Origin of the sequence: [Scytonema hofmanni] UTEX 2349, assembly GCF_000582685.1 — a bacterium.
GTDB classification, from domain to species: domain Bacteria; phylum Cyanobacteriota; class Cyanobacteriia; order Cyanobacteriales; family Nostocaceae; genus Hassallia; species Hassallia hofmanni.
Map to the genome: position 1 here is coordinate 372,561 of NZ_KK073769.1, position 56,462 is coordinate 429,022.

Below are 56,462 nucleotides of genomic sequence, written 5' to 3' on the forward strand. Positions count from 1 at the left end.
CTTAAAGAAAGCATGATTATTTTCTGCGCTGTATATTTGTTTAATATATTCAATAGTTTTCGATAAATTCTTGACAAGCTCCCGTTTATCTGTTGTTCCACTATGATGGAGATTAAGACACACATGGTCTAAAGCACATTCAGCCATGCGCTGATAAACTACACTCAGTGCTGTCTCTTTTTCTGCAACTAATAAAACTGATTTGCCATCACCAACCAGTTCTGCAATCATATTAACAATAGTTTGACTTTTGCCCGTTCCTGGTGGACCTTGAACCACAAAGCTAGAACCAGATTTTGCAGCTTCAATTACGACTTGTTGGCTGGAGTCAGCATCAAGAATTTGAAATATTCGCTCAGGTTTAACTTGTGAATCTAGATCAGATGCAGGTACGGGTTCTCTATAATTAGACTGATAATTAGTTAAATCACCACTAATTGCTTGTAAAATTGGGTGATTAAAAATTAGAGCTTCATTTTCAATAATGTCCCGAACCATTGCAGCCTTGGCATAAGAAAATAGCGAGAGAAACACATTCTCTTTAATTTGCCATGTCTTTTGTTCTGCTAATAGCTTCCTAATTTCACCAAGAATTTCGTCATAAGTTAGTGTTTGTATAGCTTCTCCCTCTGGAAGCTCAATCCCAAAAGTTTGCTTTAACTTTTGTGTCAGCGTTGGATTTAATACAACATCTTCATCTAAGACAGATATTTTATAAACATCTCGTCTAGGTTCTTTAATTAACTCTACAGGTACTAAAATTAGTGGTGATACTAAAACATCGTCTGGCTTATTCTTGTCCTTGTCATACCAAGTCAACGTTCCCAGCGCTAGAAATAAACTGTTTACCCCTCGTTCTTCAAATGAGCGTCGTGCTTCCAGACGCAATTTATTCAGTCGTTTCAGTTGCTCACTGCCTCTTTGACGAGTAATTAATTCCAGAGGATTTTTTTCTGGTGGTAATGCTTTAGTTTTTTTCAACTGAGTAATATCTTCATCTTCGCTATCAATTATGAGAAAATGAAGCGATTTCTTCTCTTCTGTCAGATTTTTGAAGAGAACATCTGGTTCCTCTGTCAGAATTTCTAATATTCGAGGACTATCTTGCCGAAACTTGATGAGAGGATTTCGTCGTCCTAAGTCAGCCAGCCCAGCTTTCCACTTTTCAATTTTTTGAGCAAGGTTTTGTTGAGAGTCTGAAGCTGACTGTCGCATACTCGCTTTTCTCGCAAATAAGGCTACTGTTTAAGATTATACTAACCTTTTATTGTGTGAGCAATTGCCTGCAATCTGCTGTATGTTTAGTTTCGTAGTTTTCAATTTCCATCACCGATGACTTTTACAGCACCCGATCGCTTTAATCGAATACACGTAGAGACGTAGCAGTGCTACGTCTCTAAGGGGGTTTTAGGTTTTATATATGTACTTCATTTACCTGAAATCTGCTGTACGTGATGTTCCCTAATATACTTGAGGGACAAAGAACTGCTCATTGCGGGGAGCGCGAACATAATCCTCTGCCACCGGTCTAGACGAAAGCTCTAAGGGAGGAGGTGTCATATCTTCGTAAGGAACTTTGCTCAATAAATGATGAATGCAGTTGAGCCGCGCACGTTTTTTATCATCTGCTTCAATTGTAAACCAGGGGGCTTCTGGAATATTTGTGTAAGCAAACATGGTATCTTTTGCTTTGGAATATTCTACCCAGCGATCGCGTGATTCCAAATCCATTGGGCTGAGTTTCCAGCGTCTTGCGGGATCGTGACTGCGAGAAAGAAAGCGTTTCTCTTGTTCTTCATCGCTGACCGAAAACCAGTACTTTATTAAAACAATGCCCGATCGCACTAACATTCGTTCAAATTCAGGGCAAGATTGCATAAATTCTTCATATTCTGCTTCAGTACAAAAACCCATCACCCGTTCAACTCCAGCTCGATTGTACCAACTGCGATCGAAAAGGACAATTTCGCCTGCTGTGGGAAGATGTTGCACGTAACGCTGAAAATACCACTGAGTTTTCTCGCGATCGGAGGGAGTTCCCAAGGCAACTACACGACAGCCACGAGGATTAAGTGGCTCGGCAATGCGTTTAATTACTCCTCCTTTGCCGGCAGCATCACGCCCTTCAAATATAATAACAACCCGATAGCCGACATGCTTAATCCAGTATTGCATTTTGACTAGCTCAATCTGGAGTTGCTTTAGTTCAGTTTCAAAAGTCTTTTTGGGAATTTTCTTGGCAAAAGCTTCTGTGCTACCATCAAAAATCCGTTTTGATTTTTTAGATTTTTTCTTGTCTTTTGCCTTCACTAGTTTTTCTATTAACTCTGTAGCGGGTTGAGCTAGATCATTATTTGGCTGGTTTTCAACTTCATTAATTGACATCGTAGTGACTCCATGCCATTGAATCGGCATAATTAGAGTTTATCTATAAAGTATAGCTTAGATAAGCATTTTTTCTCTTTCCCTTCTGCTTTTATTTATCTTACTTTCTATTAGTGAGAGTTGGAAATTAAAATAGTATTAGCTGTCACCGCTTTGCCTAATTTCTCGTTCAATAATCTCTTTGATAAATTCAGGTATTTCTTTGTTTAATCTTACTGCTTGTTGTTTTAATCTTTCATAAATTTCAATATTCTCCCCTTGCCACATAAGGTCTATCCTCCTAACTTGTTGCATCGCAACATGGGTGTAACTTTCTGGATACACCCAGTAACATGATAAGCAAATAGATTTGTCTTTTATACTTTTCCAATTTTCACAATGCTCACATGACCAAGATTTTGCCCGATTAGCTGAACTACAAAGTAACATAAAGCTTTCAGCCAATAGCTCTGGCTCTCCGTCAATTTCAAAAGGAACGCGGTGATCGATTTGTAATTCGCGCTTATCAACTTTCTCCAAGTAGATGAAACACTTACAGCCATATCTCTTGATCAATTCATCCTTCAACTGCTTAGATAAACCTGTTCTACCAGATAGGCTAGAAAATCTAGCCTTACTGATATCTCCAAATTTATAAGCAGCTATTCTCCTTCCATCAGTTCCTGTAACGCGGAGTGTTTCTAGAGGAATTCCATGTTCTCTAACATCTCTAGCCGCTCTGGGAGGATGATTGTAGCCATATCTTTCTTTCAACTCCTCCGTTGTTACAAAACCATATTGTAAAATATGATCAAAAACAGCTTTTGGTCTTTTAGCGGTTACTGACTGACAAAGTTGTACGAAATCATCAGGGAAGTCAGGGTGCTGTTGAGAACTGTCCATGCTGTTCCTGCATAGTAATCTGTTTATGTTCCTTGCTAATATAGCTCTCCAAATCTAAATTGCGATCGCGCGATAAACTTGATGATAAATACAAAGACTCTACTGTAATTTCTTGTCTACCTAATAATGTTGCTTGAGACGATCGCCCAACTTCGATTTCAATTTTTTCTAGTCCTAATTCTTCAGGTAATTCCTTACCAAAGGTTTTATTTCCTCGTTTGCCATCATAACTAATCGCAAACATGATTCCCTTGCGATTCAATTCTTTGATAGCTATGACGAAATCATCAAAATTAATTCCAGAATAATATCTTGAATCTCTATTGCCGCATACACCTTGATATGGGGGGTCTATATAGACAAAATCACTATTTCTAACTTCAGCTAGAACATCTTTATAATCCAAGTATGTAAATATACACTTCCCTTTAAGAATCCTAGAAACTCCTTCTATATTTTTCCTCATCTTCTCAGGTTGGGTTCCCTTTCGCCTTTTATCAGGGCTTTGATTAAAGAACCCTTCAGAGTTATATCGTACAGCACCTTTTACACATCGAGCCAACAAGTATAGAAAAAGCTTTGGGTTGTTGGTTTTATTGAATCTTTCTCTGGTTTGATAAAAGTGTTCTACAGAATCATCATGCTGCTCATTCCATATATCGGTATAAGCATCTGCTATTTCATCTGGTTTTTCTACAATCATCTCCAGTAGCTCAACTAGAGGTTTATTTAGATCATTAATCCAAAATTTTTGTGAAATTTCTTTATAAGAAACAGCGATACTAATTGCGGCTGTTCCTGATAATGGCTCTACCAGCCTCTCCAATCTGTTAGGTAAAAATCTGAGAATGTCTGAAGCTAGATTTCTCTTACTGCCTTGATATTGAATTGGATGTGGGAGACTAGTCATCTCAAATAAAGAACAAATTATCTAGATAACTCTACCACGAGAATGAGAAATAATCTGGTAACAAAGGTTTTAGTCTAGAAGCAGTTTCCCATGACTGTGTGTTGTATCGGTTGTAGATTCTACAGACTCACCATTTAAATCATCATTGCTGGCACAATGATGACACTCATCAATCATGATGATATTGGGTTTAACTCCTTTGGGTAAATATTCCTTTGAATTGCTGAACAATTGTCTGCACAATTGCCAAAATTGCTCCTACATTATCCAAGTAATATCTTTTGCGATCAAGCAAAGCCACTTTTTGAGAAAGTTGAAGAAACTGCCAGACTTCTCCTGTTGTCACACATCCATACACACCTATTTCTGCTTGGTTAGATGAACGATTGAATAGATCCGCCGCCACCATTTGTGCGATACACTGTCCTAACCCAGCTTCAACATCATTTTTCTTCGCTTCCACAACACTAAGAATTGGCGATCGCAGGGGTAATACAGATGGAGCTATTGCTAAAATAAAATCACATTCACCAATTAAGCCTTGTGCAGCATCAACGTCAAGTCTTTGTCCTGAGAAAATAGCCAAACTGTCTTGGCTAAGATCGCGGCAGGCAAGTAAAATCGGTACAATTATAAACTCGCTCCGAGCCTTTTCACTAATCAGAGATAACTGGGTTCGCTTTCCGAGAGTTTCATTTAACCAAGAAGGTATAGAAAGAGGTGTAAGCTTGGGAAACAGATCAGCTTCTTGGGTGGTGATTCCCAGAACAGCCGAAACCTTTTCTAAAGTGAAGTCGCTGTACGCCATAGTTTTGCAGTGTTTTTAGTGTATGACGTTTTTGATAAAAGGAAATTGATTCTATTTTACTCCTGTATGCCCGTTGTAGACATCATTACTATGGATTCATCCGAATTAAGTCTGTTAAAATACTATCCAAACTGCCGTTAACTTGAATCCGATCAATCTTCTCTGCAATCCGCTCTAATACTTCGAGTTCCTTTAAACGCAATGCAACGGGATTATCTTCCATCACTTTAGCAGTGTTTAGCATACTGCGGGTAGCAGCAGTTTCTTCTCTACGTCTGACTACGTTTGCTTGAGCGGTTTTTTCTGCTTCGACTACTTTGCTCAAAATAGCCTTAATCTCACCAGGTAAAATAATATCTTTGACACCTACAGAATCTACTTCAATTCCATAGTCTGCGGCTTTCTGGCGAATATATTCAGATATACTTCTATCAATTGCACCTTTATCTTCTAATAAAGTATCTAAGTTGCGTTCACCGACTGCACCACGCAAAGCAAACTGTAATTCTTTGTATAAGAAGCCAGAAATGTCTGATAACCCGTTTTTTGCCCTCAATGGGTCTTGGATGCGGAAACCTGCGGTCAAATTCAACCGCAGAGGTACTTTATCTTTAGAGAGGATGTCTTGACCAGATACTTCCATATTTTGTAGTCGCAGGTCAATGGTTTCGGTTTGAAAAGAGCGTCCAAATAACCACCAAGCGTGTACTCCTGGCGATCGCTCTCCTTGAAACTCTTGATTAATGTATACTAATCCAACATGCTGTGCGGGCACTTGGCAAATATGCAAACAGTTGCGACTGAGCAATTTAACTTCTGGTGAACCCTCAACCAACTCAGCCACTAAAGTAGACTGTAACTGAGCATCAGCGCTGATGTCAATAATTTCCACTTCAACACCCTGCCAAAACAACTTGCGGCTTGTGGGTGGCAAAATAGAAATAACTTTACCTCTATATCGCACAATTGCAACTTGCGAAGTCAGTAATTGCACTGTCTCACAGTAGGCAGCAATAAAATCAGGATGTTTTTCAACGAGTACATCTTCCTGGGGAAAGTTTGGGTTAGGGATAATTCGGCTGAGAGTTTGGACTGTAACATCTCTATCTACCGACCAAAAAGCATACTCTCCTGGTTCTAGAGGTCGCACAAAATTATTTTGCAGATATAGTAAACCAATCTCATATTCGGAGATTTGGAACTTCTTCAGTCCATTCAAGGCAACTGAGCGCAATTGCGGCACAAAGGAACTAGGCAATTCTAAGCTTTCTTCCAAGTTGAAGAGATGACATTCTACCTCAATAAAACCACGCCAAAAAGCTCGCAATTGATTTGGTGCAACGCTTACCCAATTTTGACCGTAGCGGACTAACGCAGTTTGGTTGAATGTGGTTCTGATAATCAATAAATGTTCTTGCAGTTCAGCTTCGTGACTTCGCAACAACAATTCTAGGTTTTCAATTTCAGCTTCCGGTTCATTGAGATCATGAATTTTAACTTGCCAATGCCGACCAAAATATGTATACGTACCAGGCTGCAAAATTTTCTTAAAGTCACTGCGGTGATATAAGATACCGATTTCGTTAGGTTTAATATAAAATGTTTGCCACATAGTAATTTGCATAAATAATTTGCGTGATATTTTAGATATAGGCGATCGCGATCGCAACCAACTAAGAAGATTTGATAAAGACATTTATAACCTTACTTGAATTCAAATACCACCTGCGATTTAAATCGCTATCTCACAGCTTAAGTATTGGAGTTTGCAACCTTGTAAAAAAGGCTAAAGGATTGGTTTAAGCTATTTGTAATACTATATACTACATTTTTTTTTACTCTGCAAGTGCAAGTGTTTACAGTTCAGATGTGGGCAAAAGCTTCTCTAAAGCTGGATTAAGATTGCTGTTACTTTTCAAAAGACTGCTTGATAGCAATCTAGAAAAAAAGAACCGCGCTCAAATATGCCGTTCGCTTTGCTAATCTAGAATCCCGAAGTAAAACTAGATGTAGAAAACAAAGGGACATACTCAAATTAGAGAGAAATGCAGTTGCGCTTACTCCTTGACTGTGACTACCGAACATCACCCTTACGAATGATGACCGACAGCAGAACACTTGCACCGCAGAGTTTGGAAAATGACGGACTTGAACCGTTTTGGGATTTCTCCCGTACCATATTGGCTACCTTTGCAGAGTAGTGTCTTTTGACCCGGACAGGGTTGGGTGAAAGTATAGGAATTGAACCTACAACACATCGATTATGAGTCGATTGCTCTTCCAATTGAGCTAACTTCCTGGGTGATTGATACAGGAGTTGAACCTGTGACGCATCGATTATGAGTCGATCGCTCTACCAACTGAGCTAATCAAACGATATAGTTTAAAGTACTTGGCGGTATACGCTCATACCAGAGGTTGGCGCACCAGTTAGGTATATAGAACCTAAACTATAGCTTTGTAACTTTGTTACTATCCCGCTCTAAATTTAACACAGGAAAGCTGAATAGCACTAATTAAAAGCAGAAACGCTAGCATTTATTTATACTGGTTTTTAACTAAATATCGTCTGACTTAAGTCGCAACATATCACGCATAAAAATCACCAGTCTTGGATAAGTTTGATAAAATTCCTTTTTGTTGTTGAACTGGTGACTTTCATAAAAAACATTGTTACCAGTTGATATTTCAAGGATATCCATTTCACAAGCTCCTGACTCCCAAACCGTTACTCTACCGAGATGTAATGAGCTCTCAAAGTCAAGACGCATAGCTGAATTATCACTAGGTTCACAGTAGGTCAGCGTGTATTCCAGCCGATAAGCAGCAAAACGTGATCTTAATCCTGATTGAAATCGGTCAAAACCTCGTTCTAAAATTAGCTGTGTTAGTGGATTTAGACTCATTCCTTATATTAAAAGCAGGAGTATTATTAATTCGACCCAACTCTGCAAAAAACAATTAAGTAGTTGTGCAAAATTAAATATATATTTGTCATTGCGAATGGAGCGTTCGCGTTGGCAAAGCCTCTCGCAGAGAAGCGTCCCGAAGGGAAGCGGAATGTTCGCGCAGCGTCTCCGATAGGAGAAGCAATTCGCTTGCGGTTTGGAGATTGCTTTGCTACATTTCATTTCGCTCGCAATGACATAAATAATTTTGCGTAACCACTTACCTCAAATGCAATGTTTACGACGGACTACGCCTCAATTTAATAAATGCTCACAATTAATTCTTGTAGCTCAGTCTGGGAAAGCCACACCAGTCATGGGGTCGCGGATATACAACCCTAGTGTGAGACTACGCAATACTTCATCCCAAACAGGTATTAGCTGTTCTGCTTGATCTGCCCAATAATCGAATGTAATCAAACACTGAACATTAGACCCCAAACCAATACAAGTTCGCGAAAAGGCTTCCCGTGGTTCTTCCTGGGTGTCGATAAACTTAATTTCTGTCCAGACTATGCGGGCAGTTTGACGCTTGATAGTAAAAATTTCTCCCCGCTCAATTATATCACGACTGTCATCTTCCATTGCTTTCTTCAAAGCTGATTTTAGCGGAAACTGGCTCCAGTCGTTGGGTGGCAAGCGATTGAAAGATACTTCCAGGCAGCAATCATCATCTGGCGATTTTTTATCAAGAAACTTGAACGATTTTTTTTGTGGCTCCAAAACCCAATCTTGAGGAACATTGAAGCGAACAGATCCTCGATCTAGCACAAAAATCTTGTAGCCTGATGGAGATTCCCAACGGTGGTCGGGTTTTAGTTCAAGCGTTTCTTTAATCCACTGGAGATTGCTTTTTTTACGCTTTGCCATAGTGTTGAATGCAACTCTACTTTTTTATGGCGATCGCACGCTTGTTGGATCAAAGCAGGCGATCGCTCTCTTTGTTAATAATATCAAATTGTTCTTGTGTTGCATATAAACGATTTTGTCGCCACCTTCAGGAGTAGTTGAGAATAAAGTGCGATCGCCTTAGTTGGGTCAAAGTAGGCGATCGCTCACTTTATTAATAATATCAAATTCCTAGCTATTAGGGTGCATTGTCGCTCGTACAAAACACCACATCAATAGCGTTAAATAAAGCTTCGTAGCCACGTTTACAATCTTCCGATTGCGGATAAGATTCTGGTTTGTACTTTGATGGATCTGCAAAGACCGCTTCGTTAATGATAAATGTCAGGAATCCATCTTGAGCAGCTTTTAAAGTTATATGATTACGCTCAGAAACAAACTGCAAATCTTCTGGCTTCAAAACGTTTATAGCTAAAGCTTCAAATGGGTCGGTTCTAGCTGATACCGGTTTTTTCATCACTTGTGCTAGCAACTGTCCCCACCTTGGCTGCCCTGAACGTGCTGGCACAAGAAGGCACGAATCAAGTTTAAGTAATTCTGCGCGTAACCCGTCGTAGACATCGCACCTCAGTCGTGAAGATTGTTATCGCTAGTATGCAGTATCTCACCTGGCGCAAATAACCTTGGACATTTGATAAGATTTTAGCGATCGCGTACAGTGCGTCGTCATACAGCGGTTTATACGAAATTGTCACAAACTCGCATCAATTGATAGGTCTATATTTGTAGCGATCGCACTGACCTCACGATAATCATAACTGCTGAGTGCAGCGCAAAAAAATCGATAAAGTCTAATTTAGTTAGCAAAATAACCTTTGACTTACTCAAAATGAGCTTTTGCTTACTCATTTGGGTGTTTTCCGCAAGTCAAATGAGCTTTGACTTACTCAAAATGAGCTTTTGCTTACTCATTTGGGTGTTTTCCGCAAGTCAAATAAGCTTTGACTTATACCATTTCTGTGTGAAGATGCGCCTAATTTAGCCCACGGAGGTGGGCTTCGTTCGTTTAGCCGCGAGTTTACTCGTCGGGTTATTAAGCGCAGCCTCATAAAGAATTGGTATTACTCAAAATAAGCTTTTGCTTACTCATTTTGGTCTTTTCCGCCGTCATTAGTTGCCAGTGTGGACAGCAACAAGTGAAATTAACTAATATTTTTGCAAAATTCAAAAAATCTGCTTCATTCCCAGATACTGACATCATGTCCGCGCAATCACCCATAATTCATGAAGAACCCTACCCACCTGTGGCACCCGGACCGCAAGCAATACAGGGTTGAGGAGCGGTTCTTTTATTATGGCTGTTTGACCGGGCATCATATGATTTAAAAAATATTGGAATGTCTGCATTTCCTGAACATATTAAATTTACAATAAATTCTTTTAAATCTGGTATATGGTAACATGAACAACCGTATGTAATATTAATCGCCTATGGCTCTGAAAGTTCTACTGTTTATGACTGGGGATTGGGGGGTATAGCAATTGCTTTTGCGTCTTGTAAAAACTCTATAACGGATTTTTGGAACAATTGTTATATAGTTATACTAATTCTCTATAAAGTTACATTTAATTTTACTCCCCTATAGTCCCCCCGATATCGGAGAGACGCTGACAGACGGGGGGTTATGATGCATATTTATATAGAAACGGTATTAGACCTAAATCCTTACGCCAATTATATGACCAACCAGCTTGAAATCGTTAACGAGCAATCTTATAGTAAAGAAACAGGGGCAATTATTGCTATTTTTATTGCTATATTAATTTTTGGCATTATGCCCATCTTAATCAGATGGAGCGAAAATGAAATTGGTCCCAATGCTACGATGTTCAATCGTTGTTGGATAGCGTCTGTATTTTTTGGTTTGTGGCAAGAGATTTCGCTTATACATCAGCGTTGGTTGGGAGAGCAACCTATTTTGAAGGAGTCATTAAACAACCAACAAATCCTGCTATTGTTAGCAACATCTGTGTTTTTCTGCGCCACTCAGCTTTTTTGGGCTTGGTCTTTGACTCAGACTAGTCTTGCAAATTCAGCGCTAATACATAATTTGACTCCATTCTTCACTGCACTCGGAGGATACTTACTCTTTAATCAACGTTTTGATTATAAATTTCTCATTGGTCTGATTATCGCATCTGTAGGAACAATTGTCCTTGGATTATGTGACCTGCAAATTGGCTCTATTAAACTTCAAGGTGACTTACTTGCTTTTCTCTCAGCACTATTCTATGCTGCCTATTTTCTAGGAATTGAAAAACTCCGAACACAATTAACAGTTACAACTATCCTGAGTTGGATTTATAGGATTGTTACATTGTTCTTTGTGGTGATTCTATTAACTGTCAAAGATGAATGGTTTCCCCATTCTTGGAATGGCTGGCTGGCTGTTATTACTCTAGCTCTAGCTCTTATTGTCAGTCACGGGCTGCTAGTATACAGTCTCAAATACCTATCTTCTAGCTTTGTAGCAATGATTAATCTTTTCGATCCCGCTGTGACTGGCTTTTTCGCTTGGATGATCTTTGCAGAGGCATTGAATTGGTTGAACTTGGTGGCTTTTGTCATCATCGTTTTAGGTATTTACCTTGCTTTAAGTAGTAAGGGAGCAATTAAATCTGTTGCGGAATAATATCGTGTTTAGTTAAAGACTTATCATGGTTGTCCGCGTTTTTGTTACTGTTAATTAAACAGACATGATATTGTAGGCGATCGCACACTTCGTTTCTCTTAAATAAATTGCTATGCCCATCATTCTTCCCTTTGTAATTCAGGCTGTTTTGCCTGTCCTCACCACCATTTTTGCTCTTTTAGTTCCTGTATTGGCTGCTGTTATCAATTTTACCTTGACTCGTATCCCTAAAATTCCTTCGTATATTCGTCTTATCAAAATTTTGTATTCTGATATTGATTCATCTGCCAAAGAGCGCAAAATTATTAACGCGGGACTGCAAGCACGAGCGTGAGCTTTTGGAAGTGACAGAAGTATTAAAACCAAATGGTTCAAAGACCAACTTATTAAGAAGTGTTCGCAAACAATATCGTCTGCGACCAGTTGCTGATAATCTTTAGCCATGCCATATTGGTATGGAAGGAGTGCGATCGCAGCAATTAAAAAATCATTGGATATTTGGGATGTTTGAGATCATGGTGCGTTGCGAAGAGCGATAATAGACACTACGGGAAAGATGCGATCGCTGCGTAATTGCTGCAATAATTTCTACACTATCATTTTACCCTGTTAGATTGGGGCGGCAGTGGAGAGATGCGATCGCACTCAAAATTATCTTGATTTTTTACTCAGACACAATAATTGGAGTCAACTGTTGCTCAATTTCTTGGATGTAGGCTGTTAAACCTGTATAAACACCTCTTTCACGTAAAAGTTTCAAACTTGTATCTTCCCAGCACTGCTGTTCGCGTTTCATATCTTTGCCTGTTAGCTGCTCAACAATTACTTTTGGATTTCTAACTCGATCAGGTTCTTCCTGTGAGACAGAGCGTAGTCTGTGTGACTCTATGCAAGGGTCGAAATTCAATCGAGTCTTGATTTCTTCTAGAATTCGTTCTTCTTCATTAGACGGAATAAACCCATTGAGAACCCATGCTTCACGCTTTGGATTAGCTGTACCAATAACAATTTTTAGTTTGGGCTGTCGATTGATATGTTCTGAGCGTGCTTGCTCAAGTCCTTCTCTACGCTCTGGTTGATTGTCTAAATCACGGATAAAGATAACGGCTTTAATCTGTCGTATTTTTTGAAGAAAATCTACCAAATTCAGAACCTTAATAGATGCTGCTCCATCAGCTTTTAACGGTACAGCCTTATTATAATGACCCAGAAATCTTGAAGGTTTATATCTTAGTTTTTCTTTTGCATCATTAATGATTTTCTTAACGTCGCTCCAGCAGGAATGTTCTGTTCCTGCCTGCAAGCCACTCCAGTTAAATATATGTTTTATTATATCAGGCTCTAACCAATCAATTTGCTCCGTCAAAACGCGCTCGGCTAATTTAGTAGCTGTTCGTGCATCAGCACCACTTTCTACTATTACAATGAACTCAATCACTAACTTCTCCTGCAACAACCCAATCTTCACCCTCAGCATCCCAAAACTCACCAGTTGTCAAAGTTTGTTTTGCCCATTCTACATCAGGATGTTCATCCAGACGCTTGGAGATTGTGAAGCCGGAATTACTGTTATTTAATATATGTACTTGAGAAGGAACAAGCTCATCAATAATGTAAGGAGAGTGACTAGAAAAAATAATTTGCAAATTTGTATTATATTGAATGATTTCCTTAAAAACAGTCATCAACTCACGTTGTGCTTTTGGATGAAGTCCCTGTTCTACATCATCTAGAAAAACTAAATTAGGTTGAGCAGGGTTCATCAACACAGTTAGTAAACCTAAAGTTAGCATTGTTCCTTCGCTAATTGCATGGGCTGGAATACGATTACCTGTATTCATGTCTAATATCACTTCTTGCCCTGTCATCTCCTGATTTTCCTCGTAGGAAATAGACTTACCATCAACTTCGATTAAACGTTTGCGAATAACTGGAACTTTTGCTCGCTTGATGCCAATTTTGCTTACATTTGGTACAATTCGACTCAACATTTCCTCTATTAATTGAAATTTTTCTGGAGCCTCATTACGCAAAAAATCTAAAGTGGGTGCTAATCCTGAACCGTCGAACTCAACTCTCGGCGTAATTTCTTCACTGTAAGCTGCTTTCGCAAGATTACTTGCAACTAACTTCAAGTAAACAGCATATTTCAGAGATTGAGGAATTGGAGATGGAGATTCACTTAAAGAACTTGACCATCCTCCCAATTTTCCCGGCTTTCCATCTATGTTCCATGATGCTGTCGGATACCAATAATCATTGTTTTCCTGCTTCCAACTATAGGAAGCTTGCCAATTCTGCCGATTACTATATCCCCAAAAACCACTTGCAGTAACAGAAATATCTTTTTCCCCAATTGTTGTAATGAATTGAGGTGATCTTTCATACTGAAAAATACTTTTAAATTGTGAAGCAGCAAGCCTACTGAGATTATGTAATGCTTGTAATACGGTTGTTTTCCCAGCACTGTTTTTTCCTACTAGTCCATGTAATCGGGAACTATCAAAACTAAGTTCCGTATATTTATGACTTTTGAAATTATGAAGTATTACCTTTTCTAGCATTTGATTGCTAACATCCTTTCACAAATAATGGTGCGTTGCACTTTGCGACAACGCACCCTACTCTAGGGATGCGATCGCTCACTTTGTTAATATTATCAAATTGCTCTTCTGTTGCAGACCAACTTCATAAGGTAATACATTAACGCTTGCACCAGTATCCAGCAAAGCCATGACTTCGACAGATTCCCAAAAAGCCACTGCATTCTTTCGGGATTTTGTGAAGTGCGATCACCCTACGACTATTTTTGAGCAACTTCTGACCCTGACCAAGAGTCTAAGATAATCTTAATTATAGAATATCCCAGACCAAGGGTTAAGACACCTGATATGGCAGATCCCCAAGGGAGCATCCCAGTTTTGCAAAAAGCCCACAGGCTATAAGCCTGGGGCTATACAAACGAAGCCCAACCGACCTGGGCTAAGAGTTCTTCTAGCCCAGGTCGGTTGGGCTTGGTTCTTATAGCCGCACCCTTCTAGGGTGTCGGGTAAAATATTTGTTCAAAAGTGGGATGCTCCCGATCCCCAAAAACCTGGTGCAACAAATTGGTATTATTTAACAATAAATTTAACTACGCTTATAAACCATCTCCATTTTCAACTTCTCAATCTCCATTTTCAACTTCTCATTTTCCATCCTCAATTTAGCATTCTCCTCCCTCATCAACTCAACTTCATCCCTCTTACTCAAAGCTTGATTAATCGCTAACTTTCGCATATCTAACGAGAACCAACGTTGATAAGTTTGAGTGTGAACCTGCACGCTATGTCCCAAATTATCAGCCGCTGCTTTAATTGGTATTCCTAAAATATGCGCTCTAATTGCCCACGCATGACGTAAATCATACGGCTTAAAATCTAATCCTATTTTCCGGAACCACCAACTAACTCGTTGTGTTAATGCCGTTATTTCTGCATGATTAGTTTTATCTTTTTTACTAATTGTTATTGCCAGCAGTTCTAAATATTTAGGATTTCTTAAATCAAAATCTACAATCCATTCTTTATGTAAAGGTAATGCTTGTCTTTCCCCAGTTTTACACTCTTTATGTACCTTCCATGTCATGTCTGCATTTTCTTCACTTAACCACCAGTCGATATCAGGATTAATAAAAAGTTCCCGTGGACGTAAACCAAAAGTTGCTAACATGCCATAAGTCCATCGCCAAAGTTGCCAACTATCTTTTACATCTGGATTAACTTGATTACCTCTGTTATTTAGGTAATCTGCAAACTTGATAATTCCAGCGGCTATTTCCACATCACTTGGTATATTCCGGGAATTATTCTCCGGCATTTTGGAATATCTAGATAAATCAATTTCAATTTTGAATGTTATGCAAAACGCCGAAATAGCCCTCATTGCATTATATCTAGCCCATTCTTTATCAATTTTATCAATTGAATTTATCAGATTTTCTGGAGTAGCCAAATCTTGAGGATTAGTAAATCGCTTGGTTCGAGAAAAGTAATAAAAAAAAGTATGTTCGCTTTTTGTAGTGCGTTTATGAGTTTTGAAATACTCATTTTCAAACTCTTCTAATAACTCTCCTATTGTTTTAATGTCTTTTTTAATTGCTTCATTTCCTAAATATTTATCATTCCATTCAAAAGTATGTCTTGCAATTAACTTTCCTAATTCGTATGCTTCTTCTTCAGCCGTTTTTAATCCATCTAAATTAGCGGGAATATTCAAGCTGAGATTGTATTGCTTTCTTCCAGTGCCGTTTGTGTCTTTATCTCCCGGTTTAATGGGTAACGTAGCTCGTAATTGCAGACTTCCATTTGATTCCCTGATTGTCACCTTTGCCTTTGCAGACTTCAAACGTTGATTAACTTTCTCTAACTCTAGTAGTACCTTTGTTCTCATATACTCTCTTTGTTGCTGTGTTTGCAGACTGGAGCCAATAAAACTGCCGTCGGTAGATGAAACTGGCTCCAAGTCTGCAAAAGCTTGCTGATACTTGTCAAAATCCTGGTTATGCATCGCTGTGTTTTTAGCCTATATTTAGCCTAAAAATAAATGTGTTATCAGCGAACAATGCTTAAAACTCACACTGCTTACCGTAAACATTAGGCTATTTTTAGTCATTAAATCATAAAAAGGATTACTCCGGTCCTTATCACGGTTATGATGGCTTTGCTATCTTCGCTCGCGACATGGATCTAGCATTGAACAGCCCAACCTGGGGATTAATCGGCGCTCCTTGGAGCAAAAAAGCAGAAGCTAAAACAGCAGCTAAGGCGATCGCCTAAACAAAAATTGCAAAAAAAGGGATAGCCTGGGGCTAAAACCCCAGGAGAAAGTTGGGAATACAAAAATCAAAATTCAAAATTCAAAGTTCTGAATTTTGCATTCTGACTTTTGAATCATATTCCCCCTTTCCATCCCTCCCCACACGTAACGACTACAGCAGCTTGGAGAACTAGAAATGCCTCAGAATCCGGAAAATATTCAAGATCACGTCGAACTATTCCACCAACCGGAATACCAACAGTTATTTGAAAACAAAAAGCAATTTGAAAACGGACACAGCGCCGAAGAAGTTGCGCGTGTTGCAGAATGGACGAAGGGTTGGGACTATCGTGAAAAGAACTTCGCCCGTGAAGCATTAACCGTCAACCCCGCTAAAGGTTGCCAACCATTGGGCGCAATCTTCGCTGCTGTTGGTTTTGAAGGCACTCTACCTTTTGTCCAAGGTTCTCAAGGTTGCGTTGCTTACTTCCGTACCCACTTAACCCGTCACTACAAAGAGCCGTTTTCTGGCGTATCTTCTTCAATGACTGAAGATGCAGCGGTGTTTGGTGGTCTGCAAAACATGATTGATGGCTTGGCAAACTCCTACCAACTCTACAAGCCAAAGATGATTGCTGTCTGCACCACCTGTATGGCAGAGGTTATCGGTGATGACTTGCAAGCTTTCATCAACACATCTAAGAGTTCTGGTTCAGTTCCTCAAGAATTTCCAGTACCTTATGCTCACACTCCTAGCTTTGTTGGTTCCCACATCACAGGCTACGACAACATGATGAAGGGTATTCTTTCTAACTTGACCGCAGGTCATAAGAAAGAAACCAGCAATGGCAAAATCAACTTTATTCCTGGCTTTGATACCTACGTTGGTAACAACCGGGAAATCAAGCGGATTTGCGAAATGATGGGCATCGATTACACCATCTTAGCAGATAACAGCGATTATCTGGATTCACCCAACACAGGTGAATTTGATATGTACCCAGGTGGTACAAAACTGGAAGATGCAGCAGACTCAATTAATGCTAAAGCTACAGTTGCTTTGCAAGCCCACTCTACCACCAAAACCCGCGAATACATTGAGAAAGAGTGGAACCAACCAACCGTAGTTTCTCGTCCTTGGGGTATCAAAGGTACTGATGAGTTCTTGATGAAACTCAGCGAACTTACTGGTAAAGCGATTCCTAAAGAACTAGAAATCGAACGTGGTCGCGCAGTTGATGCGATGACTGACTCCCATTCATGGTTACACGGCAAGCGCTTCGCTATCTACGGCGATCCAGATTTAGTTTACAGCGTAGTCGGCTTCATGTTGGAAATGGGTGCTGAACCCGTACATATCCTTGTCCACAACAGCAATGAAATCTTTGATAAAGAACTCAAAGAGTTGCTAGCTTCTAGCCCCAATGGTAAGAGTGCTACTCTGTGGGCTGGTAAAGATTTGTGGCACATGCGGTCTTTAATGTGTTTGCTATCAGGTTAACTAAATATGCTATTGTGCCAGAGAGCCTAGATCAATTTTGGCAAAAATGGCAAAATTAAGGCTAAGAAGATTAGCGATCGCAGTTAAGGAAAGCACAAAGCAAGTAGTTAAGTATAATAATTTTCTTGCTATTTAAGTAGAAAGCGGGATTTTTCTCAATATAAATACGTAAATAGTAATATCAAAGTTTAAATAATCATAGGTAAGCTTGAGTATAGAAGTATTGATTTATTTGTTTGGATATTGAGCGATCGTTTTTCTCAAAGATGTTTAACGTTCCCATTAGCTGGCTGACTGGTGCTGTCAGGATTGGGATAACAATACAATAAACTCAGTTGCTTTGACTATTGTGATTTCTTGATATTTTCCTAGCGATAAAAGATGTTTGTCGCCAGTAACAATAGACATCTCCAGAAAAGAAAAAAGACCCCTCTCCAAACCTCTCCCCGAAACGGAGAGAGGCTTTAAAACCCCCTTATATTTATCATAAATTAGGAAGATACAGGTAGCGAAACAGAGATAATCAGCTGATGAAATTTATTTAGAGTGGGACGATGACCTACACTAACAAAGGTTGTCCCTGTCTCTAACAAAAGACTATAAAGATTTTCTTCATTTTTGACATCTAAAGCACTCGTTGCCTCGTCTAAAATGGCATATTTTGGTTTTGTCACCAATATCCGGGCAAAAGCCAGCCTTTGTTGTTCTCCTAAAGAAAGAACATCACTCCAATCTTTTTCTGCCTCAAAACCACCGAATCGTTCTGCTAAGTTTGACAAATTTACTTTGTGGAGGATTTGATCAAGTTCTTCATCACTCACATCAACTTTGGCGTTAGGATAAATTAACTGATCGCGTAAAGTCCCTAAAATCATGTAAGGACGCTGGGGTAAAAATAGCATTTCTTCTAATTCGGGACGAAAAATCACACCTGTTCCCGAATTCCACAAACCAGCGATCGCACGCAACAGAGAAGTTTTCCCACTACCACTTTCTCCCATAATTAATAATCCTTGCCCTGGTTGCAAGGCTACTGAGAGATTTCTAAATAAAGTTTTTTGATAATTAGGTGTCTCTAAAGTGAGATTTTCAACTGCTAAACGACTGTCTTTTACTATATTAAAAGTCCTTTGATTAGCTATTTCTTTTCTTGGGTGTTTGAGATATTCATAAAAGATGTATAAACGATCAATTGAAGCCGCAAATTTAGTGAATATTTCAAACTGATACATAATCAAATTCACTGAAAAAGCGACACTTCCAAACGCTCCCATAGCTTCTGTCACTTTTCCAACTTCCAGTTCACCTATGAGAATCTGGTGTCCCAAAATTAATGCTGGTAATATTAAGGTGAGATTGCCAAAAGGATATTTAAATATATTTAAATACAATTCTGACCATAAGATTAATCGCTTAAAGTTATTAAATACTTCATTGAAGAGAAGTTTAACTTTGTTGGCTTCTTGAGAAGTTCCATTATAGAAGGCAATAGACTCGGCATTTTCTCGAATGCGAACTAAACCAAAGCGAAAATTAGCTTCTTTTCTCAGTTGATTTAAATGTAGTTGAGTTAACTTTCTGCCGTAAAAACCAATAGTGAGCGAGTAAGCTAATATGGAATAAATTAATAAAGCAAAAACTAAATTTTTGGAAATAGACCAGAGAATGAGGCTAAAAGCAATTACGACAAAAATAGATTCTATAATATTTACAAAAAGCTGAATAGATTGTTGGCAAAAACTGGCGACATTTTCCGCAATGCGTTGGTCTGGGTTGTCAATGTCTTCGTTGGAATTATTCAACTCATAAAAAGCGCGATCGCTAAAATATTGATGCAAGAAGCGATCGGTTAACCACCGACGCCAATAAATCCCTATCGTCTCTCGCAGATATCCATAGCCAGAATTAAGCAAACCATAAATTATTATCCCCCCTAATGCAACTATTATACCTTGCCAAAAACGAACGCTATCATGGGCAGAAAGGGCAGAAATTAACTCTCCCTGTATAGTATTTAAGAACACCTTGACTTGAGTGTTGGCTAATAATAATAGTCCCAGAAGCAGAAGTAGAGCATTAGCACCTTTTTTTTCATTACCTAGCCAATAGAGTTTAGCGATCGCCCAAAACCGCTTAACCACCGTGAAGTTGAATCGATTCATTTGTATAATTTATATATTTTTTAGATGAATACTTAGAAACAAATGTTGTAATATTATATCGCGTTGAACAACTATAAATATAACACCTGTGTGTTTAATTAATAGTATTGCAACCATTGTAGAGACGTTACAAAAAAACATCTCTACACTATGTATGATAAGCCTGTCATTATATTACCTCTAAATAAAGTGCGGGTTCCACTTTATGACTTGAGATATTCTATCTGCCCAGTAACGCCACTAATTGTCCCACCGTGGCTGGCATATGGGTGAGAAGGATTATACCTGACTGCACCTAGATCGGTGCGATCGCTCTTGGGACTACGAGCAAAGCGATCGATGATTATAGAGTAAAATAAACGTGCGTCCCAATTCTGGGGGCTAGGCGTCATTTCAACTCGTGGTAATGGTCCATACACAGGTTGGTTGTCAACAAACCCAAGAAAGACTGATTGGATCTCAGCCATTGATCGAGGTGATGTATCGCAGACAAGAAGAAAACGCGATCGCACACTTGTATGCTCCGAACCGGACAGATCAATATAACCCAGGCTGTATCGATATCCTCCCCCGCTACTAATAGGTGGTAAGATAGCCGAAAACATCAGATAGCCATTTTCAACAATGCCTTCAGTATGTGCTGTAATTCGACCTGAATCGGAATATCCTTGTCCATCATTCAACTCATAAGCTATTTGCCCACAATCTGGATTCTTTGATAAGCTAATCCCAAATTTTAGACTTATTTTGTCATCACTTCTAAAGACCCAAGTAAATGGTGCAATGTTTGGTTCAAGATGTACTTCACAGTATTCTTCAAAATAGCGCATATAATTTTTCTACCAAAGAATAAAAAATCAGTTGACAATTAGGTTATGGTGATGAAATTAGCGATTTATGAATCACAATTCATTTGTAGTGATTCTACTAATAGAGGGAAGCAATAGCAAGAGATTAAATTGTATTTAAGTCGAAAGCGATGAAAAAAAGTTAGAAAATACCAGAGATATTTCATTTTAAAATGTTACTTTTTATGGTACAGAGTTAACGAGCCAAAAATGGGCATTTTTAAGGAGTGGTTTCGATTGTTAAATTTTTGCTTTTCATGAATATTTTCGGTAAACCCACGCCTAAAAATAGAATGAAATAGCCCTATACAAAATACACTTTGGTACTTAAGCTTATCCGCAACAATGAACCGATTCTACGTTATGCTGAGTAAATTACATCCTGTGACAACATTGGTGAGAGTTAAGAACTAAAGCATTCATAAAATTCAACATAATTACATGAAGGAGAACCGCATGACTACCGGAGCTATCATAATACCTGTTGATCAGATAATGCAAGATGCGACAAATTTTACGGAGCAAGAATTTACTGAGGTTGCACCCACCGCAGAATTACCAAAAGAATCCAATGTGTTAGACTCAGCCCCGCAAATCATACATAATTTAGGAGAAAACATCCTAAAATGGACAATACCCGAAGAGCTATCTGTAGTTGAGAGCTCCCCCTCACTAATGCCCTTGGCACAGAGACTTTTTCTCTGGTCTTTCGTCTACGGTATTGGACCCAAACGCTATTTGGAAATAGGAACAGATGCTGGTGGATCAGCTATGATTGTCAAGAGTGCGATCTACGCTTTGGGGTTGGACGATTTTCGTGGCGTTTGCATCGATCCTGAGTTTAAGCTGGCTCAAACAACACGCGACTATTTGGGTGAAAAATTTACCTACATTGAACAGAAGAATTCGCCGGAGGCAATAATTGAAGCTGCTCAAATAGCAGGTCCTTTCGACTTCATTCTGGTTGATGGAGACCATACCTACGATCATGCCCTGATTGATATTATGCTTGCGATACCTTATCTTAGTCGTGGTGGCTACATTTTGGTTGACGATGCGGCACACTCCCAAGTTCGTGATGCCATCAGTTATGTAATTGAGAATTGCCGATTGATCGACTGTGGTCTTATATGTCGTCACACAATTTCATACGAAGTATTGGTTCCATCTGGTGTATGGCAAGGAGAAAATATGCGTGCAGCAGGGCTATATCTGCTGCGTAAACCTTTGTAATTCAAGGTGGGGTGCAAAAGGCGCGATCGCACTAAAGCACCCTAGTAAATAGTTCCACTTTCTTGAGACGTTATGATAAGCGTTTGAATGCTTACCACTTGATTGCAATCAAGAATTAATTACTTTGTCAGGTTCATAATCCAAGGTATCAATTGTTTTATTTTCTAGTATTTCTCCATCAGTAGCTAACAATTCTCCACCGATTTGTTTAAATGCAAAATAAGTGTAAAAGCTGAGTGATGCGAATACAACAAAAAATCCTGCCATAACCATTAAAAAACCAATTCCACGTCCTTCACCTGTTTCAAGCAACCGTCCCACAGTATTAGCAAGTAGTCCATCAGGAGATAGCATTGGTTCTAAAAGTCTGTCCGCTAGTGGACTAGAACTAAGATTACCGAAAGACAATGCTAAACCTGCCGCAGTATAGAACAATGCAAGAACACGTCCTTGAAGTTTCGGGTGTACGCTAGTTTGCCAAATTGTAAAGTTAGTACCTAAAATAATGGGCAAGGTAAAAAACGAAAGAGTAATCCCAAAAGTTATTGTCGGGATAAAAGGTTTGATGCCAGCAATTATCAAACCTATTCCATTTACAACAGAAAACAGAAACAGAGTAGAAATGATTTGTTTTCCTCCTCCCCACGTACTCATCAAAAGACTACCAACAACCATGCCACATCCAGCGACTGCCATAACATTGCCAAATGTCGTAGCAGAGGAAAATGATAATATTAGAGGATCAATCAAGACAGTGGTCATCCCACTAATAAAAAAATGAATTGTCATGAATGCCAGTAATAGCAACAAAAAAGGGCGAGATGAAATATTTTCCCAGCCGACAATAATTTCATCAAGAATTGTTGTAATTCCCTTACCAGATTTAGTGCTGCTTTCCGGTTGAGGAATTTTGATAAAAAGTAGTATGAACAAGGCAATGACATAGGTAGAAAAATCTATCAGCAGCAAACTTTGAAGCTGTAATTTTGCAATAAGTATACCTGCTAAAATTGGTGCTGTCAGTTGTCCTACTGCTGTGCTGAACTGAGTCAACCCGTTGGCTCTACCAATTTGATTGCTCTTAAGCATCATCGGTATAGCTGCTGATTTAGCAGTCATTTGAAAAGAACCACACAATGAAGTTAAAAATGCAGAAATATAAATATACCAAAGTTGCAGATTATGAGTTAGTAGTAATAAAGCAAGTGTTAGTGTGATTATAGCCGCAAGTATATCACTGATAATAATTGTCCACCGCCGATTCCACCGATCTACTAATGCACCGACTAAGGGAGTAATTAAGACACCAGGTAACATAGTAAAAAATATTACTAAACTTAGTTGTGTAACAGCATGAGTGTTTTGATAGACCCAAATACTTAAGCCAAATCCTGTCAGACGGGTGCCAATTTCTGACAAAGACTGACCAAACCAGAAGAGAAGAAAATTTCTAAGTTCGCGAGTTAGTTCGATTAATTGACTTGCATTTTTCATATCGTTTTCTCATTAGCCGTTACTGTTTAAGTGATTTATTAGACACACTACCTTTAATTTTAGTACTCTCCAGAAGTAAGTTGCTTTTTCAAAAAAATAGGAGTCATATATATGATCTCCTTTTTAATTTTTTGTATATAGTTATACACCGTATTCTCAAAGAGAATTGTTGCAGCGAGGTCGTGGCTGGGTTGTGATGCTATATGATGCGATCGCTTCCTTTCTCAAGCAGTGGATTAAGTTTAGTATGCCTGAGCGATCGCGTACATCTATCTCGTGATGGACAAAACCTTTAATTTGAGATTACAGCAGATTTGAGGTCAATGAGGTACATGAATAAAACCGAAAACCCTGTAAAGACGTTCCGGCGGAACGTCTCTACGTGTATTTAATAATCACGCAATCTGCTGTATAAGCGTTTTTGTTCAGAGTCAAAGAAAATTGCTCTTTGATTCTTATCAATATTGAGAGGAAGAAAAGTGATAAAATTAGTCAGAAAGCTTTGATAAATAACAGCGAAATAAATTAATTCTTATACCATTTCTGTATGAATATACGTCTAAGAGCGCCCACGCATTGTTAGAGTCGAGGGGAGATATTATTCCCCCTCGACTCTGTTCTATATAAATCTTTGCCGAAAACGTGATATTTTTAAGGGATATTACCCCCAATTTGTCAATGGCATCCGTAAAAGTTGTCAGGAATATGACCAGGTGCAAAGATGTTAACTTTGCTCAGATTTGGACTCGTTAGATGCAGTTGATTCTGTCTTCTGTGACTGCTTCTCTTCCGTTTGTTGCAGTTGCTGGAGATGAATGTTATTCACTTGAATAATAAACTGTTCTATTGCCTGACTTGCCTTCTGTTGCCGTTCAGTTTCGTCAGACACATCATAGCAACGATAAGACTGAGTTACTCCTAATATAAACTTCTCTTGTTCAGCCTCTAACAATTCAATGGCTGTGTTAGCAGCAAGCGCATTCTTCTGAAAAGGAAAAGAGGTAACTATACTGGCAACTATAGAGGCAATAGCCGGACAGATTACGGGTAGCCACTTGAGCCAAGCTTGTCCTGCTTCCAATTTGTCTACCAAAACTAAAATTGGTGTGACTCCTGATAAAATAACAGTTGCAATTTGCAAAACATAGTAAAGGTTTCTCGATAGATTGCGAGTTTTTTTATAATCGTCAATCATATCTTGGCAATACTGTAAAGCTTTTGCTCTTGCGGGAGTGAACGTATTTTTCTCCAAGGAATTGTTATTACTCAACAGAGAAGTATATATTTCAGCTTTTTGGATAATACCATACTGGTTAGCCGCATTCTTAGATTCTTCAAATGCTTGTTTGTTGATGAGTAACAAAAAAATCGAAATAGTCAGAGAAATGGCTCCAGCAATTACAGCATTTTTATTATCTGGTAACAGAATAATAATTATGCCAGAACTGATAATAGCAGCTAGTAATAAATACTCAAGCGCCTTCAAGGTAAATAAGATTTTTTGACCTGATGAAGAGGATGAGTTTTCTTCCATAGAGGAATTTCCTCTCTGGTTTTTCTGTTCAACAGTAGTTATTTCAGAGCTAGTCATTGCCTTGTACTCAATTTGTTATCAGTTGAAATGTAGCAGATTATCATGGATAAATTCGCCTCTATTAATAAGGGCGTATATATATGATATCGACATTTCAAAAATCCGCATCCGGAGTATTGTCTTATTATAATAAGTATTATCTGTCAATATAATTATTAGTTATCAAATATACTTATGTCTCCGTTATTTGCCAGTTTACCTTCCAGTTGAGCGAAAAATTCCACATGGTAACACAAATAATTGCTATCAATTTTGCCATGTATTCATTCATCTCGAATTTATAAAACAACAAATTCACAATTAAAGTATTGAAAATCAGTCCCAAAAAACAAATTAGGTTGAACTTGAAAAAACGTTGCAACCGCTGAGTGCCTAATTGTTGCTGAACAGACACATCACCAAAAGTCCATACATCATTCCATAAAAAATTATTAATGATTGCCACTTCTGTTGAAAGTATTGCACTCGGAGTTAACACCCAACCCAACAGAGTATGCAGAACATAAAATCCTCCCAAGTCTACAAATACACCACTTAAACCTACTATGGCAAAACGAATCAGCCGACTTAGAAACACCCAAGAAAGACTTAAGCGGAGTCGGTTTATTAAATTGTTAATCTCCTGATAGTAATTCATTCAGTATATTCTCTCTTGATTTTTTTATTTTATCACTATCACTTATCTTTATAATTTAACTTGTTCCTCTGTCCCGAAAAAATCCATAACTCTGTCCAAAAACAGTTTAACAAATAAGTGATAGTCGATATCATCGAATCAGGCACTTATATCCAAGCTTTTTGATTGACTAAGGAGTTAAAATTTCACATGAAGTAGCTTTGAGGAAACTTTTCTGTAATCATCATTATAGGTTTCCGATTAGAAAAAACGCGGTAAGTACGAAAAAGCAATTGGTCTTTTGGTTCGGTATCTATAAAATAAGCAGACAGTTCATTAGCTGGTTCTTTGCCCGACTCAATAATCTCTTTAAAAGTTTCCAATCTGAATTGGAACCAAAGATGACCTATCGGTGTTTTAGATTTTAATAATCCATTTTTAAAATCTTTATCGAGCCTTCCAAGAACAATTTTTGATTCGGCATAAAGTAAATTTTTTCTACTATTTTCTCCTTGTAAAAATATTTTTCTATTAATGATTTCGCTACCTTGTTCTAACTCTAATATCGGAATCTCTTGGGTAGTAACTTCTACTTTCTCGGATATTTTTAAGACTTGAATATGTTCCAATAAATACGCTTCTAATATGTCTGTCAAGGTTCCATCAGTTATCAAGATAATTCTTTGTAAATAACTAAGATTAGACAAATCTATATGATTGTATTTTAACATTTTTTGCAAATCATTTTTCATTATTTGTAGCTTCAATTTCTATTTTTGGTATTGCTCTTTGCTTCAAATCGTTTAGATATTTTAGATTAAAAAACATCTTTTTCGTGTCACTTTTATCGATCTGGACACCACTATATCGATTCTACCAGCCAGGTGATGTTTGTCCGCACTACCTTGGCAGGAATGCCTATGGCAAGTGAGTTAGATGGGATTGTTTTAGTAACAATTGATCTCGCACCAATTACCGTATCAGAACCGATGTCCGCACCTTTTAACACCATCACTTCGCGGGTGAGCCAAACGCGATCGCCAATCTCGATATTCTCATCAGGGTTAATGCGATCGCCTTCCGCATTCAAAATCGAATGGCTATCTGTTGTGCGGATATCAGTCAAATCAGCTATCACACACCCCTCACCAATTCTAATTCGTGTTCCTCCATGTGCAACCAGACGGACATTCTCTGAAATCTGTGTTCGACTGCCGACTATAATTTCATTACCATTACCGAACATTTCCATAAAGCCACCGATAATACAATTTTTTCCGATGGAAAGTATATTGTCATTCCCATGAATAACAATTTGTAAATTGTAAAGCTTTGTCCCACTTGCTATGACAACGCGGTTATTAGTTCCTTTAATCTCGATACGTCGATTAATCCCCACTTTGTCATACCAGTGATGCTTGCTTTGCAGCCAAAGCAGAAGTTGACTAAAACTCTTATTCATGGTTGATTAGTCTCCTTCATCCCACATTGTCAAGGATACATGATTGCCATTAGCAACACAATCGCTTTGAAACTCTATGCTATTACCGCTGCCTTTGATCACAATATCGTAATTCAATATCTTTGCATTTTCCGCAATATTCAGACTGTTATCGACTTTTGGAATTACGATTCTTGTTCTTAATATATATCCCGCGCAGTGGAAGACAGATTCTTTTGCAACCTCAATTTTGTTCGACCAGTGATAGTAATTTTTCATCCTATCCAGAAAAATTTCCCATTTTGAATTCATGCTAAATTTTACCCTTTTGTTAGAATTTTATCTAGATAAGTCGGCAAAAAAATTCAATGTATGTGAATAATTTTAAATTGCAGGTGCATAAAACCTCACCGCCTTCCCCTCTCCTTGTTAAGGCACGGGTGTCCGGAACGGACGGGGTAAGGTTCTGTATCCAAGTGCAACCCGCTATAGTGTTCACATTTTCTCAACTTTGTCAAATTCCCACAAACCTCCAGGTGGCGAATTAAGTACTTTAATTACTTTCAAGTGATAGCTTTTATCCTGCTCCAGTTGATGAAATAGACTGCTATTATTTTGCATAAATAAAATCTGGTTATATTCTTGAGGAATCGGCACCAGTTCAGCATCTGCTATTGGCAGTAGGCGAACTTTTGGTAAATAATGACTTAAGGTTAAGATTCCTCCTAAATTAACAGGAGAGTCATTAATTACCAGTAAAGGTCTCTCTAATTGATTGATAACTTGATATGTTTCCTTGATAAATTGACTATCTGATTGCGTCCACCAATTCTCAGCTTGAAAAAACCTAAGATCAGAAACCAACCCGGCTATTAATAATCCTAATATCATGAATTGAGCGATTTTTTGTCGCCAAGTCTGTTCTTGGAAAATATAAAAAGCTAAAACATAGGCGACAAGAATTTCTAGGCTGAGATATAAAGGCAACTGGTAGCGAACTTGAAGGGAGCGAAATCCTCCAAAAAGCAGGTCATATATCACTAATAATAGGCTAGTAAATCCTCCCAATAAAAAAATCAATAAACTTGTTTTATTTTGAACAACTTTTACGAAAAATAATATCAAGTAAATAATCAAAACTAAACTGAATATTAATGCCGGAATACTATAAAATAAAGAACCTTCCACAGCCAAACTATTAAATGCTACTGTATCTAAAGTTAAATTAAGATCCAAAAATGTTCGGGTAACTCGAATTAGAAAAATAGCGATTAGCTCGAAAGGATTATTTATCCATCTTATTGTAAACCCTGAAGTTAGCTCTAGCGCTGTACTAAGATGGGTGATGAGTACAATCAGCCATGGTAAAAGCATTAAGAAGCCAGCAACAGTACCAAGTAAATAATTGAGGAAGGTTTTGGTGAAGCGAAAGTGTTGTTGAATAACTACATAAATACCATGAGCTATCATTACCAAAACTGTGAATAAATGGGTGTATAATCCCAAGGCTAAAGTTAGGGTATACACAGCCCAATTTACTTTATTTTCTTGTCTGATAGCTCGCAATAAAGCAGCACTCGATACTAAAATTCCTACCATCCACAAACTGTATTGACGTGCTTCTTGAGCAAAGAAGAGCTGCAAGGGAGAAACGGCAATCAATGCCATCGCAACCCATCCCACAACTGGTGACTCAAACAACTCTAAACATAGCCAATAGACGCTGGGAAATATCAACAGACTGATGAGTGCTGACAAACTCCTCACCCCGGTAGGCGAATCTCCAAATACTTGCACCCACAATCTCACCATGACGTAATATAAGGGGGGATGCTGCGGGTCTGAGGTGATTAAGTAATTCAGCGTATCAGCCACACCATGCTCTGGATTAATGTGTTGATATTTGTCGAAGGTGGTAATAGGAATTGTGTCTTGATGATGAGAAACTTCCTGTCTTAGCTCGGCTACCGTGTTACCAGAAATTGCTACGGATGTCCAAGATTCATCACAGCAGTATGTTTTTTGCCCTAGATGGGCAAAGCGAAAGAAAATGCCTAACCCCATCAAGATTATTACTAAGATTTTTAACCAAGTCGGGGGATTTGCTTTTACTAGTAATTGCGGTTTATCCATTTATTGCACCTGATTGAACGACCGCATTTTTGGGAAATTTAGCATCGTGCTTTTTCCTAGAAAAACGTTCTTCCTGCGCTGCGGCAACAATCTCACCATGCACAACTAAAGCAGCGGCGCTATCGTGATAGTAGGCTGAAATTCCGAGAATCTGCATTTTCACAAACCGTGGGTAATTGACACCTGGTCAAAAATTTTGGTCTGTTACCAAGAGCGCTAACAGCAACTGATGTACCAGGTTGTTTTCTCAGTTACTGAGATTTTATCCGTAGTTATTGCCCAATGACTAAAGTCGAGTTTGGGAAACTACTGATAATCAATTTTTTTTTGCAACCACGACTATATCATTCAAATACATCTTCTTTAACGTCTCATTTTGATTGACTTGGTGTTCAAGCTCTAATATCTCAGCAACACTCTCGATTGGTTTGATTGGTCGACAGAGACGGGCTTGAATTTGCGGGATTTCGATATATGTGCCGACCTCCATAGTTTTATGAGTATAAAACTCAGAATGATATGCCTCCCATTGCTTGATGGTAAATAGCGGTGTAGTTGGAAGTTGATAAAATTCTGATTGAGATTTAAACTCATCTCCAAATGTCTCTTGCAATGTCGGATTAAACGGATTGGCAAGGAGAGTTTGGTACAGGTCAAAGGGCATGTATCGAACCCCTAATCCTGTGGAATGCCCATTTTTACAAATATCGGAAAATTCTTCCCGTGTAATCAGAATATATCGTTGATCAAACTCTTTCTTGGCACGGAAGTGATAGAGAATGGGAGACTTGCAAGCAAATATCATTAAAGAGCCGTTCGGTTTCAGAAAATTATAAAAAGCAGCAATACTCTCTTGAATAATGTCCAAAGAAATATGTTCAAAAATATGCGAACAAACGATCAAATCAAAAGTCCCATATTCCGATATTGCATTGCTTTGCATTACATCATTGAGGAGATGGACTTTCTCACTTTTTAGTGGTGATGAATGTATTTCTTGGAGCAAGCGTTCGTATTCATCGGTTTGTACAAAGTCATCATCCTGTAATTTTTTTAATAGTTCTTGGTCTTCGCTGATTAGACACTTGGCTACCACTGAAGCGTGCAAGAATCTCTTTAGATCTGGTTCGACCATAACAATCTTTTTAGCTGACCAGAGACGAGGAAGTAGTCTTCCTAGTCCACATCCAGCATCAAGAATAACTGCGTCAGGGGTGATCAAATCCTGAATGTTATTAGCCCAGACTTCCCGATCTCTAGCTTTCCAAGCTTCATGAGCCAGATCTGTAACCCACTGGTGTGGGTCAACTGTTTCGTAAACAGTAGCAGTAATTTTTTCCATTTAAAAATACCTCATAACTGAGTGGAGCATAAATCAATTAGATTAGCTCTGTCAAGCTACTGGTGTTCCAAAGTTGAAGGTGGCGTTATATAAGCTCTTTAAATATTTGAAAAATTTTCAAATATTTGGTTAACAGCGTTGCTAAGACAATCGTCAGAAAAAACAATAATAAAACTTGAGCATTAGTTGAAAATGGAAAAACTTTAATCTGCAATAGGTAGAAAGAGCCATGTAATACCAATTCTTTATGAGGCTGCGCTTAATAACCCGACGAGTAAACTCGCGGCTACACGTACAAAGCCCACCTGCGTGGGCTAAATTAGGCGCAGCTTCACACAGAAATGGTACAAGCAATTTTTGCTCATGGTTTTTTGAAAATATTGCCCGGTAATACTTCCAAAGAATAATTAAGGTTGGTTCTCACACTAAATATACTACAGCATTCCAAATTTCATAGAAAGATAACTTTTATACCTCATAGAATTTAGTGTTTTGTCAACCCCCCTTGGGCTGCTACTTTATACTTATTCAGGAAATATAATTTATGGTTATATTTTTTACATAAGATTCCAAAAATAAAACATTGATGATGTATCTCAAATTATTTAAAGTATGTATCGCACCCCGGAACAACTAGCTCATTTGCTGTCAGTACCCCCATCTCTGCAAATAAATGCAGATATCCTGAAAGCAGTATGCAAAAGCTGTTCTGTCAACTTAAGCGATCGCGGTCTATTATATCATGTCCGGTCAAACAGCCATAATAAAAGAACCCCTCCCCAACCCGGACCGCTGGCGGGTGGGGTTCTTCATGAATTATGGGTAAGCTACCGCACATGATATTAGTTACATTTATAGTTTCCACCTCTATTGCAGGTACACTCTTATCTTCCAAGCTAAGAGTAGCGTAGTATCTATCTGCCTTTTTTGTGATAGAGCAAGTCTTAACATAGTGTTATTGTCGTTTGTTGGTCACTTCCGACGCTCGATGACTCGCTAACGCTACGCTATCATTGCCCACCTTATATCTTGCCACTGATTCCGGGTACGGAATTCAGATGGGGGACTTACGGTGACAGAGTTAAAAAATATCGTAGAGACGTTACATGTAACGTCTTTACAGTATGTGTGATTTGCCGGATTTGATGTAATATCATGTCCAGTAAATTACTTAAAATATAAAGACGTTCCGACGGAACGTCTCTACGTATATTCGATTTGAGCGCAATCTGCAAATATGTCGCAATCTAAAAAGCTTATCGCTAACAGAAGTTTTTGACTTCGCAGTTATCGTCAAAGAAGCGATAAACATCAACTATGAAACGTGAAACCCTAGCAGAATTAGTTGCTCGTACTGTAATTGAGTTTGAGAAACGTGAGGCACTGCTACAAAAACAACAAGAGCCGGTACAACAGCAAAAACAGGACAAACCTAAACCCCGCAAGTCCAAAGCTGCCTAGCCTAATAGACATCTCTAGAAAAGAGACGTAGCAATGCTACGTCTCTACAAGGGTTTCGGGCAACACATAATTAATTTCTACTTTCTATGCCTAATATAAATGCAGTAATTTAACCCCAATGACTTTGTTGCCATCTACTATTATTTTTCTTATACACCCTTTAAGTAAAGCTTGTTTATCTTGCGGTTCTAAACTTTGCCAATATCTCTGGTTTGAAAATGCCAAAACAATCCGTTCTTTGGCAATTAGGTATTGCTTAGAGGAGTCACTTGTGGTAGCGCAAGCATCTGCAATCTGGCTCAAAATATCTTCCTTCGCTTTTTCAATTGCTGGATTTGATGGTAAAGCATCCAGGATATTTAAAGATGCTCGCAGAGTTTTAACTTCTGCGGGTTCTTCTGTCACTTGAACTTCTTGCTCTACTAGTGCTGCTAACCTTTCAGCTTCCCGTACCAACCATTCGATAACTTGCTTTTCTAGTTCATCATTAGAAATCATCCGCTTGTTGTCGCAAGCTCCAGTCCGGTAAAAACTGCATTGGTAATGATGACGAATTAATCCGGTACGTTTTACCAATTTCTTGGATTGACGACTGTAAGCAGCCCCACAATGAGCGCATTTAACTATATTAGCAAATACGTTGGTGTATTTTTGTTCATTTGCCCAGCGATTATTGCGATTTTGGCGAATCATCGCTTTTACCCGCTCGTGTTCCTCACGGGTAATAATAATTTCATCGTGAGTTTCCCAGGCAACTTCCCACTCATCAAAGGGCTTGCGATGCCCCCCACTGTACTGCACTGTATCATATGCTGTTCCCCCTGCATAGATGGGATTTACTAACTGCGATCGCAACCCAGAAATTGACCATTTCAATCCCGTATTCGGATAACGCAGATTTAGTCCAGATCCACGAGTTTTATTAATATTTTCAAACGCTATTTCTTCCTCTCCAAGTACATTATTTCTGTTATTTTTTGATTTGGAAACTGCCTGAGCCTGAATCCCAAAAATATCATGCAATTGTCTGGCAGTCTCTGACACTGTACCCACACTAAAAAAAATATCAAACACAAATCGCGCCAATTGGGAAACATTCATTTCTGACTTATTGGCAATTAAGCAAACGCACGGACGGTTATCTTTGATATACTTTTGTCCATCTGTTATATATCCTAATGGTGCGTTCCAGTGGGGCTTTTTATTCGTCTTGCGAGTTTCGCGTTCCTTTTTTACCCGCATCGCTAACATTTTTACCTCATACTTTGCGGCTGCTAACCGCACATCAATTGTTAGTTCCCCACCAATACTCGACATCTCAAACGGCTCATCAATTGCTGTCGGTTGGATACCCTTTTTCTTTAATGCATCCATCAACCGATAAAATATTATTGATGACGATGTTAAACGGTCGATGCGGATAAATAATAACTTTGAGACTTTACCAAAAGCGTTAGCATCCACATCCTCAATTAACTGCAAAAGACCTTTGCGCTTATCGCTAGTACGACTCTCGACATCGTAATATATTTTCGTGGCTCCAGCACTCCGCAAACGACGCATCTGTTTAATTAACGCTCCTTCATCCTCCGCTTGTTCGTCAGTCGATACCCTCGCATAAGCCCAAACTTCCATATATCGCACCTCACAGCAATATATAAATGTTACCTGATAGTGAGCGCATTGGTTCTTTGCTGTTCACCGAACCTGTGGACTTGCTCATCGGTAACTCCTATGGTAAGTACCTGTGGCGCGATTGCAAAGTTCCCCTGGTTCGCATCGGCTATCCCATCATGGATCGTCACCACATGCACCGTTACGCCACCGTCGGTTATCAAGGTGTGATCAACTTGCTCAGTTGGGTTGTTAACACTGTGTTCGAGGACATCGATCAGAACACCAACATTCCTTCTAAAACTGATATTTCTTACGACTTAATTCGTTAGAAATTTCATCTTCGCGTGCCACAAAAGGAAAAGGAGTAAGGTTACTGGGTAGTGGGTAGTGGTTAGTAGTTAGTGGATAAATATTGAACGCCAGATGCCTCAAGTCGGGAAACCCGCCCACGGCACTGGCTCCTGTTAAGCGTCAACTAACTACTAACTACTAACAACCCCCATTCCCCAATCTCTACTTTTCCTTTTTCCTTTTAGCTGTTTCTTGAGGTTTCTATTATGAAATCTATAACTCCCGCTCACGAACACACACATCCCCACCCTAGTTTACGTCCACCAAACTATAAAAAACCTGGCTCATTTGATATTTTATATCCTTTGCGCCGACTGGTGGATAACGCCCAAGTTAAAAATGCTCGTATCGCTCATCTAATCTGCCAAATCATTCCTTGCGGTTGCCCGTTTGAGCGAAGTCTAAACTTATTTGGACGAACTTTACACATCCCCCCAATGTGCAAACTTAATCCCTTATACGACGAGTTTATTGGATTGCGTTTCCGTGCCTTATCTTATCTTACTGATATTTGTGGCGAAGATGTCACTAAATATATTTGTTAATAGTTAGTAGTTAGTGGGAATTTGAAGAGGGGCTTTTTTAAGAGGGGGAAAGGGGAATAGGAAAAACGCTTTCCCAATGCCCAATGCCCAATGCCCAATGCCCCATGCCCACTAACAACTAACACCCAACAATTAACTACTCATAACTTCCATCCAGCGCGAGGAATTAAATGAAAATTACCCAAGGCAAAATTAACGAGCTGCTCAGTGAAACCGGATGCGAACATAATAGCCAAAAACATGGAGAAAAGAAAAATAAATCTTGCACTCAACAAGCACAACCAGGAGCTGCTCAAGGGGGATGCGCTTTTGATGGTGCAATGATTGCCCTAGTGCCAATTACTGATGCTGCTCATTTAGTCCACGGTCCGATCGCCTGCGCTGGTAATTCTTGGGGAAGTCGTGGTAGTCTGTCTTCGGGTCCTCAGCTTTACAAAATGGGTTTCACCACCGATTTAACCGAAAATGATGTCATTTTCGGTGGGGAAAAGAAGCTCTACAAAGCCATTTTGGAATTGCATCAACGCTACAACCCGAAGGCGATATTTGTCTATACTACTTGTGTCCCCGCTCTAACTGGCGATGATATCGATGCAGTTTGCAAAGCTGCGGGTGACAAAATAAGAACGCCTGTTGTCCCCGTAGTTTCCCCAGGATTTATCGGTAGCAAAAATCTCGGTAATCGCTTCGGCGGTGAAGCTTTATTAGAATACGTTATTGGCACTCGCGAACCTGAGTATACCACACCATTTGACATTAATATCATCGGCGAATACAACATCGCCGGGGAAATGTGGACAGTTCTGAAATTATTAGAAAAACTCGGCATCCGCGTTTTGTCGAAAATTACTGGTGATGCTCGCTACGAAGAAGTTTGTCACGCTCACCGTGCCAAATTGAATGTGATGATTTGCTCAAAAGCGCTGCTCAACATGGCAAGAAAGATGGAGGAGCGTTACGGCATTCCTTACATTGAAGAGTCTTTCTACGGTGTAGATGACATGAACCGCTGTCTGCGGAATATTGCCGCTAAGTTAGGGGATGAAGATTTAAAACAACGCACCGAAAAGCTGATCGCTGAAGAAACCGCTGCTTTAGATTTGGCACTAGCTCCTTACCGCGCTCGACTCAAAGGCAAGCGAGTTGTCCTTTATACCGGAGGCGTAAAGAGTTGGTCAATTATCTCCGCAGCTAAGGACTTGGGAATCGAAGTTGTTGCTACCAGTACTAGAAAGAGTACGGAAGAGGACAAAGCCCGAATCAGAAAGTTGATCGGTAACGATGGCATCATGATGGAAAAGGGCAACGCCAAAGAACTGTTGCAATTAGTTAAAGATACAAAAGCTGATATGTTAATTGCGGGTGGTCGCAATCAATACACCGCTCTGAAAGCGCGGATTCCTTTCTTAGATATTAACCAAGAACGCCATCATCCTTACGCTGGTTATACAGGGATGGTAGAGATGGCAAGAGAACTGTATGAGGCTTTCTACAGCCCTGTGTGGGAGCAAATCCGCAAACCTGCACCATGGGATGAGGACACAAAGACACAAAGACACGGAGACATGGGGACTTGTACAGACGCGATTAATCGCGTCTCTACCTCAGCTTTATTGGAGGGATTGTAATGGCGATCGTTACTGTTCCTAACAAATCACTGACTGTTAATCCCCTGAAGCAAAGCCAAGCTTTGGGTGCATCTTTAGCCTTTTTGGGCTTAAAGGGGACAATACCTTTATTCCACGGTTCCCAAGGCTGTACTGCTTTCGCGAAAGTTGTTTTGGTGCGACATTTCCGGGAAGCGATTCCCCTTGCGACGACAGCGATGACGGAAGTCACTACCATTTTAGGTGGTGAGGAGAATGTAGAACAGGCAATTTTGACGCTGGTAGAGAAGTCAAAGCCAGAAATTATCGGTTTATGTAGCACTGGTTTGACGGAAACTAGAGGGGATGACATCGAGGGTTTCCTGAAGGAAATCCGCAAACGTCATCCAGAATTGGATCGTCTGGCGATCGTTTTTGCCCCAACACCAGATTTTAAAGGTGCGCTACAAGACGGTTTTGCTGCCGCAGTTGAAAGTATAGTAAGAGAAGTTCCCACTGAAGGTATCACCAAACTAGACCAAATCACGATTTTGGCGGGTTCTGCTTTCACACCAGGGGATGTACAGGAAGTAAAAGAGATCGTAACTGCCTTTGGACTAAAGCCTATCTTTGTACCCGATCTTTCCGCTTCATTAGATGGTCACTTAGATGATTCTTATAGTGCCATAACAGGTAGTGGTACGACTCTAGCAGAATTGCGAGAAATAGGTAGTTCGGCGTTTACTTTGGCGCTGGGTGAGAGTATGAGGGGTGCAGCAGAGATTTTACAACAACGGTTTGCTATACCCTATGAGTTGTTTACTGAACTGACTGGTTTGGAAGCGATGGACGAGTTTTTACAAGCTTTGTCAGATCTTAGTGGTATTAGTGTACCAGAAAAATATCGTCACCAACGCCGTCAGTTACAAGATGCAATGTTGGATACGCACTTTTATTTTGGTGCGAAGCGTGTTTCTTTGGCGTTGGAACCGGATTTACTTTGGTCTATAGTGCGTTTTCTGCAATCGATGGGGACGCAAGTACATGCTGCGGTGACGACAACGCGATCGCCTTTATTAGAAAAAATGCCGGTAAAAAATGTGACTATCGGTGATTTGGAAGATTTTGAGGAATTAGCGGTAGGTTCTGATTTACTGATGGGTAACTCGAATGTGAAAGCGATCGCGCTTCGTCTCGATATTCCTCTTTATCGTTTGGGTATTCCCATTTATGACCGCTTAGGTAATGGTCAGTTTACCAAAGTTGGTTATCGAGGCACTATGCAGCTTTTGTTTGATATTGGCAATCTGTTTTTAGAACAGGAAGAAGAAAAAGCAAAACATTTTTATGGTAATTGGTAATGGGGAATAGGGAATGAAAAGAATCCTATTAGAACGCGCATCAAAAATCGAGGTCTTTAATTCCCAATGCTCCATGCCCAATGCCCCATGCCCCATGCCCAATGCCCCATGCCCAATGCCCAATGCCCCATGCCCAATTAGCAAACATGAGGAGATCGAATGAAAATTGCTTTCACGACTAGTGATAGAGTTCATATTAATGCTCACTTTGGTTCGACAAAGGAAATCGATGTTTATGAAATCTCTGATGAGGGATATCATTTTGTCGAAACACTCACCTTTGCGGGTGATTTGAAAGAAGATGGAAATGAGGATAAGTTAGCACCAAAACTTGAGGCTTTAGCTGATTGTACCATTGTTTATGTGACGGCGATCGGTGGTAGTGCAGCAGCTCGTTTGATCAAGAAAAATGTCACACCAATTAAAGCGCGATCGGAAGAAGAAGAGATTGCTGAGGTGTTGAATAAGTTGGTGACAACTCTCAAAGGAAATCCCCCACCTTGGCTGCGTAAAGCCTTACAACAAAAAACCTCTAATTTTGAAGATGAGTTGGAAGAGGAAGCAAAGGTATGACCATAAACAATAGTCTTAATGGAACTGCTCAAAGCGAGATTTTAAACGCACCTTTCCTGAAGACATTAATCAGTCAAATCCGTGGTCAAGATAGCTATGGATTTTACCGTAATTGGACGGATGAGTTGATTTTGAAACCTTTTGTTGTCACTAAACAAAAGAAACGCGAAATCTCTCTTGAAGGTGAAGTTGATCCAGCAACTCAAGCCCGGATTATGGTATTTTTTCGAGCTATAGCTGCCAGTATTGAAAAAGAAACAAATCTCATTTCTCAAGTTGTGGTTGATTTGAACCACGAAGGATTTGGCTGGGTGCTAGTATTTTCTGGTCGTCTTTTGCTGGTGAAAAGAGCTTTGCGAGATGCTCACCGCTTTGGCTTTGACTCTTTAGAAAAGTTAGCAGAAGAAGGAGAACAACTAGTAGCTAAAGGTTTGGAATTAGCCAAAACTTTTCCCGAAGCTAGCCAAGTGTAATTAGGTAGAGACGTTCCGGCGGAACGTCTGTACGGGAATTAGAAGTAAAGACGTTCCGCTGGAACGTCTTTACGGGAATTAGGAGTAGAGACGTTCCGCCGCTACGTCTGTACGAAAGGGATTTCTATAAAGGGAGATGCTTATGGCGCAAGTGGAAGAAACAAGTGTTGAGGAGTTAAAAACTCAAATTAAACGCCTCAATAGTAAAGCAGGTCAAATGAAGATGGATCTGCACGATTTAGCTGAGGGTTTACCCACAGATTACAAAACACTTATGGATGTTGCTGCGAGTACTTATGAAATATATCGTCAGTTAGATGAACTGAAGCAACAAGTAAATAAATTGGAGCAGCAAAAATGAACACCAATCTGGAACAATTCAATAAAATTGTTGATGCAGAGGAGTATTTTGAATTTTTCCAACTCCCTTACGACCAACAATTTGTAAATGTGAATCGTTTACATATTTTAAAAAAGTTCTCTCAATACATGAAGGAAATTGATAGCAATTCTCCTGATTTGAGTGTTGAAGATAAACTAAAGCAATATTGTGAGGCTTTGCAAAAAGCTTATCAGTTATTTGAGGAATCAACACCCCAAGAACAAAAGTTGTTCAAGGTGTTTAACGATAAGCAGAAAAATGTAGTTACGCTGACAGAAATCACGTCTGATTAGGAGGTAAAAATTGGTTAACCTGACGCCTACCGAGTTAGAACGTTACAGCCGCCAAATGATGCTCCCTAATTTTGGCGAACTGGCTCAGAAGCGCCTTAAGTCAGCGACTGTTCTGGTTACAGGTGTGGGGGGATTGGGTGGTACGGCAGCGCTTTATTTAGCAGTAGCGGGTGTCGGAAAACTAATCCTAGTCCGGGGTGGCGATCTGCGACTTGATGATATGAATCGTCAGGTTCTCATGACGGATGATTGGGTAGGTAAGCCGAGGGTATTCAAAGCACAGGAAACTTTGCAAGCCGTTAATCCTGATGTCCAAGTGGAAGTAGTCCATGATTATATCACCCCGGAAAATGTGGATTCGCTGGTGCAATCGGCAGATATGGCTCTCGATTGCGCTCACAATTTTACGGAGCGCAATTTGCTCAATGAAGCTTGCGTGCGCTGGCGCAAACCGATGGTAGAAGCGGCTATGGACGGGATGGAGGCTTATCTGACAACGATTATTCCTGGTGTGACTCCTTGTTTGTCTTGTCTGTTTCCGGAAAAACCTGATTGGGATCGCCGTGGTTTTTCTGTTTTGGGTGCTGTTTCTGGGACATTGGCTTGTCTCACAGCGCTGGAGGCTGTCAAGTTGATCACTGGGTTTAGTCAGCCTTTGTTGTCGCAATTGCTGACCATCGATTTTACCAGGATGGAATTTGCCAAGCGCCGTTCTCACCGCGATCGCTCTTGTCCGGTGTGTGGTAACAACGCACCTTGGCGATATCTGCAATCCCAAGATATGGAAACTACCAGTATGGGGACTAGGGACTAGGGACTGGGGACAAGGGGGACAAGGGGACAAGGGGACAAGGGGACAAGGGGACAAGGGGACAAGGAAGAATTTATCCGATTCCCAATGCCCAATGCCTAATCCTTCCGCACCAAAGACATTTTATCAGAACAATTAATCGCAACTTATCAGGAGATTTGATGACTGTTACTTTGACAGAAAAAGCAGAATTTCGCCTGCGAACATTTCTGCTGGGTTCTACACCCGATAACAATACAGTAGCAGTAGCAACTAAAGGTGTTCGCCTATCTGTTAAAGATGGCGGTTGCAGTGGCTATGAGTATGCAATTGAGATCACCAGCAAACCACAACCAGATGATTTGGTGATTTCCCAAGGTAAAGTGCTGCTTTATGTTGATGCGAAAAGTGCGCCTTTATTAGAAGGTGTGGTAATCGATTTCATCGACGGTGTAATGGAAAGCGGCTTTAAGTTTACCAATCCCAATGCAACTGATAACTGTAGTTGTGGCAAGTCATTTAAAGCTGGTGATTGTACGCCTGATGGTGTACCTTGCAGCTAAAATAATTCAAAATTCTAAATGATAAAACCTACATCTAATAATAATTTTAGATTGGGTAGTTTAGATTTTGAATCTTAAACAACTACACAAGTAGGGAGTTTTTACATTCCACTTTTGTGGGGTCATCAAACCTGATTGTATCAAAATCTGAGGAGAATCACGAAATGGCTAGTTACCAAGTTAGATTAATCAACAAAAAGCAAGACCTTGATACAACAATTGAAATTGACGAAGAGACTACCATTTTAGACGCAGCAGAAGAAAATGGTATTGAATTACCTTTCTCTTGTCACGCAGGTGCTTGCTCTAGTTGTGTTGGCAAAGTTGTTGAAGGTGAAATAGATCAATCTGACCAATCTTTCTTGGATGATGAGCAGATAGAGAAAGGATTCGCTCTACTTTGTGTTACCTATCCACGTTCTGATTGTACGATTCGCACTCATCAAGAACCATATCTGGTCTAACGTGTTGATTGTTTTTTAGTTTCGCCTAATGTTGAAGTCGTAGCTTTATTAAAGCTATGGCTTCTTAATTATATTTATGTTTAATTTTGTAGTGAGCGCTTCAGCGCTCGTAATTATGAGCGCTAAAGCGCTCACTACCTAATGCAAATGTTTACTCCATTTGATGTTATTGGCTCTTCATTAATATTATTGCAGAAGGGAGAACAAGGAATTGTCACTTTCTGTAAAAATCAGGACGAAATTGTTTTAAAAAAAATGGTATCAATGGAAGTGGTGCCAGGAACTCTCATCACTTTAGAAGAGAAACTCCCCTCTTTTGTCATCAAAGTAGGAAACAGACGCTGGCAAATAGATAAGAATGTTGCTTGCGCTATTTATGTGCGTGTTGTTAATAGTGGCTGATTATGATGTTGCGTATTATTCGCCCTCAGGCTGGAAGCCTGGGGCTATACGAACAAAGTCCGCCTGCGCGGACTGAGGAAAAATTAAGTGCAAGAGGGGAGTTTTAGCTATTACACACAAGAAGTGAAAAAGAATGTAGAGACGTAGCACTGCTACGTCTTTACAAAGGTTCTGGATAACGCAATTTAAATTCGGTCGATGTCTATCAGGAAATAATATCATGTCTGCTTAATTAACATTAAAAAACATTGTATCTTTCGTAAAGACGTTCCGCCGGAACGTCTCTACAATATATGTGATTTGTCGGACATGAAATAACGGATATTTTCCACAATTGAGGAATTCGTGAACTTATGAATGGGACAACGGCGCAACGCCACTATCAAAATATTTTACAAGTTTTTCAAGATTACTATCAGCTAACAAAGCCCCGGATTATTCCGCTGCTGCTGATTACTACGGGTGCTAGTATGGCGATCGCCTCACAGGGAAAACTAGACCCGTTATTGCTGCTAAATACGATGATTGGTGGTACTTGTGCCACTGCTAGCGCTCAGACAATCAATTGTATCTACGATAGTGATATTGATTATGAAATGGAACGCACGCGCAATAGACCGATGCCTTCTGGTCGCGTGCAGCCATTACATGCTCTCATGTTTGCGATCGCTCTTGCTTGTATTTCTTTCTCGGTGCTGGCAGTATATGTCAATCTGTTAAGTGCTTTGTTAGCGATGTCTGGCATCGCCTTCTATGTGGGCATTTACACCCATTTGCTCAAACGCCATACTCCCTACAATATTGTCATTGGTGGCGCAGCAGGTGCAATTCCGGCGTTGGTGGGTTGGGCAGCGGTGACAAATACCTTAAGCTGGACAGCATGGACGATTTTTGCGATCGTCTTCTTATGGACACCTCCCCATTTTTGGGCATTGGCATTAATGATCCGCGATGAATATGCCAAGGTGGGTGTGCCGATGTTGCCGGTGGTTACTGATAATATTGCCACGGCGCGTCAGATTTGGCGATACACTTTGGTGGTTATCCCCAGCACGTTTTTATTAATTTATCCTCTTCACGCTTCGGGGGTAATTTATGGTGCGATCGCCTTTATTTTAGGGGCGATTTTTATTATGAAAGCTTGGACGCTGTTGCACAATCCGGATGATAAACAATTAGCGCGATCGCTTTTTCTCTACTCTATTCTCTACATGATGTTGCTGTGCGCTGCAATGGTAGTTGATAGTCTACCCATCACTCATCATTTGATAGAGGCAATTTTAGGCTTTTGGTAATAAGCCCCGACGATTAAAATCGCGGCTAAACGAACGAAGTCCGCCTACGCGGACTAATAGAGAAATGAGCGCAAAATACCTCTCGCTCCTCTCATTCCTCCGTGTCCTCTGCGGACTCTGCGGTTCGTTATTCCGTAACTCATGTGTAAGTCCTGCAATAGAAAATTGTGGCTTTGAAACCCGCGAAGGCGGGTTTTGTCTGTGTAGACGCGAATTCTATTCGCTCGATAATTCTTTTCACGATTCAAGGAATAATCATGACTCAACAAAATAGCTTTAATTTGACCGCAACTACAAGCCAATGGATGACAGCTAACGGCTACGATTCAAATAATTTAAATCAGCCTGGTGAAAATGGCGATACAGCTTTGATGAAAGCCACTAGAGAAGGAGTTTCCGCAGTAGTTGAAGAACTAATTAACGCCGGGGCTGATATTAATGCCACAAATAACGACAATAACAATGCTTTGTGGTTTGCTTGTTTTGGCAATCACTACGATTTAATTCGTTTATTGCTGGCTGCAAACATTAATATCAACAACCAAAATGATAATGGTGCAACTGTTTTGATGTACGCAGCATCAGCGGGAAAGACAGAAGTTGTGAAGTTGCTTTTGCAATATCACCCCAATCTAGAGTTGAGAAACTTAGACGACTATAAAGCCGTAGATTTCGCTAGCAATGTAGACGTTTTAAGGATTTTGAAAAATGCAAGTAAATAAGATGACGGGGAAAGTATATCATGATGCTACTAAGCATTCTTACTTATCGGTGCAAATCGATCCAAATTATGTAGATTCGTCAACTCAACCTTCGGCTTTTAAATTTTATCCAAAGTTTTATCGCCGAATAAGTCTAGATTTTCTCAATAATTCTATCCACTCTTTTCTCTGGTTAACGAGTGCGATTACCCTCGAAAAGACGTATAAAAATACTGTCGATAAATTGCGAGTGAATCCATCAGCAGGTGCTTTATATCCGACTGAGGTTTACGTGCAGATTCGCGGAATACAGGGAATGATAGATGGAATCTATCATCTAGAAGTTGAGAATAATTGTCTGGTACTTATCTATGAATTAATTGATGATGGATTAGAGGGTTATATTTTACCGAATAATCGTATCATCGGATTCATTTTTTTAATTAGTTGTGTTTATTATAGGTCTAGTTGGAAATATAAAGACAGGAGCATCAGGTATTGTTGGTTAGATAGCGGACACCATTTGGGTGCGATCGCAGCTTCAGCTTTTCTTCACGATAGAGATATACAACTAGTTTTCGATTTTGATAAACTCGCTCTCAATGCAGATTTAGGATTTGAGAATAAAGAGTTTATTACTGCTTGTGCGATTTCCGGAGAAGTTCAAGAGAAGAAGGTTCGACGGTTAAGGCTGAAAGTCCCTTTTGTTTGTGGAACTGATTATTTTGAACAGAATCAATTCATTGAAGAAGCTTATAAAGAAACAGCTTTGCCAAAAAGTTGTCAGCAAGAAATCAAGCATCCTCAATTGAACTTTGACAAGGATAGATTTTCTCAAGCTGTTTGGAACAGACGCTCAATTAGGCGTTTTGAAAAACAATCTATTTCCCAGGAACTTTATTTTAGTATTTCGCAGCAAATTAAGCAAGCGATACCGACAGAAAGTTTTGAGGAAATCGAAATTTACGCGGTTGTCCATCGAGTCGAAGGAATGTCACCAGGGTTATACAAAGGAACGGATTTAGTTAAGGAGGGTAACTTCAGTGAGAAGACAGGTTACTTGTGCGTTAATCAAGCGATCGCTTCATCTAGTGCAGTAACTTGGTTTTTTGTTTCCAACTATACAAATTATCAAACTGCCATGCAAATGGCTGGTTTTTTAGGACAAAGGCTGTATCTAGTAAGTAATTATTGGGGAATTCATTGTAGTGGAATCGGTGCTTATTATGACGATGAAACTCAAGAATTTCTAGAGACAGATAAAGATGTCCTTTACGCAATGGCAATTGGCATATAACTGGAAAAAATAAAGAGGCACAACTATGACAAACTATTTCTGGCAGAATGAAGATTCACGTCCAATTCAACCGACATCGGCAGATATTATACTGCGCCAGCAATTAGAATATTCTATTAGCAAGTACTTTTATGAAGATTGCGATCGCTGTATTCAAAAATTATTATCCAGTTGTCGATGGTATGTCACAACCCACGCTAATGCTTTGACTTTGGTAATTGAATGTCCAGACCAAGTTACTAACTGGCGTGTGTTACAAAAAATTGTACCAATGGCAACATTGCTACATAAAATTGTCAGCAGTGCTAAAATTCGCGTTTGTCCCCCAGAAAGCGAGGGAATGCCTTTTGAAATGAGGGTAGATGAATTATCAGTTTACAAAGATTGGGCTTGATGCTGAAGGGGAGAAGGGGAGACAAGGGCGACAAGGGGACAAGGGGGACAAGGGGGACAAGGGAGACAAGGGAGACAAGGGAGACAAGGGAGATAAGGGAGACAAGGGAGACAAGGGAGATAAGGGAGATAAGGAGAATAATTTTTGACTCTTGACTCTTGACTCTTGACTTTTGACTCTTGACTCTTGACTCTTGACTTTTGACCCTTGACTCTTGACTAATAAATCTAAAATAGCTCAACTTTTTGCCTAATGATTGCGGTTATTTCTTCAAAAACCACATCAGCAGAATGTTTGATAGCAGGACTTAATTCTAGTCCGAAGCCAAGATTTTCCGCTTCAATTAGGTAAACTGTCACATCTAAGGGAAAGTCATCTTTAAAGATTTTCCTACCAGCGACTAAAGCATTATCCCAACGAAAATCGTGCAAGTTATAACTGGGTTCCGGTAAAGTTTCCAATTCTTTTCCAGGAACTTTAAATACTGCACCGGGTTCGGAATTCGTTGAACTTGCATCAATAATTATTAATTCTTTGCTACCTCGTGCTTGAAACATGACTTCCATGCCGGCGGTGCCACAATCGTAAACTTGCACATCAGGATGAGGATGTTTGGTAAAATGTTGCTGTAGGCGTTGAGCAATTATTACGCCTACCGCATCGTCGCTGCGGTTAAGATTACCGCAACCAATAATTGTTAGCATGGGATAATATTTTTGTTCTTAATCATTAAGTTTCGCGCAAAGAGTTTATTTTCAATGTCCGGGTTCATCTAACAAGTCCAAAACTTCTTGCTCAACAACTCTTGAACGTAGAATGTCTAGTGCATCTTGATCTGCAACTTCAATTATTTCTGCTACATATTGGCGCACCCGTTCAGCAATATCAGGCTGCCACTGGCGCAATTTTGTATCCAATTTTTCTACTAAAGCGTCCATTGATATTACTATTAAATTTAAGTTTATTGTAAAACCATTTTAAATCAATATTCACCCGTGTAAGCAGTTTTTGTTCAGGCGATCGCTTTTATGCCGGGTTTCTGACTTTGATTCAGATCCCTGACTTCTCTAAGGATACAGAAAAGCGAATTGGGGGTATCACCCCTTATCTCACAATTTTTCGACATTCCACACAATTGTAGAGACGTTCCGGCGGAACGTCTTTACGAGGTTTTTTAATAAAAGCGGTTTATTTTGACAATTCTACATCATATTTTTTAGCAATTTGAGACAATTTCTCAAACTGCTGTTGTGATGCTTGAGTTAAAATTGCTTCCGCCTTTTCTTGTTCGCTACCTTCTTTAGGAAGTAAATACCTAATGTAAAGTGAAACAAAATCGACTATAGCCGCTGAACCTGACAAAGCATGATTGTCAGCTTGCTTTCCGGCGATCGCTCCTGCTAAACCAGTTCTAATTGGGTCTGGTTTAACTTTCATAAATTGATCCACAAGTTGATAAATATAGTCTCCTGTGGGTAATTTATCTAACTTACTTCTATCTGGAGTAAGCTTGTATCCCGCTTCTTTTGCTTGCTCTAGGACACACCATTCTGTAAATTCTTGCAGTGCTTCTTCAGGAAGATGAGAAAGATGATTGTGTAATGCTAATTCAGTCACAATAATACCCGTGTAAATTTCAATGTTTTCTCGTTCACAGGTTCTGCCAAACTATGAGGGGTTAGGTTGGTCAGATTCCCGACTTCTTGAAGAAGTCGGGAATCTCGCAGAACATCAAAATTAATGCGATAGACTACTACGCAGTACGGAAACGCGCCAATTCCTCACCTGTTTTCGCATCGTGAGCGTGAACGGTGCAAACTAAGCAAGAATCAAACGATCGCGCGACATGTCCAACTTCCACCGGATCGGTAGGATCGAAAATCGGTGTCCCCACCAAAGCTTCTTCAATCGGTCCGCGCAATCCTTCACCGTCGCGGGGTCCAATATTCCAGGTGCTGGGAGCCATGATTTGATAATTCTTAATCTTGCCTCCTTCAATATCCACCCAGTGACACAGCGCACCCCGCGACGCTTCGGTTGCACCCCAGCCGCGTCCGTCTTTTTCTTGGGGTTTGATATACCAGGGGTCGTTTAACTTAAATTCACGCAAACAGTGTTCGGCTTGGCGATATAACTTGACAATTTCATGAACTCGTGCTAGCTGACGGATATGGATATTCGCACCGCCCATTTGCTTGAATGCGTCTAAAATGAATCCGTCCTGGTGTTGCCAAGATTCGCCATGTTCACCACCTGCGACTAACTGACGCGCTAGCGGTCCTGCTTCCAAACGTCCAAATTGTGCGTGGGTAACAGCGCTTGACCAAGAATAAGCCTTGTCAAAGTCTTTGGTATTTTTTTGGCTTGGTTTGGTCGTGCGATCGAAGGGGTGAACGTCTGCCGCCCCTTCATCATACCAGGAACGAATAGTATTTTCGCGGGTGAAGCTTTGATCCATCAAAACATGAGTATCGGTGAAGCTGTCATACACACCACTCTTCATAATTGTGGCAGCATTTCGCCCTTCAATAGTCGGTTTTTGGTATCTATCTTCGTGAGGTAAATATCCCCAAGTGACATATTTACCAACACCAACACCGTATTTATCCAAACCGATTTCTAAACCCATTCGCCAATAAAAACCTAAGTCAGAATTTGCATGATTTGGGTTTTCATCTAGCCACGCCATAAAGTCATCATAAGACTTAATTTGTTCATAGCGTTCTAATGAACAACCTAACCAAACCGGTTCTAACCAATTAGTGCGGAAATATTCCAAAATTGACCAGGCGCGGGTAACATCTGTTAAGGTGGGGGCGCACATCACCCCACCAGGAACCATGTAACTAGAATGGGGCCATTGTCCGCCAAATAAAGCGTAAATTTCTACAGGTTTGCTAGAAATTGTAATGCCTATTTCATAGGATTTACCTGTGAAAGCGGCAAAGCGTCTACAAGCTTCTTCATAAAAGCTACTGTGCTGATACTTTTTATTGGTCAAATCGATAGCAAATAGACCATAAAAGTAACGCGGAATGCTTTGAATTGTTTCGACAATTTGACCTAAATTTCTCGCTAAAATAGCGTTGCGCGGAACTTCTGTACCCCAAGCTGTATCTAATGCCCAAGCAGCGGAGGTGAGGTGAGAAGCACCACAAATTCCGCAAACGCGAGGTGTAACAATTAATCCGGCTTGGGGGTCTTTGCCGCGCAAAATAACTTCAAATCCGCGAAAGAGTTCGGCATGAGTCCAGGCATTTACTACCTGTCCATCATCGATTTCTACGCGCACATCTAAATCGCCTTCAACTCTACCGACTGGGGAAATATCTAATGTTTGAATTGGCATTTTTTTCTCCTTTGTAGTAAGCACTTTAGTGCTTATAAGCGCTGAAGCACTTACTACGAATTAAACCGTAAAAAAGTCTTCTTCTGCCCAAGCTGGCATTGAATCTTTTGCCACCATTGTTAACAATGCGTAGTTTTTTTTATTGACTCCTGTGGGCAATTCTTTGGGAACTCCCATGACGGTTTGGGTTTTAAATACGGTTCCCGGTTTGAGGTCGTGGAAGGGAAATTCTGGTTCCGTACAACCTATACAAGGCATCCCAGCGCGGGTTTTGGATGAGACGCGATTCCATAAAATGCGGTTGCAGGAAGAATGGGTCATGGGTCCGCGACAGCCTAAGTCGTAAAAGAGGCATCCTTTACGCTGACCAAATTCGGCGGTTGATGCTTTATAGGCAAAGTGGACGTTGCGAGTACAGCCGGTTTGGGTAAAACTCTTGAAGAAGGTTTCCGGACGATGCAATTCATCTAAGCTGATATCGGCGATTCTGCCTGTGGCGATCGCTACTAATATCTGCGTTATCCAATCTGGATGTGCGGGACATCCAGGTATGTTGATAACGGGTAATCCTGATAATGAATGAAAATCTTTGCCTAAAAAGCCGCCTTTTTGACGTTTGAGAAATTGCAATCCTTGAGATTCGCTGGGGTTGGGTGACATTGCGGGTATTCCTCCCCAGGTGGCGCAGTCTCCTACCGCTACGACGAAGTTGGCGACTTTGGATAAGTCGTTTAACCAGTCTTTCATCGGGCGATCGGCAAACCGATTCCATTCTCCGGTGCCGTTGGGAGCGTTGATGACGCTGCCTTCAAATACGAGAATATCTAAGGGAATTTTGCCGGAAATGCAATCCCACAGCAAGTTCTGTAAGTTTGTACCTAGTTCCAACCCTAAGGATGGATGCCAAAGTATGTTGATGCCAAAGTCGGCAATCAAATCGCAAGCTGTGGGTTCTTCAGCATTGAGAAATGACATACTATAGTCACTATAGAATAAAAATTGACAACGATGACCGAAAAATGGTTTTATGGTCGGGTTTCGACTATCGAGCAACAAGAAGATCGCAACGCTCTAAAAAAACAATTGGAGAGAGGTAAGAATGTTGGGTGCGATCGCTTTTACTGGGATATTCAAAGTCGGACAACAGAAGTTCGTGCTGGGTTGCAGAAATTAATCGATGATTTAAAAATATCACCAAAGGGTATTGTCAGTGAATTAATTGTTACAAGAATTGACCGGATTGGGTCATCATCAAAACTGTTTTACGCGCTGTTGGAAGTATTACGAAGTAAGGGTATTAGGCTAGTAGCACTCGACCAAACAATTGATACAGAAAGTTTAGGTGGTGAGTTGACGATTGATATTTTGCTGGCAGCGAGTAAATTTGAAATCAAAATGTTGTCCAGTCGTGTATCTGCCGAACGCAAACACCGTATGGTTCAGAGGAAAAGCCATAGGTTTGCGCCGTTTGGATGGAAGGTTGTTGATGATTCTTATGTCAAGGATGAAAGTAGGTGTGTTTCCCTATTAGAAGGAAAGCGTAGTTTTAGGGTTTGGGAACTTGCTTTATTTATATTTGAAATATTTGAGGAGTGTGGTAGTGCTAGAAAAACTTGCAATACATTAAATGAGATGTTTGGCATATGTGGGAAAGTGGATGCAAAAAGCACAAAATTAAAAGGGAATCATCGCATTATGCCCGATGATATTGAGCAATTTGATTTGTTTCAAAATAATAAAAAAACTTATCAACGATACCCTTGGACTGGCTTACAGTGGTCTCCTACTGGACTAAAAAACTTCTTAGTAAATCCAGTACATGCAGGTGGAACACCGTTTAATGTCACCACATCTAGTCCTTCAGGGAAACAAATCAACCATTTTGATAAATGGGATTGCAACTGGGATACCCATGAGGGAATTATTACCCGCGAACGACATGAACAAATAAAACGCACTATTCGCGGAAATCGCAACAATAAATGGGCTGCACGAAAGGAAGATATTAACCCATTCGCCAATTTATTAAAGTGTGGTAGATGTGGAGGAGCATTAACCCGTATGTCGTCCCGACGCGACGTGTCGGGGCAATATACAGCTTACTATCAATGTACTTACTACTCCCTCGGACGTTGCGATGCCAAGGAAATGCTTAGTAGTCGCAGTTTAGATTCACAGGTGGCTGATTTGCTAGTACGTGAAGCTACTAGGCTAGCTGGGATGGTGGATTTTGAAGAAGACAAACTTCAAGAAAGCGCAGAAGTTAAAGAATTGCGGGAAACCTTAGCGGGACTGGAGAAGTTACCTACTAATCCTTTTGTAGAAAAAGCCAAAGATGGTATCCGTGACCAAATCGCTAGTATCTTAAGTTTGCACGAAAATATCACAAAACGTAGCTTATTGGTTCGAGAAGAGTTAGTGCAAATGTTTTGCGATCGCGAATATTGGAAAAGCCGCACATCTGAGGATAAAAAACGGATGCTAAACAGACTTGTCCGTCGTATTGTTGTTAACGGGCGGGTTGTTTTGAGTATTGAGTTTCTTTAGTTTCCTTTGGCGTACAATTTCTCGGTATTCGTCTAATTGGCGTAACCAAAATTCTTTTTCTGATTCGATTCTCATTTGTAGCGTTCTCCATCAATAAATTTAGATTAGCTTTGAGTTGCCAAATTTCTGTTCTCTGCGAACAACCCTCATACCAAGTTGCCAGCTTTCCATCTGCTTTTAATTTTTTAACAAAATCCGTATTCCCCAGTCAGCATTGTCTTGCCTTTAACTCACATTCCCCACTTCTTTTTGTAATATGCATTACAATTTTTCGGCTAATGGTAGTTGAATAGCGATCGCTAAAAGCCTAGAATATAACAGTGTTAATACTTCAGGAAGCGATCGCTCAAAGGCTTGCTATCTGTAGATATCTATGTCATACTCAAAAAGTAAATACGGTTTGTTTATCGACTTATCGTAGTTTAAATTAGTAAATCCAATATGGAAAGCTAATTTTGTCTGCTTTCCATGTTCTATAATCATTGATGTAACTTGGATTGAAGACTTAGAAATCAAGCATAATTATGAGAGTTGCAACTACCTTTGTTGAAAAAATATGTTTTAGAGACGTGATATATCGCGTCTCTACTCCTGAATCCTTAGTTGCCTTTCTTTAATTTAACATTTTGAACCAAAGAGAGATAATATGTCAGAAATTACAATTTACAGTGCGGTTGTTTGTCCGTTTGCCCATAGGTCGCGTTTAGTACTTTTAGAAAAAGGTATTGATTTTAACTTAGTTGAAATTGATTTGCAGAATAAGCCAGCCAATTTCACAGAGATTTCACCTTACAGCAAAGTCCCAGTTATTAAACATGGCAATGAGCGAGTATGGGAATCGGCAATTATTAATGAATATCTAGATGAAGTCTTTCCTCAGCCTTCCCTATTACCAAAAGATGCTATCAGTAGAGCGCAAGCACGAATTTGGATTGACTTTGCCAATACTCGATTTGTCCCGGCTTTCTCTAATTTACTACGTTCTCAAGAGGATCAAAAGCAAAAAGAAGCCGCACAAGAACTTTATCAACATTTGCAATTTATCGAAAACGAAGGTTTAGGAAAATTATCGCTTAGTGGTTCCTATTGGTTTGGGGAAGCTATTAGCTTAGTTGACTTGACGTTCTATCCTTGGTTTGAGCGTTGGTCTGCGATTGAGCATTATCGAGGTTTTAAATTATCTGCTGAATTTTCCAGAATACAACGATGGTGGAATGCGGTAAGTCAACGAGAGTCTGTGAAAGCGATCGCTAATTCCAAAGAATTTTATTTAGAGCGCTATGCTAGATTTGCTACACCCACTACCAAAAAAGTGAGTGAAGAATTAAGTTCTGCCGGACAAGTTACTCCTCAACAACTGCAACAAGCTGCACAGGAAGGATTTAAATCAGTTTTAAATCTGCGTTCTCCCCACGAACAAGGTTTTTTAAATGACGAACAGCAGCAAGCTTTATCCGCAGGATTGAATTATGTGAACGTCGCGCTAAATCCTTCAGAATCTAACCAAGAATTGGTCGAAAAAGCAATTTGGGTAATAGAAAATTTACCAAAACCAGTGTTAATTCATTGTGCTGCCGGTGCAAGAGCAACAGCGATCGCTTTAATTGCCACAGCTAGCCAACAAAAACTGACACCAGAGGAAATCAAGCTCAAAGCTGAGGAACTTGGTTTAAATTTAGAGCAACCTCACCTGAAACAATTTATCCAACAAGCAGAGTAATAGATACAAAGGAAGTGGAAAAGATGTAGAGACGTAGCAATGGTACGTCTTGTAGGGGTTCTGGTTCACGCATAATTAATTTTCACCATCACAAAATGCCTAAAAAATATATTTATACTTGATATAAACTTTAATTAAAGTAAACTATTAAGCAATGAAGCGAAAAAGTTTTATGGAGTCAGCTTTTTTTCAAACTGCTAGTTACTTTATGCTGAGTATGTTGAGTGTAACTAATATGTCACAGTTAGTTAAAGCAGATGTGGGCGATCGCTTTACAAAACAATATACGCCAGTGCAAATTATAGCACAGTTTTCGGAAAACGAACAAGAACGCGAACAACTCGTTCAAAAAGCAAATATCTTATTTAACCAAGGTGACTTAACCGGTGCAGAAAAAATTTTACTTCTCTTTATCAAGAAGTTCCCAAACTCCAGCTATGGACATTATCAATTAGGGAATGTCCTATTTCGTCAGAATAAAAAAGAAGATGCTATCAAAAAATATCAAAAAGCAATTAGCTTGAATTCTAAATATGCTCTGGCATACAATGCGATCGGGCAAGTTTTTGCAAGTCAACAGCAATGGTCAGAAGCTATTGCAGAGTACCAAAAAGCATTAACAATTAACCCTGAGTATGGTGATGCGCTAGCTAATCTTGCTTTAGCGCTTTGGGAACAAGGTAAACATCAAGATGCTCGTGCTTCTTTAGAAAAAGCTTTAAATATTTTTAAAGTGCAACAGAGGTCTGACAAAGTACAACAAATTGAAAACATTTTACGGCAGATCAATTCTGGTGACGATCCGACGGTTTCCTAAAGTTACTATAGCATCATAAATCAACAGCGATGAAGAGAAAATAGGTATTCTTTGAGCAGGAAGGGAGTATCACATGCGATCGCATTATCTTGTGATTGATTTCAAATCTATACAAATCTTCCCAATTATTGCCATACAAAAAGCCAGGAATTTATCCTGGCTCATAGGAGACACGCGAAAGCAGAAACTTGATATTTGCTATTGCATTGATAACTGCGAGATCCCCGACTTCTTTAAGAAGTCGGGGAAAGGTATCACACAAATTCAGACAAAATCAATATGAGTGAATTATATTCACCGCATAGTCAAGCCTTTTTTGTCGTCAGGCGATCGCTTCGGGTAACATAGAATCTTTTACAGAAAGCTGGAAACTATAAGTAGCACATGGATTGTAATTTAGAGCAGTTTGCTAGCGATAACAACTCTGGGATTTGTCCGGAAGCATTGGAATACATGATTAAGGCAAACCTAGGTAGCGTTCCGGCTTATGGAAATGATGAATGGACTTCATTAGCAACAGACTATTTTAGTTTGAAGCGATCGCCTAATATCACTTTGCAGAATCACAAATCCAAAATCTGATGACTAATCTGATAGAATACGAAGATAGTAGCGACGAAGTGCGTGCAGTGTACGACGATATCCGCGCTACACGGCAAACTGAGTATATCAACAACTTTTGGAAAGCCTTAGCCAACCATCCTCCCACCCTCCAAAGAACTTGGAAAACGCTGAAGGAAGTAATGGCTAGTCCTGGGGAAATAGATCCACTGATGCGCGAATTAATTTACATTGCCGTCAGCGTGACGAATGGTTGTGAGTATTGTATCGCCTCGCATACGGCAGCAGCCCGTGCAAAAGGAATGAGTGATGGTATGTTTGGAGAACTGATGGCAATTATTGCTACCGCGAACATGACTAATCGCCTCGCCAACGGCTATCAGATTCCAGTGGACGAGCAATTTAAAACTTAATCACCAAAATATAAGTAATCGTTATCTATACTATGTCTGTTGGTTAAAGAATTGCGTGTAAACCAGTATTAAAACACATAAGTATGTTAGCGATCGCTAGAACCATAGTTAGAGCAGTTAACGATAGCTTTTACCTTCTGACGGAATTTTTTGAAGTTATCCGTCGAGGGAGTACTTCTGAATTTTCCGTTGCTTTGCACTTTCAAATGCCAGCCAAGGAAGTCAAAGCCATCTATCGCGGCGGTTATTTTAGTCTTCTTCTCGCTTACCTTCATTTCTCTTTCGGCTAAGAATTTGTCGATTTTTTCAAGTATTTTACGGGCATCGTCTGATAGTCAGGATTAAGAAGGCAGGAGGCAGAAGGCAGGAGGCACTTATGAATCCCCATAAATAATGGGAATCATAACTAATTATCCGGACATGATATAAGTCCTGTTGTAGTTGCAGTAAAATCATTTTTGGTAGCAGATTATAGCCTGCTATTTTTTTCGCTAATTATAAAATATGCCGTTTACTTATAACCGCACCATTCGATTTTCAGATACTGATGCTGCTGGGGTAGTTTACTTTGCCAATGTTTTGTCTATTTGTCATGAAGCTTATGAAGCATCTTTAGAAGCATCAAGTATTAAGATGAAAGATTTTTTTAGCAATATATCTGTGGCTTTTCCGATTGTTCACGCTGATGTAGATTTTTTTCGTCCGATGTTTTGTGGGGATAAGTTAAGTATTAGCTTGATTCCGCAAAAAGTCGGTGTTGAAAAGTTTGAAATCGCTTACGAAATTGTAGTTGATAATGTAATGGTTGCTAAGGCAATTACTCGGCACGTTTGTATTGAGGTAAGTAGTAGAAGTAAAAGGGAGTTATCGGGTGAGGTAATGCAATGGTTGGAAACGAACCGCAGAGACGCACCAGAGCGCAGAGAGAAGAAGGTCTAGTTTGAATTGATAATTTTGACATTCGATAAACGACGGTCAAAAGCTCATTTGTGGCTAACTCTAGGTATAACTTCGGCTTCAGACGAATCCAAAGAAAATCCATAATTTTCTCGAATTATGTTATAGCCTAAAATTAAGAGATAAGAACTAATACTTACACAGGTAACGACAACTAAGACAGGAGTTTCTAACGTTTGACTTTCTATTAAAATAGAAACACCTAATCCCATTAAAATGAAAGGAATTAAAGAATTACCGTAGCGAGTAATGAATGAAGCGATCGCCTTGATCTGAGTTAAGTGATAAGCTGCATAACACCACACACCTACCATCACGAAGAAAACTAGCAAAATGACAAGTAAGTTATCCCATGTATTGGTGGCAAACATTGGCATATAGATACCGATGTTGTCACCACCATTAGCGATGGTAACTGCTGCTACACCGTAGGTTTGGGGTGAAAGAAAATTGCTCCACCAAGCTTGCGACGATTCAGGAGTATTTAAATCCTCTGTATCGCTAGTCTCTTGATTTAGTAAGCTATTGATACCAATTATGATTGGAATAATACCGAGTAGACCAATCCAAGATTCTGGTAGGATAAACTTGCCAAAGAAGCTGGGTAAACTGGCAATTACTAACGCGCTAAAACCCAAATACTGACCGATAACGATGTGACGAACAAGAAAGCAAGTATTTACCTGTGAGAAAAACAGCGACAGAACAATAATATCGTCGAGATTGGTAGCAGCAAAAGCTGTGAGTCCTGTAGGAATAGCAGTCAGTAGTTGGCTCATAGGTGCGTCGTTTCTCCTCAATGGTAGTGACTGTCAAGCATCTCTATGGGTGAGATAGAGCTTGGGAGTGTGCAAAATTCGTAATTTCAGAAAATCATTAGTGTAGTTAGCACTTTTGCTCTGTGGCATAGTTTT

At 39.7% G+C, this 56,462-nt stretch carries 59 protein-coding genes, 2 tRNA genes and 5 pseudogenes (1 of these 66 only partly in view); 32 read left to right on the forward strand and 34 right to left on the reverse strand.

From position 1 onward, the window contains the following. The 11 genes from TOL9009_RS0131595 to TOL9009_RS0131650 form a co-directional block, all read right to left on the reverse strand. A protein-coding gene (locus tag TOL9009_RS0131595; RefSeq protein ID WP_029637407.1) for a DUF4011 domain-containing protein crosses the window boundary here: on the reverse strand, positions 1–1,215 show its 5' portion. 3,705 nt of this gene lie to the left of the window's left edge; the window shows 1,215 of its 4,920 coding nt (coding positions 1–1,215); its start codon is at positions 1,213–1,215; the stop codon falls past the left edge of the window. A 246-nt stretch (positions 1,216–1,461) separates the two neighbouring features. Continuing rightward, positions 1,462–2,415 (reverse strand): polyphosphate kinase 2, encoded by a 954-nt coding sequence (gene ppk2, locus TOL9009_RS0131600; RefSeq protein WP_242055106.1) that lies wholly within the window; start codon positions 2,413–2,415, stop codon positions 1,462–1,464. A 108-nt stretch (positions 2,416–2,523) separates the two neighbouring features. After that, the gene (locus tag TOL9009_RS0131605) at positions 2,524–3,267 is read right to left on the reverse strand and encodes a hypothetical protein (protein ID WP_029637409.1); all 744 of its coding nucleotides are present in this window, start codon (positions 3,265–3,267) and stop codon (positions 2,524–2,526) included. Continuing rightward, the gene (locus tag TOL9009_RS0131610) at positions 3,242–4,177 is read right to left on the reverse strand and encodes a DNA adenine methylase (protein ID WP_029637410.1); all 936 of its coding nucleotides are present in this window, start codon (positions 4,175–4,177) and stop codon (positions 3,242–3,244) included. Before TOL9009_RS0131610 ends, TOL9009_RS0131605 begins: the two co-directional genes overlap by 26 nt. Positions 4,178–4,367: 190 nt before the next feature. Then, on the reverse strand, positions 4,368–4,985 hold the full coding sequence (locus TOL9009_RS41140; protein ID WP_038298135.1) for a hypothetical protein: 618 nt from the start codon (positions 4,983–4,985) through the stop codon (positions 4,368–4,370). 88 nt (positions 4,986–5,073) lie between these two features. Continuing rightward, on the reverse strand, positions 5,074–6,597 hold the full coding sequence (locus TOL9009_RS0131620; RefSeq protein WP_029637411.1) for a slipin family protein: 1,524 nt from the start codon (positions 6,595–6,597) through the stop codon (positions 5,074–5,076). Between the two features lie 611 nt (positions 6,598–7,208). Beyond that, positions 7,209–7,284 (reverse strand) — tRNA-Met (locus TOL9009_RS0131625). A 3-nt stretch (positions 7,285–7,287) separates the two neighbouring features. Continuing rightward, a tRNA-Met gene (locus TOL9009_RS0131630) sits at positions 7,288–7,360 on the reverse strand. A gap of 183 nt (positions 7,361–7,543) precedes the next feature. After that, positions 7,544–7,891 carry an immunity protein TriTu family protein gene (locus tag TOL9009_RS0131635; protein ID WP_029637412.1) on the reverse strand — a complete coding sequence of 116 codons (348 nt, stop codon included), beginning with the start codon at positions 7,889–7,891 and terminating at the stop codon, positions 7,544–7,546. Positions 7,892–8,224: 333 nt separating this feature from the next. Further along, positions 8,225–8,803, reverse strand: coding sequence for a hypothetical protein (locus TOL9009_RS0131645; protein WP_029637414.1), 579 nt, complete (start codon positions 8,801–8,803; stop codon positions 8,225–8,227). Between the two features lie 217 nt (positions 8,804–9,020). After that, entirely contained in the window at positions 9,021–9,350 is a 330-nt protein-coding gene (locus TOL9009_RS0131650) for a hypothetical protein (RefSeq protein ID WP_029637415.1), read from the reverse strand. A 1,117-nt stretch (positions 9,351–10,467) separates the two neighbouring features. Between TOL9009_RS0131650 and TOL9009_RS0131665 the strand changes: the two genes are divergently transcribed. Beyond that, on the forward strand, positions 10,468–11,475 hold the full coding sequence (locus tag TOL9009_RS0131665) for a DMT family transporter (protein ID WP_084763418.1): 1,008 nt from the start codon (positions 10,468–10,470) through the stop codon (positions 11,473–11,475). Positions 11,476–11,587: 112 nt separating this feature from the next. After that, on the forward strand, positions 11,588–11,809 hold the full coding sequence (locus TOL9009_RS0131670) for a hypothetical protein (RefSeq protein WP_029637417.1): 222 nt from the start codon (positions 11,588–11,590) through the stop codon (positions 11,807–11,809). 330 nt (positions 11,810–12,139) lie between these two features. On the opposite strand, the gene TOL9009_RS0131675 is transcribed toward TOL9009_RS0131670, so the two are convergent. The 4 genes and pseudogenes from TOL9009_RS0131675 to TOL9009_RS0131690 form a co-directional block, all read right to left on the reverse strand. Next, on the reverse strand, positions 12,140–12,913 hold the full coding sequence (locus tag TOL9009_RS0131675; RefSeq protein WP_029637418.1) for a hypothetical protein: 774 nt from the start codon (positions 12,911–12,913) through the stop codon (positions 12,140–12,142). Then, the gene (locus TOL9009_RS0131680; RefSeq protein ID WP_029637419.1) at positions 12,906–14,039 is read right to left on the reverse strand and encodes an AAA family ATPase; all 1,134 of its coding nucleotides are present in this window, start codon (positions 14,037–14,039) and stop codon (positions 12,906–12,908) included. Before TOL9009_RS0131680 ends, TOL9009_RS0131675 begins: the two co-directional genes overlap by 8 nt. 111 nt (positions 14,040–14,150) lie before the next feature. After that, a pseudogene (locus TOL9009_RS50245) lies at positions 14,151–14,222 on the reverse strand (retroviral-like aspartic protease); the annotation flags it as partial. 382 nt (positions 14,223–14,604) lie between these two features. Further along, a complete protein-coding gene (locus TOL9009_RS0131690) occupies positions 14,605–16,023 on the reverse strand; it encodes a site-specific integrase (RefSeq protein WP_029637420.1) in 1,419 nt (472 codons plus the stop codon). 110 nt (positions 16,024–16,133) lie between these two features. On the opposite strand from TOL9009_RS0131690, the pseudogene TOL9009_RS50625 reads away from it, so the two are divergent. Both TOL9009_RS50625 and nifK read left to right on the forward strand, forming a co-directional pair. Further along, positions 16,134–16,292: pseudogene (locus TOL9009_RS50625) on the forward strand (nitrogenase molybdenum-iron protein alpha chain); the annotation flags it as partial. Between the two features lie 176 nt (positions 16,293–16,468). After that, the gene (gene nifK / locus TOL9009_RS41145; protein ID WP_038298141.1) at positions 16,469–17,773 is read left to right on the forward strand and encodes a nitrogenase molybdenum-iron protein subunit beta; all 1,305 of its coding nucleotides are present in this window, start codon (positions 16,469–16,471) and stop codon (positions 17,771–17,773) included. 491 nt (positions 17,774–18,264) lie between these two features. Here nifK and TOL9009_RS0131705 read toward each other — a convergent pair whose 3' ends face one another. After that, the gene (locus TOL9009_RS0131705) at positions 18,265–19,935 is read right to left on the reverse strand and encodes an ABC transporter ATP-binding protein/permease (protein ID WP_029637421.1); all 1,671 of its coding nucleotides are present in this window, start codon (positions 19,933–19,935) and stop codon (positions 18,265–18,267) included. Between the two features lie 203 nt (positions 19,936–20,138). Beyond that, a complete protein-coding gene (locus TOL9009_RS0131710) occupies positions 20,139–20,765 on the reverse strand; it encodes a hypothetical protein (protein WP_029637422.1) in 627 nt (208 codons plus the stop codon). Positions 20,766–21,239: 474 nt separating this feature from the next. Here TOL9009_RS0131710 and TOL9009_RS0131715 point away from each other — a divergent pair, with 474 nt between their 5' ends. Further along, on the forward strand, positions 21,240–22,016 hold the full coding sequence (locus TOL9009_RS0131715) for a class I SAM-dependent methyltransferase (protein ID WP_029637423.1): 777 nt from the start codon (positions 21,240–21,242) through the stop codon (positions 22,014–22,016). 108 nt (positions 22,017–22,124) lie between these two features. Here TOL9009_RS0131715 and TOL9009_RS41150 read toward each other — a convergent pair whose 3' ends face one another. The 9 genes from TOL9009_RS41150 to TOL9009_RS0131760 form a co-directional block, all read right to left on the reverse strand. After that, positions 22,125–23,510: an MFS transporter gene (locus tag TOL9009_RS41150; RefSeq protein ID WP_051503168.1), complete on the reverse strand. Its 1,386-nt coding sequence runs from the start codon at positions 23,508–23,510 to the stop codon at positions 22,125–22,127. 724 nt (positions 23,511–24,234) lie between these two features. Further along, positions 24,235–25,101: a DUF4231 domain-containing protein gene (locus TOL9009_RS0131725; RefSeq protein WP_029637424.1), complete on the reverse strand. Its 867-nt coding sequence runs from the start codon at positions 25,099–25,101 to the stop codon at positions 24,235–24,237. A 175-nt stretch (positions 25,102–25,276) separates the two neighbouring features. Further along, positions 25,277–25,741, reverse strand: coding sequence for a GtrA family protein (locus TOL9009_RS41155; protein WP_038298144.1), 465 nt, complete (start codon positions 25,739–25,741; stop codon positions 25,277–25,279). A gap of 185 nt (positions 25,742–25,926) precedes the next feature. Further along, positions 25,927–26,472, reverse strand: coding sequence for a chorismate--pyruvate lyase family protein (locus TOL9009_RS0131735; RefSeq protein ID WP_051503169.1), 546 nt, complete (start codon positions 26,470–26,472; stop codon positions 25,927–25,929). Positions 26,473–26,582: 110 nt separating this feature from the next. Further along, the gene (locus tag TOL9009_RS0131740; RefSeq protein ID WP_051503170.1) at positions 26,583–27,182 is read right to left on the reverse strand and encodes an acyltransferase; all 600 of its coding nucleotides are present in this window, start codon (positions 27,180–27,182) and stop codon (positions 26,583–26,585) included. Positions 27,183–27,188: 6 nt separating this feature from the next. Beyond that, on the reverse strand, positions 27,189–27,473 hold the full coding sequence (locus TOL9009_RS0131745; protein ID WP_029637427.1) for a hypothetical protein: 285 nt from the start codon (positions 27,471–27,473) through the stop codon (positions 27,189–27,191). 183 nt (positions 27,474–27,656) lie between these two features. Then, entirely contained in the window at positions 27,657–29,294 is a 1,638-nt protein-coding gene (locus TOL9009_RS0131750) for a glycosyltransferase family 39 protein (RefSeq protein ID WP_029637428.1), read from the reverse strand. Then, positions 29,287–29,451, reverse strand: coding sequence for a carbamoyltransferase N-terminal domain-containing protein (locus TOL9009_RS44025; RefSeq protein WP_242055104.1), 165 nt, complete (start codon positions 29,449–29,451; stop codon positions 29,287–29,289). The genes TOL9009_RS0131750 and TOL9009_RS44025 overlap by 8 nt, the downstream gene beginning before the upstream one ends. Positions 29,452–29,610: 159 nt before the next feature. Beyond that, positions 29,611–30,636 carry a class I SAM-dependent methyltransferase gene (locus TOL9009_RS0131760; protein ID WP_029637429.1) on the reverse strand — a complete coding sequence of 342 codons (1,026 nt, stop codon included), beginning with the start codon at positions 30,634–30,636 and terminating at the stop codon, positions 29,611–29,613. Positions 30,637–31,248: 612 nt separating this feature from the next. Between TOL9009_RS0131760 and TOL9009_RS46465 the strand changes: the two genes are divergently transcribed. Both TOL9009_RS46465 and TOL9009_RS48030 read left to right on the forward strand, forming a co-directional pair. After that, entirely contained in the window at positions 31,249–31,476 is a 228-nt protein-coding gene (locus TOL9009_RS46465) for a hypothetical protein (RefSeq protein WP_144238426.1), read from the forward strand. Between the two features lie 477 nt (positions 31,477–31,953). Continuing rightward, positions 31,954–32,097: a hypothetical protein gene (locus tag TOL9009_RS48030; protein WP_186227735.1), complete on the forward strand. Its 144-nt coding sequence runs from the start codon at positions 31,954–31,956 to the stop codon at positions 32,095–32,097. Between the two features lie 90 nt (positions 32,098–32,187). Here the strand turns inward: TOL9009_RS48030 and xisF (TOL9009_RS0131770) are convergent, their stop codons facing one another. Beyond that, complete coding sequence (gene xisF / locus TOL9009_RS0131770) at positions 32,188–33,732, reverse strand: fdxN element excision recombinase XisF (protein WP_029637430.1); 1,545 nt, start codon at positions 33,730–33,732, stop codon at positions 32,188–32,190. A gap of 35 nt (positions 33,733–33,767) precedes the next feature. On the opposite strand from xisF (TOL9009_RS0131770), the pseudogene TOL9009_RS0131775 reads away from it, so the two are divergent. The 18 genes and pseudogenes from TOL9009_RS0131775 to TOL9009_RS0131860 form a co-directional block, all read left to right on the forward strand. Then, positions 33,768–34,043: pseudogene (locus tag TOL9009_RS0131775) on the forward strand (nitrogenase component 1); the annotation flags it as partial. 228 nt (positions 34,044–34,271) lie between these two features. Beyond that, the gene (locus TOL9009_RS0131780; protein WP_029637432.1) at positions 34,272–34,610 is read left to right on the forward strand and encodes a Mo-dependent nitrogenase C-terminal domain-containing protein; all 339 of its coding nucleotides are present in this window, start codon (positions 34,272–34,274) and stop codon (positions 34,608–34,610) included. 170 nt (positions 34,611–34,780) lie between these two features. Next, the gene (gene nifE, locus TOL9009_RS41160; RefSeq protein ID WP_038298149.1) at positions 34,781–36,238 is read left to right on the forward strand and encodes a nitrogenase iron-molybdenum cofactor biosynthesis protein NifE; all 1,458 of its coding nucleotides are present in this window, start codon (positions 34,781–34,783) and stop codon (positions 36,236–36,238) included. Further along, on the forward strand, positions 36,238–37,557 hold the full coding sequence (gene nifN / locus TOL9009_RS0131790) for a nitrogenase iron-molybdenum cofactor biosynthesis protein NifN (RefSeq protein ID WP_029637433.1): 1,320 nt from the start codon (positions 36,238–36,240) through the stop codon (positions 37,555–37,557). Before nifE ends, nifN begins: the two co-directional genes overlap by 1 nt. Before the next feature lie 13 nt (positions 37,558–37,570). Then, positions 37,571–37,720, forward strand: a complete 150-nt coding sequence (locus TOL9009_RS48035) for a hypothetical protein (RefSeq protein ID WP_186227736.1) — start codon at positions 37,571–37,573, stop codon at positions 37,718–37,720. After that, a complete protein-coding gene (nifX, locus tag TOL9009_RS0131800) occupies positions 37,717–38,130 on the forward strand; it encodes a nitrogen fixation protein NifX (protein WP_029637434.1) in 414 nt (137 codons plus the stop codon). Before TOL9009_RS48035 ends, nifX begins: the two co-directional genes overlap by 4 nt. Next, entirely contained in the window at positions 38,127–38,603 is a 477-nt protein-coding gene (locus TOL9009_RS0131805) for a NifX-associated nitrogen fixation protein (protein ID WP_029637435.1), read from the forward strand. The genes nifX and TOL9009_RS0131805 overlap by 4 nt, the downstream gene beginning before the upstream one ends. Before the next feature lie 142 nt (positions 38,604–38,745). Then, entirely contained in the window at positions 38,746–38,964 is a 219-nt protein-coding gene (locus TOL9009_RS0131810) for a CCE_0567 family metalloprotein (protein ID WP_029637436.1), read from the forward strand. Further along, positions 38,961–39,278, forward strand: a complete 318-nt coding sequence (gene nifW, locus TOL9009_RS0131815; RefSeq protein WP_029637437.1) for a nitrogenase-stabilizing/protective protein NifW — start codon at positions 38,961–38,963, stop codon at positions 39,276–39,278. The genes TOL9009_RS0131810 and nifW overlap by 4 nt, the downstream gene beginning before the upstream one ends. 10 nt (positions 39,279–39,288) lie before the next feature. Further along, the gene (locus TOL9009_RS0131820; RefSeq protein WP_029637438.1) at positions 39,289–40,092 is read left to right on the forward strand and encodes a HesA/MoeB/ThiF family protein; all 804 of its coding nucleotides are present in this window, start codon (positions 39,289–39,291) and stop codon (positions 40,090–40,092) included. A 158-nt stretch (positions 40,093–40,250) separates the two neighbouring features. After that, complete coding sequence (locus tag TOL9009_RS0131825) at positions 40,251–40,631, forward strand: HesB/IscA family protein (RefSeq protein ID WP_029637439.1); 381 nt, start codon at positions 40,251–40,253, stop codon at positions 40,629–40,631. Between the two features lie 164 nt (positions 40,632–40,795). Then, positions 40,796–41,095 (forward strand): 2Fe-2S iron-sulfur cluster-binding protein, encoded by a 300-nt coding sequence (locus TOL9009_RS0131830; RefSeq protein WP_029637440.1) that lies wholly within the window; start codon positions 40,796–40,798, stop codon positions 41,093–41,095. A gap of 147 nt (positions 41,096–41,242) precedes the next feature. After that, entirely contained in the window at positions 41,243–41,497 is a 255-nt protein-coding gene (locus TOL9009_RS0131835; protein WP_029637441.1) for a FeoA family protein, read from the forward strand. A 353-nt stretch (positions 41,498–41,850) separates the two neighbouring features. Beyond that, positions 41,851–42,792: a heme o synthase gene (locus TOL9009_RS0131840; protein ID WP_029637442.1), complete on the forward strand. Its 942-nt coding sequence runs from the start codon at positions 41,851–41,853 to the stop codon at positions 42,790–42,792. 257 nt (positions 42,793–43,049) lie between these two features. Further along, complete coding sequence (locus TOL9009_RS0131845) at positions 43,050–43,514, forward strand: ankyrin repeat domain-containing protein (protein WP_029637443.1); 465 nt, start codon at positions 43,050–43,052, stop codon at positions 43,512–43,514. Continuing rightward, positions 43,501–44,790: a nitroreductase family protein gene (locus TOL9009_RS0131850; protein ID WP_029637444.1), complete on the forward strand. Its 1,290-nt coding sequence runs from the start codon at positions 43,501–43,503 to the stop codon at positions 44,788–44,790. The genes TOL9009_RS0131845 and TOL9009_RS0131850 overlap by 14 nt, the downstream gene beginning before the upstream one ends. A gap of 25 nt (positions 44,791–44,815) precedes the next feature. Further along, positions 44,816–45,184 carry a hypothetical protein gene (locus TOL9009_RS0131855; protein WP_029637445.1) on the forward strand — a complete coding sequence of 123 codons (369 nt, stop codon included), beginning with the start codon at positions 44,816–44,818 and terminating at the stop codon, positions 45,182–45,184. Beyond that, positions 45,153–45,332: a hypothetical protein gene (locus tag TOL9009_RS0131860; RefSeq protein WP_029637446.1), complete on the forward strand. Its 180-nt coding sequence runs from the start codon at positions 45,153–45,155 to the stop codon at positions 45,330–45,332. The genes TOL9009_RS0131855 and TOL9009_RS0131860 overlap by 32 nt, the downstream gene beginning before the upstream one ends. Before the next feature lie 79 nt (positions 45,333–45,411). Here TOL9009_RS0131860 and TOL9009_RS0131865 read toward each other — a convergent pair whose 3' ends face one another. The 3 genes from TOL9009_RS0131865 to TOL9009_RS0131875 all read right to left on the reverse strand — a co-directional run bounded on the left by TOL9009_RS0131865 (position 45,412) and on the right by TOL9009_RS0131875 (position 46,801). Continuing rightward, positions 45,412–45,888 (reverse strand): hydrogenase maturation protease, encoded by a 477-nt coding sequence (locus TOL9009_RS0131865; protein ID WP_029637447.1) that lies wholly within the window; start codon positions 45,886–45,888, stop codon positions 45,412–45,414. Positions 45,889–45,939: 51 nt separating this feature from the next. Then, a complete protein-coding gene (locus tag TOL9009_RS0131870) occupies positions 45,940–46,122 on the reverse strand; it encodes a hypothetical protein (RefSeq protein WP_029637448.1) in 183 nt (60 codons plus the stop codon). 250 nt (positions 46,123–46,372) lie between these two features. After that, positions 46,373–46,801: a hypothetical protein gene (locus tag TOL9009_RS0131875; protein WP_029637449.1), complete on the reverse strand. Its 429-nt coding sequence runs from the start codon at positions 46,799–46,801 to the stop codon at positions 46,373–46,375. A gap of 22 nt (positions 46,802–46,823) precedes the next feature. Between TOL9009_RS0131875 and TOL9009_RS48585 the strand changes: the two genes are divergently transcribed. After that, positions 46,824–46,925, forward strand: a complete 102-nt coding sequence (locus tag TOL9009_RS48585) for a DUF2586 domain-containing protein (RefSeq protein ID WP_221928674.1) — start codon at positions 46,824–46,826, stop codon at positions 46,923–46,925. 12 nt (positions 46,926–46,937) lie between these two features. Here the strand turns inward: TOL9009_RS48585 and TOL9009_RS0131880 are convergent, their stop codons facing one another. Together TOL9009_RS0131880 and TOL9009_RS0131885 are read right to left on the reverse strand one after the other, a co-directional pair. Then, positions 46,938–48,533 (reverse strand): nickel-dependent hydrogenase large subunit, encoded by a 1,596-nt coding sequence (locus TOL9009_RS0131880; protein WP_029637450.1) that lies wholly within the window; start codon positions 48,531–48,533, stop codon positions 46,938–46,940. A gap of 60 nt (positions 48,534–48,593) precedes the next feature. Beyond that, on the reverse strand, positions 48,594–49,508 hold the full coding sequence (locus tag TOL9009_RS0131885) for an NADH-quinone oxidoreductase subunit B family protein (RefSeq protein ID WP_029637451.1): 915 nt from the start codon (positions 49,506–49,508) through the stop codon (positions 48,594–48,596). Positions 49,509–49,541: 33 nt separating this feature from the next. Between TOL9009_RS0131885 and xisF (TOL9009_RS0131890) the strand changes: the two genes are divergently transcribed. The 5 genes and pseudogenes from xisF (TOL9009_RS0131890) (at position 49,542) to TOL9009_RS0131915 (ending at position 54,591) form a co-directional block, all read left to right on the forward strand. Next, entirely contained in the window at positions 49,542–51,080 is a 1,539-nt protein-coding gene (gene xisF / locus TOL9009_RS0131890; protein WP_029637452.1) for a fdxN element excision recombinase XisF, read from the forward strand. A 646-nt stretch (positions 51,081–51,726) separates the two neighbouring features. After that, on the forward strand, positions 51,727–52,800 hold the full coding sequence (locus tag TOL9009_RS50630) for a glutathione S-transferase N-terminal domain-containing protein (protein ID WP_084763422.1): 1,074 nt from the start codon (positions 51,727–51,729) through the stop codon (positions 52,798–52,800). Between the two features lie 154 nt (positions 52,801–52,954). Beyond that, a complete protein-coding gene (locus TOL9009_RS0131900) occupies positions 52,955–53,617 on the forward strand; it encodes a tetratricopeptide repeat protein (RefSeq protein WP_029637453.1) in 663 nt (220 codons plus the stop codon). 384 nt (positions 53,618–54,001) lie between these two features. Then, a pseudogene (locus TOL9009_RS0131910) lies at positions 54,002–54,145 on the forward strand (threonine aldolase); the annotation flags it as partial. A gap of 53 nt (positions 54,146–54,198) precedes the next feature. Continuing rightward, positions 54,199–54,591: a carboxymuconolactone decarboxylase family protein gene (locus TOL9009_RS0131915; protein WP_029637456.1), complete on the forward strand. Its 393-nt coding sequence runs from the start codon at positions 54,199–54,201 to the stop codon at positions 54,589–54,591. A gap of 95 nt (positions 54,592–54,686) precedes the next feature. Here TOL9009_RS0131915 and TOL9009_RS0131920 read toward each other — a convergent pair. Continuing rightward, positions 54,687–54,920 (reverse strand): annotated as a pseudogene (locus TOL9009_RS0131920) (RNA-dependent DNA polymerase); the annotation flags it as partial. 175 nt (positions 54,921–55,095) lie between these two features. On the opposite strand from TOL9009_RS0131920, the gene TOL9009_RS0131925 reads away from it, so the two are divergent. Then, the gene (locus tag TOL9009_RS0131925; protein WP_029637458.1) at positions 55,096–55,530 is read left to right on the forward strand and encodes an acyl-CoA thioesterase; all 435 of its coding nucleotides are present in this window, start codon (positions 55,096–55,098) and stop codon (positions 55,528–55,530) included. Between the two features lie 44 nt (positions 55,531–55,574). On the opposite strand, the gene TOL9009_RS0131930 is transcribed toward TOL9009_RS0131925, so the two are convergent. Continuing rightward, a complete protein-coding gene (locus tag TOL9009_RS0131930; RefSeq protein WP_029637459.1) occupies positions 55,575–56,327 on the reverse strand; it encodes a cadmium resistance transporter in 753 nt (250 codons plus the stop codon). Positions 56,328–56,462: the final 135 nt, after the last annotated feature.

Excerpts from the sequence above, each read along its gene's own strand:
- ppk2 (WP_242055106.1), bottom strand. The coding sequence starts at position 2,415 with ATGCCGATTCAATGGCATGGAGTCACTACGATGTCAATTAATGAAGTT.
- TOL9009_RS0131605 (WP_029637409.1), bottom strand. The coding sequence starts at position 3,267 with ATGGACAGTTCTCAACAGCACCCTGACTTCCCTGATGATTTCGTACAA.
- TOL9009_RS0131610 (WP_029637410.1), bottom strand. The coding sequence starts at position 4,177 with ATGACTAGTCTCCCACATCCAATTCAATATCAAGGCAGTAAGAGAAAT.
- TOL9009_RS41140 (WP_038298135.1), bottom strand. The coding sequence starts at position 4,985 with ATGGCGTACAGCGACTTCACTTTAGAAAAGGTTTCGGCTGTTCTGGGA.
- TOL9009_RS0131620 (WP_029637411.1), bottom strand. The coding sequence starts at position 6,597 with ATGTGGCAAACATTTTATATTAAACCTAACGAAATCGGTATCTTATAT.
- TOL9009_RS0131635 (WP_029637412.1), bottom strand. The coding sequence starts at position 7,891 with ATGAGTCTAAATCCACTAACACAGCTAATTTTAGAACGAGGTTTTGAC.
- TOL9009_RS0131645 (WP_029637414.1), bottom strand. The coding sequence starts at position 8,803 with ATGGCAAAGCGTAAAAAAAGCAATCTCCAGTGGATTAAAGAAACGCTT.
- TOL9009_RS0131665 (WP_084763418.1), top strand. The coding sequence starts at position 10,468 with ATGATGCATATTTATATAGAAACGGTATTAGACCTAAATCCTTACGCC.
- TOL9009_RS0131670 (WP_029637417.1), top strand. The coding sequence starts at position 11,588 with ATGCCCATCATTCTTCCCTTTGTAATTCAGGCTGTTTTGCCTGTCCTC.
- TOL9009_RS0131680 (WP_029637419.1), bottom strand. The coding sequence starts at position 14,039 with ATGCTAGAAAAGGTAATACTTCATAATTTCAAAAGTCATAAATATACG.
- TOL9009_RS0131690 (WP_029637420.1), bottom strand. The coding sequence starts at position 16,023 with ATGCATAACCAGGATTTTGACAAGTATCAGCAAGCTTTTGCAGACTTG.
- nifK (WP_038298141.1), top strand. The coding sequence starts at position 16,469 with ATGCCTCAGAATCCGGAAAATATTCAAGATCACGTCGAACTATTCCAC.
- TOL9009_RS0131705 (WP_029637421.1), bottom strand. The coding sequence starts at position 19,935 with ATGAATCGATTCAACTTCACGGTGGTTAAGCGGTTTTGGGCGATCGCT.
- TOL9009_RS0131710 (WP_029637422.1), bottom strand. The coding sequence starts at position 20,765 with ATGCGCTATTTTGAAGAATACTGTGAAGTACATCTTGAACCAAACATT.
- TOL9009_RS0131715 (WP_029637423.1), top strand. The coding sequence starts at position 21,240 with ATGACTACCGGAGCTATCATAATACCTGTTGATCAGATAATGCAAGAT.
- TOL9009_RS41150 (WP_051503168.1), bottom strand. The coding sequence starts at position 23,510 with ATGAAAAATGCAAGTCAATTAATCGAACTAACTCGCGAACTTAGAAAT.
- TOL9009_RS0131725 (WP_029637424.1), bottom strand. The coding sequence starts at position 25,101 with ATGACTAGCTCTGAAATAACTACTGTTGAACAGAAAAACCAGAGAGGA.
- TOL9009_RS41155 (WP_038298144.1), bottom strand. The coding sequence starts at position 25,741 with ATGAATTACTATCAGGAGATTAACAATTTAATAAACCGACTCCGCTTA.
- TOL9009_RS0131735 (WP_051503169.1), bottom strand. The coding sequence starts at position 26,472 with ATGAAAAATGATTTGCAAAAAATGTTAAAATACAATCATATAGATTTG.
- TOL9009_RS0131740 (WP_051503170.1), bottom strand. The coding sequence starts at position 27,182 with ATGAATAAGAGTTTTAGTCAACTTCTGCTTTGGCTGCAAAGCAAGCAT.
- TOL9009_RS0131745 (WP_029637427.1), bottom strand. The coding sequence starts at position 27,473 with ATGAATTCAAAATGGGAAATTTTTCTGGATAGGATGAAAAATTACTAT.
- TOL9009_RS0131750 (WP_029637428.1), bottom strand. The coding sequence starts at position 29,294 with ATGGATAAACCGCAATTACTAGTAAAAGCAAATCCCCCGACTTGGTTA.
- TOL9009_RS44025 (WP_242055104.1), bottom strand. The coding sequence starts at position 29,451 with ATGCAGATTCTCGGAATTTCAGCCTACTATCACGATAGCGCCGCTGCT.
- TOL9009_RS0131760 (WP_029637429.1), bottom strand. The coding sequence starts at position 30,636 with ATGGAAAAAATTACTGCTACTGTTTACGAAACAGTTGACCCACACCAG.
- TOL9009_RS46465 (WP_144238426.1), top strand. The coding sequence starts at position 31,249 with ATGTATCGCACCCCGGAACAACTAGCTCATTTGCTGTCAGTACCCCCA.
- TOL9009_RS48030 (WP_186227735.1), top strand. The coding sequence starts at position 31,954 with ATGAAACGTGAAACCCTAGCAGAATTAGTTGCTCGTACTGTAATTGAG.
- xisF (WP_029637430.1), bottom strand. The coding sequence starts at position 33,732 with ATGGAAGTTTGGGCTTATGCGAGGGTATCGACTGACGAACAAGCGGAG.
- TOL9009_RS0131780 (WP_029637432.1), top strand. The coding sequence starts at position 34,272 with ATGAAATCTATAACTCCCGCTCACGAACACACACATCCCCACCCTAGT.
- nifE (WP_038298149.1), top strand. The coding sequence starts at position 34,781 with ATGAAAATTACCCAAGGCAAAATTAACGAGCTGCTCAGTGAAACCGGA.
- nifN (WP_029637433.1), top strand. The coding sequence starts at position 36,238 with ATGGCGATCGTTACTGTTCCTAACAAATCACTGACTGTTAATCCCCTG.
- TOL9009_RS48035 (WP_186227736.1), top strand. The coding sequence starts at position 37,571 with ATGAAAAGAATCCTATTAGAACGCGCATCAAAAATCGAGGTCTTTAAT.
- nifX (WP_029637434.1), top strand. The coding sequence starts at position 37,717 with ATGAAAATTGCTTTCACGACTAGTGATAGAGTTCATATTAATGCTCAC.
- TOL9009_RS0131805 (WP_029637435.1), top strand. The coding sequence starts at position 38,127 with ATGACCATAAACAATAGTCTTAATGGAACTGCTCAAAGCGAGATTTTA.
- TOL9009_RS0131810 (WP_029637436.1), top strand. The coding sequence starts at position 38,746 with ATGGCGCAAGTGGAAGAAACAAGTGTTGAGGAGTTAAAAACTCAAATT.
- nifW (WP_029637437.1), top strand. The coding sequence starts at position 38,961 with ATGAACACCAATCTGGAACAATTCAATAAAATTGTTGATGCAGAGGAG.
- TOL9009_RS0131825 (WP_029637439.1), top strand. The coding sequence starts at position 40,251 with ATGACTGTTACTTTGACAGAAAAAGCAGAATTTCGCCTGCGAACATTT.
- TOL9009_RS0131830 (WP_029637440.1), top strand. The coding sequence starts at position 40,796 with ATGGCTAGTTACCAAGTTAGATTAATCAACAAAAAGCAAGACCTTGAT.
- TOL9009_RS0131835 (WP_029637441.1), top strand. The coding sequence starts at position 41,243 with ATGTTTACTCCATTTGATGTTATTGGCTCTTCATTAATATTATTGCAG.
- TOL9009_RS0131840 (WP_029637442.1), top strand. The coding sequence starts at position 41,851 with ATGAATGGGACAACGGCGCAACGCCACTATCAAAATATTTTACAAGTT.
- TOL9009_RS0131845 (WP_029637443.1), top strand. The coding sequence starts at position 43,050 with ATGACTCAACAAAATAGCTTTAATTTGACCGCAACTACAAGCCAATGG.
- TOL9009_RS0131850 (WP_029637444.1), top strand. The coding sequence starts at position 43,501 with ATGCAAGTAAATAAGATGACGGGGAAAGTATATCATGATGCTACTAAG.
- TOL9009_RS0131855 (WP_029637445.1), top strand. The coding sequence starts at position 44,816 with ATGACAAACTATTTCTGGCAGAATGAAGATTCACGTCCAATTCAACCG.
- TOL9009_RS0131860 (WP_029637446.1), top strand. The coding sequence starts at position 45,153 with ATGAATTATCAGTTTACAAAGATTGGGCTTGATGCTGAAGGGGAGAAG.
- TOL9009_RS0131865 (WP_029637447.1), bottom strand. The coding sequence starts at position 45,888 with ATGCTAACAATTATTGGTTGCGGTAATCTTAACCGCAGCGACGATGCG.
- TOL9009_RS0131870 (WP_029637448.1), bottom strand. The coding sequence starts at position 46,122 with ATGGACGCTTTAGTAGAAAAATTGGATACAAAATTGCGCCAGTGGCAG.
- TOL9009_RS48585 (WP_221928674.1), top strand. The coding sequence starts at position 46,824 with ATGTTTTCTCGTTCACAGGTTCTGCCAAACTATGAGGGGTTAGGTTGG.
- TOL9009_RS0131880 (WP_029637450.1), bottom strand. The coding sequence starts at position 48,533 with ATGCCAATTCAAACATTAGATATTTCCCCAGTCGGTAGAGTTGAAGGC.
- TOL9009_RS0131885 (WP_029637451.1), bottom strand. The coding sequence starts at position 49,508 with ATGTCATTTCTCAATGCTGAAGAACCCACAGCTTGCGATTTGATTGCC.
- xisF (WP_029637452.1), top strand. The coding sequence starts at position 49,542 with ATGACCGAAAAATGGTTTTATGGTCGGGTTTCGACTATCGAGCAACAA.
- TOL9009_RS50630 (WP_084763422.1), top strand. The coding sequence starts at position 51,727 with ATGTCAGAAATTACAATTTACAGTGCGGTTGTTTGTCCGTTTGCCCAT.
- TOL9009_RS0131900 (WP_029637453.1), top strand. The coding sequence starts at position 52,955 with ATGAAGCGAAAAAGTTTTATGGAGTCAGCTTTTTTTCAAACTGCTAGT.
- TOL9009_RS0131915 (WP_029637456.1), top strand. The coding sequence starts at position 54,199 with ATGACTAATCTGATAGAATACGAAGATAGTAGCGACGAAGTGCGTGCA.
- TOL9009_RS0131925 (WP_029637458.1), top strand. The coding sequence starts at position 55,096 with ATGCCGTTTACTTATAACCGCACCATTCGATTTTCAGATACTGATGCT.
- TOL9009_RS0131930 (WP_029637459.1), bottom strand. The coding sequence starts at position 56,327 with ATGAGCCAACTACTGACTGCTATTCCTACAGGACTCACAGCTTTTGCT.